This window comes from Vibrio gazogenes (assembly GCF_002196515.1).
GTDB classification, from domain to species: Bacteria; Pseudomonadota; Gammaproteobacteria; order Enterobacterales; family Vibrionaceae; genus Vibrio; species Vibrio gazogenes_A.
This window is the reverse complement of record NZ_CP018835.1, coordinates 2,421,132-2,478,802: the sequence shown is the minus strand read 5'-3', so window position 1 is coordinate 2,478,802 and position 57,671 is coordinate 2,421,132. Positions and strand designations below refer to the sequence as shown.

The 57,671-nt window shown below is 45.6% G+C and carries 49 protein-coding genes, 5 tRNA genes, 4 rRNA genes and 1 other RNA gene (2 of these 59 cut by a window edge); 20 read left to right on the top strand and 39 right to left on the bottom strand.

Annotated features, from left to right (window positions below; genetic code table 11):
• The 10 genes from pdxJ to rpoE all read right to left on the bottom strand — a co-directional run.
• Positions 1-533: the 5' portion of a pyridoxine 5'-phosphate synthase gene (pdxJ, locus tag BSQ33_RS11310; protein WP_021020518.1), read on the bottom strand. The gene continues 199 nt to the left of window position 1, outside the view; 533 of the gene's 732 nt are visible here — the first part of the coding sequence; the start codon lies at positions 531-533; the stop codon falls past the left edge of the window.
• Positions 530-1,261 carry a DNA repair protein RecO gene (gene recO / locus BSQ33_RS11305; protein ID WP_027694219.1) on the bottom strand — a complete coding sequence of 244 codons (732 nt, stop codon included), beginning with the start codon at positions 1,259-1,261 and terminating at the stop codon, positions 530-532. Before recO ends, pdxJ begins: the two co-directional genes overlap by 4 nt.
• A gap of 90 nt (positions 1,262-1,351) precedes the next feature.
• Positions 1,352-2,317, bottom strand: coding sequence for a GTPase Era (gene era, locus BSQ33_RS11300; RefSeq protein WP_021020516.1), 966 nt, complete (start codon positions 2,315-2,317; stop codon positions 1,352-1,354).
• Positions 2,310-2,987 carry a ribonuclease III gene (gene rnc, locus BSQ33_RS11295; RefSeq protein ID WP_021020515.1) on the bottom strand — a complete coding sequence of 226 codons (678 nt, stop codon included), beginning with the start codon at positions 2,985-2,987 and terminating at the stop codon, positions 2,310-2,312. Before rnc ends, era begins: the two co-directional genes overlap by 8 nt.
• An 82-nt stretch (positions 2,988-3,069) precedes the next feature.
• Entirely contained in the window at positions 3,070-3,966 is an 897-nt protein-coding gene (gene lepB / locus BSQ33_RS11290; RefSeq protein WP_021020514.1) for a signal peptidase I, read from the bottom strand.
• 139 nt (positions 3,967-4,105) lie between these two features.
• Positions 4,106-5,899, bottom strand: a complete 1,794-nt coding sequence (gene lepA, locus BSQ33_RS11285) for a translation elongation factor 4 (RefSeq protein WP_021020513.1) — start codon at positions 5,897-5,899, stop codon at positions 4,106-4,108.
• 125 nt (positions 5,900-6,024) lie between these two features.
• A complete protein-coding gene (locus BSQ33_RS11280) occupies positions 6,025-6,513 on the bottom strand; it encodes a SoxR reducing system RseC family protein (RefSeq protein ID WP_021020512.1) in 489 nt (162 codons plus the stop codon).
• On the bottom strand, positions 6,510-7,493 hold the full coding sequence (rseB, locus tag BSQ33_RS11275) for a sigma-E factor regulatory protein RseB (RefSeq protein ID WP_021020511.1): 984 nt from the start codon (positions 7,491-7,493) through the stop codon (positions 6,510-6,512). Before rseB ends, BSQ33_RS11280 begins: the two co-directional genes overlap by 4 nt.
• Positions 7,490-8,164 (bottom strand): RseA family anti-sigma factor, encoded by a 675-nt coding sequence (locus tag BSQ33_RS11270; RefSeq protein WP_021020510.1) that lies wholly within the window; start codon positions 8,162-8,164, stop codon positions 7,490-7,492. Before BSQ33_RS11270 ends, rseB begins: the two co-directional genes overlap by 4 nt.
• A 20-nt stretch (positions 8,165-8,184) precedes the next feature.
• Positions 8,185-8,757, bottom strand: a complete 573-nt coding sequence (gene rpoE / locus BSQ33_RS11265; protein WP_021020509.1) for an RNA polymerase sigma factor RpoE — start codon at positions 8,755-8,757, stop codon at positions 8,185-8,187.
• Positions 8,758-9,191: 434 nt separating this feature from the next.
• On the opposite strand from rpoE, the gene nadB reads away from it, so the two are divergent.
• Positions 9,192-10,805, top strand: a complete 1,614-nt coding sequence (nadB, locus tag BSQ33_RS11260; protein WP_021020508.1) for an L-aspartate oxidase — start codon at positions 9,192-9,194, stop codon at positions 10,803-10,805.
• Between the two features lie 41 nt (positions 10,806-10,846).
• On the opposite strand, the gene BSQ33_RS21820 is transcribed toward nadB, so the two are convergent.
• Both BSQ33_RS21820 and BSQ33_RS11250 read right to left on the bottom strand, forming a co-directional pair.
• A complete protein-coding gene (locus BSQ33_RS21820; RefSeq protein ID WP_021020507.1) occupies positions 10,847-11,194 on the bottom strand; it encodes a hypothetical protein in 348 nt (115 codons plus the stop codon).
• Between the two features lie 31 nt (positions 11,195-11,225).
• Positions 11,226-11,486, bottom strand: coding sequence for a succinate dehydrogenase assembly factor 2 (locus tag BSQ33_RS11250; RefSeq protein ID WP_021020506.1), 261 nt, complete (start codon positions 11,484-11,486; stop codon positions 11,226-11,228).
• Between the two features lie 311 nt (positions 11,487-11,797).
• Here BSQ33_RS11250 and ygfZ point away from each other — a divergent pair, with 311 nt between their 5' ends.
• The 3 genes from ygfZ to BSQ33_RS11235 all read left to right on the top strand — a co-directional run bounded on the left by ygfZ (position 11,798) and on the right by BSQ33_RS11235 (position 14,137).
• Positions 11,798-12,772 (top strand): tRNA-modifying protein YgfZ, encoded by a 975-nt coding sequence (ygfZ, locus tag BSQ33_RS11245; protein ID WP_088134113.1) that lies wholly within the window; start codon positions 11,798-11,800, stop codon positions 12,770-12,772.
• Positions 12,762-13,250, top strand: coding sequence for an aminoacyl-tRNA deacylase (locus BSQ33_RS11240; protein WP_088134112.1), 489 nt, complete (start codon positions 12,762-12,764; stop codon positions 13,248-13,250). Before ygfZ ends, BSQ33_RS11240 begins: the two co-directional genes overlap by 11 nt.
• A gap of 680 nt (positions 13,251-13,930) precedes the next feature.
• Positions 13,931-14,137, top strand: coding sequence for a DUF1107 domain-containing protein (locus BSQ33_RS11235; protein WP_021020503.1), 207 nt, complete (start codon positions 13,931-13,933; stop codon positions 14,135-14,137).
• 44 nt (positions 14,138-14,181) lie between these two features.
• Here the strand turns inward: BSQ33_RS11235 and BSQ33_RS11230 are convergent, their stop codons facing one another.
• The 3 genes from BSQ33_RS11230 to BSQ33_RS11220 form a co-directional block, all read right to left on the bottom strand.
• Positions 14,182-15,402: an FAD-dependent 2-octaprenylphenol hydroxylase gene (locus tag BSQ33_RS11230; protein WP_088134111.1), complete on the bottom strand. Its 1,221-nt coding sequence runs from the start codon at positions 15,400-15,402 to the stop codon at positions 14,182-14,184.
• A gap of 11 nt (positions 15,403-15,413) precedes the next feature.
• Complete coding sequence (gene ubiH / locus BSQ33_RS11225) at positions 15,414-16,592, bottom strand: 2-octaprenyl-6-methoxyphenyl hydroxylase (RefSeq protein ID WP_021020501.1); 1,179 nt, start codon at positions 16,590-16,592, stop codon at positions 15,414-15,416.
• Positions 16,593-16,766: 174 nt separating this feature from the next.
• A complete protein-coding gene (locus BSQ33_RS11220; protein ID WP_021020500.1) occupies positions 16,767-17,345 on the bottom strand; it encodes a YecA family protein in 579 nt (192 codons plus the stop codon).
• 259 nt (positions 17,346-17,604) lie between these two features.
• On the opposite strand from BSQ33_RS11220, the gene zapA reads away from it, so the two are divergent.
• From zapA to serA, 5 genes are all read left to right on the top strand, one after another.
• The gene (gene zapA / locus BSQ33_RS11215; protein ID WP_021020499.1) at positions 17,605-17,913 is read left to right on the top strand and encodes a cell division protein ZapA; all 309 of its coding nucleotides are present in this window, start codon (positions 17,605-17,607) and stop codon (positions 17,911-17,913) included.
• A gap of 15 nt (positions 17,914-17,928) precedes the next feature.
• Positions 17,929-18,112: non-coding RNA, 6S RNA (gene ssrS, locus BSQ33_RS11210), on the top strand.
• A 1-nt stretch (position 18,113) separates the two neighbouring features.
• Positions 18,114-18,710, top strand: coding sequence for a 5-formyltetrahydrofolate cyclo-ligase (locus tag BSQ33_RS11205; RefSeq protein WP_021020498.1), 597 nt, complete (start codon positions 18,114-18,116; stop codon positions 18,708-18,710).
• Positions 18,711-18,864: 154 nt separating this feature from the next.
• On the top strand, positions 18,865-19,521 hold the full coding sequence (rpiA, locus tag BSQ33_RS11200; RefSeq protein WP_088134110.1) for a ribose-5-phosphate isomerase RpiA: 657 nt from the start codon (positions 18,865-18,867) through the stop codon (positions 19,519-19,521).
• Positions 19,522-19,770: 249 nt separating this feature from the next.
• A complete protein-coding gene (serA, locus tag BSQ33_RS11195; RefSeq protein WP_021020496.1) occupies positions 19,771-21,000 on the top strand; it encodes a phosphoglycerate dehydrogenase in 1,230 nt (409 codons plus the stop codon).
• A gap of 165 nt (positions 21,001-21,165) precedes the next feature.
• On the opposite strand, the gene BSQ33_RS11190 is transcribed toward serA, so the two are convergent.
• From BSQ33_RS11190 to BSQ33_RS11180, 3 genes are read right to left on the bottom strand one after another with little or no spacing between them, the layout of a single operon-like run.
• Complete coding sequence (locus BSQ33_RS11190; protein WP_021020495.1) at positions 21,166-22,485, bottom strand: TRAP transporter large permease; 1,320 nt, start codon at positions 22,483-22,485, stop codon at positions 21,166-21,168.
• Positions 22,475-23,122, bottom strand: a complete 648-nt coding sequence (locus BSQ33_RS11185; protein ID WP_021020494.1) for a TRAP transporter small permease subunit — start codon at positions 23,120-23,122, stop codon at positions 22,475-22,477. Before BSQ33_RS11185 ends, BSQ33_RS11190 begins: the two co-directional genes overlap by 11 nt.
• A 55-nt stretch (positions 23,123-23,177) precedes the next feature.
• The gene (locus tag BSQ33_RS11180; protein ID WP_088134109.1) at positions 23,178-24,197 is read right to left on the bottom strand and encodes a TRAP transporter substrate-binding protein; all 1,020 of its coding nucleotides are present in this window, start codon (positions 24,195-24,197) and stop codon (positions 23,178-23,180) included.
• Positions 24,198-24,416: 219 nt separating this feature from the next.
• On the opposite strand from BSQ33_RS11180, the gene BSQ33_RS11175 reads away from it, so the two are divergent.
• The 3 genes from BSQ33_RS11175 to BSQ33_RS11165 all read left to right on the top strand — a co-directional run bounded on the left by BSQ33_RS11175 (position 24,417) and on the right by BSQ33_RS11165 (position 29,083).
• Complete coding sequence (locus BSQ33_RS11175; RefSeq protein WP_088134579.1) at positions 24,417-25,844, top strand: NAD-dependent succinate-semialdehyde dehydrogenase; 1,428 nt, start codon at positions 24,417-24,419, stop codon at positions 25,842-25,844.
• Between the two features lie 44 nt (positions 25,845-25,888).
• Positions 25,889-27,166 (top strand): 4-aminobutyrate--2-oxoglutarate transaminase, encoded by a 1,278-nt coding sequence (gene gabT, locus BSQ33_RS11170; protein WP_088134108.1) that lies wholly within the window; start codon positions 25,889-25,891, stop codon positions 27,164-27,166.
• Between the two features lie 123 nt (positions 27,167-27,289).
• A complete protein-coding gene (locus BSQ33_RS11165; protein ID WP_088134107.1) occupies positions 27,290-29,083 on the top strand; it encodes a PLP-dependent aminotransferase family protein in 1,794 nt (597 codons plus the stop codon).
• 63 nt (positions 29,084-29,146) lie between these two features.
• Here the strand turns inward: BSQ33_RS11165 and ilvN are convergent, their stop codons facing one another.
• The 5 genes from ilvN to BSQ33_RS11140 all read right to left on the bottom strand — a co-directional run bounded on the left by ilvN (position 29,147) and on the right by BSQ33_RS11140 (position 34,792).
• Positions 29,147-29,641, bottom strand: a complete 495-nt coding sequence (gene ilvN / locus BSQ33_RS11160; RefSeq protein WP_021020489.1) for an acetolactate synthase small subunit — start codon at positions 29,639-29,641, stop codon at positions 29,147-29,149.
• Positions 29,641-31,362, bottom strand: coding sequence for an acetolactate synthase 3 large subunit (locus tag BSQ33_RS11155; RefSeq protein WP_021020488.1), 1,722 nt, complete (start codon positions 31,360-31,362; stop codon positions 29,641-29,643). Before BSQ33_RS11155 ends, ilvN begins: the two co-directional genes overlap by 1 nt.
• 484 nt (positions 31,363-31,846) lie before the next feature.
• Positions 31,847-32,815, bottom strand: a complete 969-nt coding sequence (gene leuO, locus BSQ33_RS11150; RefSeq protein WP_021020487.1) for a transcriptional regulator LeuO — start codon at positions 32,813-32,815, stop codon at positions 31,847-31,849.
• Between the two features lie 403 nt (positions 32,816-33,218).
• Complete coding sequence (locus tag BSQ33_RS11145) at positions 33,219-34,262, bottom strand: MJ1255/VC2487 family glycosyltransferase (protein WP_021020486.1); 1,044 nt, start codon at positions 34,260-34,262, stop codon at positions 33,219-33,221.
• A complete protein-coding gene (locus BSQ33_RS11140) occupies positions 34,259-34,792 on the bottom strand; it encodes a phosphatase PAP2 family protein (RefSeq protein ID WP_021020485.1) in 534 nt (177 codons plus the stop codon). Before BSQ33_RS11140 ends, BSQ33_RS11145 begins: the two co-directional genes overlap by 4 nt.
• Positions 34,793-35,516: 724 nt before the next feature.
• Here BSQ33_RS11140 and leuA point away from each other — a divergent pair.
• The 4 genes from leuA to leuD all read left to right on the top strand — a co-directional run bounded on the left by leuA (position 35,517) and on the right by leuD (position 40,340).
• Complete coding sequence (leuA, locus tag BSQ33_RS11135) at positions 35,517-37,064, top strand: 2-isopropylmalate synthase (RefSeq protein ID WP_021020484.1); 1,548 nt, start codon at positions 35,517-35,519, stop codon at positions 37,062-37,064.
• A gap of 98 nt (positions 37,065-37,162) precedes the next feature.
• Positions 37,163-38,260 (top strand): 3-isopropylmalate dehydrogenase, encoded by a 1,098-nt coding sequence (gene leuB, locus BSQ33_RS11130; RefSeq protein WP_088134106.1) that lies wholly within the window; start codon positions 37,163-37,165, stop codon positions 38,258-38,260.
• Between the two features lie 59 nt (positions 38,261-38,319).
• Positions 38,320-39,735, top strand: coding sequence for a 3-isopropylmalate dehydratase large subunit (gene leuC, locus BSQ33_RS11125; protein WP_088134105.1), 1,416 nt, complete (start codon positions 38,320-38,322; stop codon positions 39,733-39,735).
• A 2-nt stretch (positions 39,736-39,737) separates the two neighbouring features.
• Positions 39,738-40,340 (top strand): 3-isopropylmalate dehydratase small subunit, encoded by a 603-nt coding sequence (gene leuD, locus BSQ33_RS11120; protein WP_027694213.1) that lies wholly within the window; start codon positions 39,738-39,740, stop codon positions 40,338-40,340.
• 172 nt (positions 40,341-40,512) lie between these two features.
• Here leuD and rrf (BSQ33_RS11115) read toward each other — a convergent pair.
• The 14 genes from rrf (BSQ33_RS11115) to BSQ33_RS11050 form a co-directional block, all read right to left on the bottom strand.
• Positions 40,513-40,628, bottom strand: a 5S ribosomal RNA gene (gene rrf / locus BSQ33_RS11115).
• 22 nt (positions 40,629-40,650) lie between these two features.
• Positions 40,651-40,726 (bottom strand) — tRNA-Thr (locus BSQ33_RS11110).
• A gap of 184 nt (positions 40,727-40,910) precedes the next feature.
• Positions 40,911-41,026 (bottom strand): 5S ribosomal RNA (rrf, locus tag BSQ33_RS11105).
• Positions 41,027-41,105: 79 nt separating this feature from the next.
• Positions 41,106-43,995 (bottom strand): 23S ribosomal RNA (locus BSQ33_RS11100).
• 358 nt (positions 43,996-44,353) lie between these two features.
• Positions 44,354-44,429: transfer RNA gene (locus BSQ33_RS11095), tRNA-Val, on the bottom strand.
• A gap of 32 nt (positions 44,430-44,461) precedes the next feature.
• A tRNA-Lys gene (locus BSQ33_RS11090) sits at positions 44,462-44,537 on the bottom strand.
• A 17-nt stretch (positions 44,538-44,554) separates the two neighbouring features.
• Positions 44,555-44,630, bottom strand: a tRNA-Glu gene (locus BSQ33_RS11085).
• A gap of 182 nt (positions 44,631-44,812) precedes the next feature.
• Positions 44,813-46,354: ribosomal RNA gene (locus BSQ33_RS11080) — 16S ribosomal RNA — on the bottom strand.
• The 16S, 23S and 5S rRNA genes sit together here with 4 tRNA genes alongside, the layout of an rRNA operon.
• A 357-nt stretch (positions 46,355-46,711) precedes the next feature.
• A complete protein-coding gene (locus BSQ33_RS11075) occupies positions 46,712-47,986 on the bottom strand; it encodes an HD-GYP domain-containing protein (RefSeq protein WP_039837390.1) in 1,275 nt (424 codons plus the stop codon).
• Positions 47,987-48,370: 384 nt separating this feature from the next.
• Entirely contained in the window at positions 48,371-48,709 is a 339-nt protein-coding gene (locus tag BSQ33_RS11070) for an Arm DNA-binding domain-containing protein (RefSeq protein WP_232471919.1), read from the bottom strand.
• Between the two features lie 69 nt (positions 48,710-48,778).
• Positions 48,779-48,955, bottom strand: coding sequence for a DUF3606 domain-containing protein (locus BSQ33_RS11065; protein ID WP_014204399.1), 177 nt, complete (start codon positions 48,953-48,955; stop codon positions 48,779-48,781).
• A gap of 14 nt (positions 48,956-48,969) precedes the next feature.
• Positions 48,970-49,194, bottom strand: coding sequence for a DUF2188 domain-containing protein (locus BSQ33_RS11060; protein ID WP_039549956.1), 225 nt, complete (start codon positions 49,192-49,194; stop codon positions 48,970-48,972).
• 101 nt (positions 49,195-49,295) lie between these two features.
• Positions 49,296-50,225 carry a DUF2971 domain-containing protein gene (locus BSQ33_RS11055; protein WP_088134104.1) on the bottom strand — a complete coding sequence of 310 codons (930 nt, stop codon included), beginning with the start codon at positions 50,223-50,225 and terminating at the stop codon, positions 49,296-49,298.
• Positions 50,226-50,743: 518 nt separating this feature from the next.
• Positions 50,744-50,828, bottom strand: a tRNA-Leu gene (locus BSQ33_RS11050).
• 200 nt (positions 50,829-51,028) lie between these two features.
• Between BSQ33_RS11050 and BSQ33_RS11045 the strand changes: the two genes are divergently transcribed.
• Complete coding sequence (locus BSQ33_RS11045) at positions 51,029-51,508, top strand: RDD family protein (protein WP_021020246.1); 480 nt, start codon at positions 51,029-51,031, stop codon at positions 51,506-51,508.
• A gap of 25 nt (positions 51,509-51,533) precedes the next feature.
• Here BSQ33_RS11045 and lptG read toward each other — a convergent pair whose 3' ends face one another.
• Complete coding sequence (gene lptG / locus BSQ33_RS11040; RefSeq protein WP_021020245.1) at positions 51,534-52,607, bottom strand: LPS export ABC transporter permease LptG; 1,074 nt, start codon at positions 52,605-52,607, stop codon at positions 51,534-51,536.
• Positions 52,600-53,709, bottom strand: coding sequence for an LPS export ABC transporter permease LptF (gene lptF / locus BSQ33_RS11035; protein WP_021020244.1), 1,110 nt, complete (start codon positions 53,707-53,709; stop codon positions 52,600-52,602). The genes lptG and lptF overlap by 8 nt, the downstream gene beginning before the upstream one ends.
• A gap of 190 nt (positions 53,710-53,899) precedes the next feature.
• On the opposite strand from lptF, the gene pepA reads away from it, so the two are divergent.
• The 3 genes from pepA to BSQ33_RS11020 form a co-directional block, all read left to right on the top strand.
• The gene (pepA, locus tag BSQ33_RS11030) at positions 53,900-55,411 is read left to right on the top strand and encodes a leucyl aminopeptidase (protein WP_021020243.1); all 1,512 of its coding nucleotides are present in this window, start codon (positions 53,900-53,902) and stop codon (positions 55,409-55,411) included.
• Between the two features lie 69 nt (positions 55,412-55,480).
• On the top strand, positions 55,481-55,930 hold the full coding sequence (locus tag BSQ33_RS11025) for a DNA polymerase III subunit chi (RefSeq protein ID WP_027694178.1): 450 nt from the start codon (positions 55,481-55,483) through the stop codon (positions 55,928-55,930).
• A 94-nt stretch (positions 55,931-56,024) separates the two neighbouring features.
• Positions 56,025-57,671 carry the 5' portion of a valine--tRNA ligase gene (locus BSQ33_RS11020; RefSeq protein WP_088134103.1) on the top strand. It continues 1,215 nt past the right edge of the window, so 1,647 of the gene's 2,862 nt are visible here — the first part of the coding sequence; the start codon lies at positions 56,025-56,027; its stop codon lies beyond the right edge, outside the window.

Here is a 57,671-nt window from a genome sequence, read left to right as displayed (position 1 = left end):
GCTGCGGATATTTTCTTCAACTCATCTTGCTGAGCCGCGCTAGTTTCAGCGTCCGCATAATGCCCCGTATGTAGTTCAACGTAAGGCGCACCACATGCCTTGGCCGCATCAATCTGTTCTTTATCAGCATCGATGAAAAGCGACACTTTGATACCGACTTCTGTTAACTTGTGAGTGGCAGCTTTAACTTTCTCAAGTTGCCCTAACACATCCAGACCACCTTCAGTGGTTAATTCTTCCCGCTTCTCAGGAACGAGGCAAACATAATCCGGGCGAACCTCTAGCGCGATAGCCACCATTTCATCTGTGACGGCCATTTCTAAATTCATCCGAGTTTGTAGCGTTTCTCTTAAAATTTTGACATCACGGTCAAGAATATGGCGACGATCTTCTCTCAAATGAATCGTGATCCCATCGGCACCAGCACGTTCAGCAACCTCAGCTGCATGAACCGGATCTGGGTATTTAGTCCCACGTGCATTCCGTAATGTTGCAATATGATCGATATTAACGCCTAAAAGAATTGCGCTCATGTTCCTTTACTCCGTGCTCTCGAAATACCAATTTGAGAAATGAACAGTTCGCGGCTTTTGAGTGGTTTTGCCCCCAGATAAGGTTTGAGTGCTATCCGAGTAAACCGTTTGGCCGCCTGTAACTGTGCTTGTGTCGTGAAGCGTCGTTCACTAATTGCTATCAACTCTTCTCCCACAAAGGTCAGATTATCTTTGCGAACGGAAGCTATAAATCCTTTTTGTTCCCGATATCGATAAGTCATCGTCGGAACAACCGGCTCTCCGCTGCCGGCACAATGCAAAAAATCGACGCCATAGCCCAAACAAGCCAGCAGCGAGAGTTCAAAACGCCGCAGCGCCGGCTCTGGGTTCGATGACTGTGCCAGTTCGGTCAATACTTGCAGATAATCATAAAAAAGCCCCGGTAAGGGAACTTCTGAAGGGATGAGTCGTGCCAGTAATTCATTGACATATAACGCTGAATATAAATGAATGCCTGTCAAAGGTAAACCCAGACTGATCGGCTCGGCCTGACGTAATGTGCGCATCGTCCCCTTCCCCGACCATTTCAGAAGCAATGGCACAAAAGGTTGTAACACGCCTTTTAGCGGAGAGCGAATGCGTCGCGCACCTTTAGACAGTAAGGTCATTCGCCCGAATTCTTCAGTAAAGACATCGATAATCAGGCTACTTTCACTATATGAGCGTCGATGTAAAACAAAACAACGCTGAAGTTGGTTTTCTGACATCATTCCTATCTCTCTGAGGGGGTCACTTCAGGGGCTGTAGAACTTATCACCAGTGACACTCGAGCCCCGCGACAAGAGAAAGTTATCTCACTATAGATCGTCAATATATCCCAGACTTCTCAGTGCTCTTTCATCATCAGCCCAACCGGATTTCACTTTAACCCAAGTTTCCAGATAGACTTTACGACCAAATAACGCTTCCATATCAAGACGGGCTTCGCGACCTATCGTTTTAATTTTTTCGCCCCCTTTACCAATGATCATTTTCTTCTGACCAATCCGCTCAACCAGAATCAAGCCATTGATATGAAAACCATCAGTTTCAGGGTTGTAATCAAACCGTTCAATATCAACCGTCACCGAATAAGGAAGCTCCTCTCCGGTAAAACGCATGATTTTTTCCCGGAGGATCTCTGATGCCATAAAGCGTTGTGAACGGTCAGTCACATATTCACTCGGGAAATGGTGAACCGCTTTAGGAAGATGGTCACGAACATGCTGACGAATCGCATCAATGTTTTTACCGTGTTTTGCAGAAATGGGAATCACATCAACAAAATCCATCTTGGTAGACAGTTCGTACATGTGTAACATCACTTCATTACGGTCTTTGACGTTATCAACTTTATTGACACAAAGAATGACCGGGAAACCTGCTTTATGCAGCTTGGTAAACACCATTTCATCATCTTTGGTCCAGTGTGTCCCTTCGACCAGAAAAAGAACCAAATTTACATCACTGAGTGAGCTGCTTGCCGCACGGTTCATGAGACGGTTAATCGCTCGTTTTTCTTCAATATGTAATCCCGGGGTATCGACATAGATGGCCTGATAATCCCCGTCCGTATCGACCCCCATAATTCGATGACGTGTCGTCTGCGGCTTACGCGATGTTATCGAAATTTTCTGTCCCAGTAGCTGGTTCAGCAAGGTGGATTTACCAACATTGGGCCGTCCGACAATCGCCACAAAACCGCAATGTTGGTTCTCTGGTTTACTCTCTTCCTGACTTTCTGATGCGAAGAAAGCATCAATATCAAATTCTTTATCAGCCATTATTCAATTGCTCTAGTGCTAGCTCTGCAGCCGCTTGTTCTGCCTTGCGGCGGCTGGTGCCTTTTCCGATAACAGGCATTCCAATACCCGCGACTTCACATGACACAGTAAACTCTTGGTTGTGTGCCTCACCTTTAATCTTAGTCACTGTATAAACAGGAAGCGGTTTTCTTCTGCCTTGCAGATACTCTTGCAGCCGAGTTTTGGGATCTTTTTGCGACACCCCAGGCTGAATCGCGTCTAAACGCGTCTGATACCAGTCTAAAATGATCCGCCGGATCGACTCGATATCACTATCTAAATAAATGGCACCAATAATCGCTTCAACAGCATCGGCAAGAATTGAATCGCGGCGGAAACCACCACTTTTTAATTCTCCTGGACCTAATTTTAAGTAATCTCCCAGCTCAAACTCCCGAGCCAGCTCAGCCAGAGTGTTCCCCCGGACAAGCGTTGCACGCATCCGGCTCATATCACCTTCGTTACTCTTCGGAAAACGGTGATAAAGCTCATCTGCGATGACAAAACTTAAAATTGAATCGCCCAGAAATTCAAGACGCTCATTATGATGACCATTCGCACTCCGGTGTGTCAGTGCAAGTTCCAGTACCGCGCCATCACTGAACTGATACCCTATTTTTTTCTCAAGTTGATATGTTGGAGAATTCATGATTTCTCAATATTGAAAGGCTGATCTATTGACCAGCCTGGTTAAATAAATGCCCCTGATAATCGTAATTATCCGGTAAATATTAATGAATTTGACCAATCCGATTCAAGCGAACACCGGTCGGAATCCATGATGGTAACACGCTATCAGGCGAGCGGTTAAACTCAAAACTAATCCATATCGCAACAGCCTTACCAACCAGATTCGCTTCAGGAACGAATCCCCAGTAACGGCTATCGGCACTGTTATCCCGATTGTCACCCATCATAAAATAGTGCCCTTCAGGAACAACCCATTCATTCACCCCCGGACGAGGTTTATAATTCATCGGATTATCCATCCGCCATGGATTAATCAGAATATGGTGCTTCACCTGACCCAATTGCTCATCGAGTTGCTCCATCGGTGCAACATTCGATTTCAAATTACTACGAACACGGTTCGACTGTTGCACAATCTTACATTCGTTTGTGCCTTTCGGCTGAATACAAATACGCTTATCTGAACTGTAGCGGACAATATCCCCCGGTAATCCGACAACACGTTTAATATAATCGATACTCGGATTCGGTGGATAACGGAACACGGCTATATCACCACGCTTTGGTTTACCGACAGACAAAAACTGTGTATGTGTCACCGGATCTTTCAAGCCATAGGCAAATTTCTCAACCAGTATAAAATCACCAATCAGCAATGTCGGTTTCATCGACCCTGATGGGATCTGAAACGGTTCAAAAATAAATGACCGAACTATCAGAACCAATGCAATGACAGGAAAAATAGAAACACTATTTTCCACCCACCATGGCTGAGGTAAAACTTGACGCTGTAGGGATGGATCGAGCTCTTGGGTCTGAGCGATAATTTCATCGAGCTTTTGCTGGCGTTTTTTCGCCCAGACAAACTTTTCAAGCGCCCAGATAATCCCTGTCACAAGCGTCACAATGACTAGTATGAGTGAAAATGTATTCGCCATGAACTTCCCTTTGTTAAAAATACGAAAGTGAAAGAACCGAGACCCTTTCACTTGAGCTGTGTATATCCAAGTCACTCAACATGCTGAAACGACATCTTGAGCTCATGGGGATATCTCTATGTAACAGACCGAAGGTCAATTAATCTTTGCCAACATGGAGAATGGCTAAGAACGCTTCTTGAGGTAACTCGACATTACCAATCTGTTTCATCCGTTTTTTACCTTCTTTCTGCTTCTTCAACAGTTTTTTCTTCCGGCTAACGTCACCACCGTAACATTTTGCCAGCACGTTTTTGCGTAATTGTTTCACTGTTGAACGAGCAATAATGTGGTTACCGATTGCAGCCTGAATCGCAATATCAAACATCTGCCGAGGAATGAATTCCTTCATTTTTTCAACCAGCTGACGTCCGCGTGTCTGGGCCTGAGCTTTGTGGGTAATAATTGCCAGAGCATCCACCTTCTCACTGTTGAGCAATACATCAACGCGCACCATATCTGATGTCTCAAAACGTTGGAAAGCATAATCCAGAGAAGCATAACCGCGAGAGGTTGATTTTAAACGGTCAAAAAAGTCCAGAACAACTTCAGCCATCGGAATATCGTAAGTCAAAGCAACCTGATTACCGTGGTAGACCATGTCAACCTGTACACCCCGTTTTTCGACGCAGAGTGTAATGACGTTCCCCAGATAGTCTGAAGGCACAAGAATATTACAACGACTGATCGGCTCACGAATTTCATGGATATCGTTTACCGCTGGCAATTTAGCCGGACTATCGATATGAATCACTTCACCATCGGTTTGCTCGACCTGATATACAACCGTTGGTGCGGTTGTAATCAAATCAAGGTCATATTCCCGTTCTAAACGCTCTTGGATAATCTCCATGTGCAGCATGCCAAGGAAACCGCAACGGAAGCCAAAACCAAGTGCTGCCGATGTCTCCGGCTCATAAAATAATGACGCATCGTTGAGACTGAGTTTTCCTAGTGCATCGCGGAAGTTTTCATACTCATCCGACGAAACCGGAAATAATCCGGCATAAACCTGCGGTTTGACTTTTTTAAATCCAGGGAGTGGCTTCTCACTCCCATATTTTGCATGTGTTAATGTATCCCCGACTGGTGCACCGAGAATATCTTTGATACCACAGACAACCCAGCCCACTTCGCCAGTGCCTAACTTCTCAGTATCCACCTGTTTCGGTGTAAAGATCCCGATGCGATCAACGCCCCAAGTTTGTCCGGTACTCATGACTTTGATCTTATCGTTCTTTTTCAGGATCCCATTTTTAATCCGTACCAGAGACACGACACCTAAATAATTGTCAAACCAAGAATCGATAATCAAGGCCTGCAAAGGGGCATCAACATCCCCTTCCGGTGGTGGTATATCTGAAACAATACGTTCCAGAACATCATCAACACCAATACCGGTCTTTGCAGAACAACGTACAGCATCAATCGCATCAATGCCGACAATGTCCTCGATTTCTTCAGCAACCCGTTCCGGTTCTGCCGCGGGCAAGTCGATCTTGTTCAGGACAGGAACCACTTCCAAATCCATTTCAATCGCGGTATAGCAGTTAGCGAGCGTTTGCGCTTCAACACCTTGTCCGGCATCAACAACCAACAGAGCCCCTTCACACGAAGCGAGAGAACGAGATACCTCATAAGAGAAGTCAACGTGTCCGGGAGTATCGATAAAGTTGAGCTGGTATGTTTCTCCATCCTTTGCGAGGTAGTCCAGAGTCACACTCTGAGCTTTAATGGTAATACCACGTTCACGCTCAAGATCCATTGAATCTAGAACCTGTTCTGCCATTTCACGGTTAGTTAAGCCGCCACACACCTGAATCAGGCGATCGGAAAGCGTGGATTTACCGTGGTCGATATGGGCGATAATCGAAAAGTTACGAATGTGCTTCATAGGTTTGGGATGATTAAACTCTTTTAATATTTAGAAGAAAAAGAACAAACCGTCTCAAAGATACAGGTTCTATTCCATTTAAGTTGGCAGATTCTACCCAATTTGAAAGGGATTCGCATCATAAATCACATTGAGACATCACGACTGACAATTGTCTCTCCTAAAACCCGGAGCAAAACAACTTCTTCCAGTGATAGCTTTTCCATTCGACGGGCTAGGATTTTGGCAATCCAGACACCACCAGCGGTGAATAAGATAGTACAGGCAATGACCCACGGCTCCCCGCCACCAAGTAGTGGCGCAAGCCAAAGCTGCCCGATTCCACCGCCTAAAATCATCATCAACAAAGGAAAAAGATAAACAATAGCTGCAGACTGCAATAGACTTTTTTCAGGAAATCCGATTTCCACAACCTGACCGGCTTTGACTTGCTGGGACGTATGCAACTGCCAAGTCAGCACTTTCTTACCGATAGCTTTAGAAACCATTCCTGTGCCACAACTGGAAGATGACGCACAGTGACTACAACTGGTCTGCTGCTGACAACTCAGTTCAACCTGATAATCTCCAGCGTTTTCATGCACTCGAGCAACTGTTGCCAAAGCCGTCATCATGGTTGGCTTGCCTCTGACGAGGTTTTCGAGCGCGGTTTAAACGTCACGGATTGCGCAATTCGTTGTGCAGTAGACGGTGGGATATCACCAATCACTGAGATTTCAGTTTTTCCTTTCACGACAGTTTGCAATGTCCGGCGACCTTGACGGATCAACTGGTTTTTCAATGAAAGATTGTCACGATCAGCAACATAAACCGAGAAACTAAACAGACCATCGGTATAGATTTGGCTTTCGACTAAACGATCCGTGATTGCCATCCGGTAACGGTTCAACTCTTTAGAAGAGAATCCATTCGGAACCCAACCGACATTCCAAAATGACTTCTTCACAGGATTTTCAGGCAATGAAAGCACATGTGGCAATTGCGCTTTATTTAAGCTCAGCATGAGCTCAGCTAATTTATTACTCAGGGAATAAGAAATGGTTCGATACTGCTCCAAGACTTCACCGTCCCGATCAACCAGATCTGCGCGGAGTGGCAGATGACTTCGCTCATCAATCCACAGAACATAGGAATAACGCAGCCCGTCTTTCGGAACCACGCGAAGAACCTGACACGCTGCACCGGCTTCTCGACCACGGCCGATTTTCACAAAATCATAATAATGACTCAGTTGATTCATATCGCCATGGAGTAGCGGAATGACCGGAGCTACCATCTTGTTGGATTCGATGGTAAACGGCTCAACTCCCGGCTCGATATAGCTCACTTCGTCACCACGACGGATAACCTCTCGAACAGGCCCGCTCAGATAGACCAAATGCGCCAAAGAATAACCATCTTCGACCGCATGCCGATATAACAATGGCTCAATTCCGTTCTTCTTAATCAGAATATAGGAAAGCTCATAATTTAATTTTTGGCTGGCGCGGCTCATCTGATGCAACAAAGCCTCTGCAGAGGGTTCATCTGCAAAGGCTAGTGACACATTCAGACTGAACAGCGCAGTTACAACACTGACCAGAAATTTTTTCATTCAACAACTAACTCTTGGTTTTCACCTGAACGCGCAGATGATTCCCGTTTTTGTTCGCTATAAAGTTTTAACTGTAGCTCATAATCTTGCAACATTGCATTGACGCGGCGACGTTGTTCCTGAGCACTGTTTTCTGTCGAATGTCTCATCATCGAATCACGCGTCAGACTTACAGGCTCAGCAGTTCCCGCCAGAGGAACCGTTTGTAATACCGGAAGCTGTCCATTGTCAGCAACGCCCTCTCCGTCAACGCCATCACCCGTCTGATATTGTTGTACACCAACAATAGCGACCAAGGAAACACAGGCAGCAACAGCAACCTGACCCAATTGACCTAACCATGCTGGTAACTGTCTTCTGGACTGTTTTGGCGATGGCTGAGATTCCAAAGGTGTAATCGTCAAAGTGTCCGGATTCTCAGTATTACGTTGTTCATATGCCAAATCTTTACGATGGATTGGCTCATCTTCCAGCGCTAACGCAACCCGAGAGGCAATATCCCATTCCCCCTGAGGTGTATCACCACGCATCACATCACCAATCATGTGATAGTTGCGCCATGTTTCTAAACCTTCATGATCTTTTGATAGATCGCTAATTAACGATTTATCGATCAACTCGCCATCCATAAGCGCCGAAAGTTTCTCTTTATCAGCCATTTTATTCACCATTATCTAGACAACTCCAGACATTACAAAAGCGAACCAATTCGCTTTTCTACCGCTTCTCGTGCTCGAAATATTCGTGATCTTACCGTTCCGACAGGGCAATTCATCACCACCGCAATTTCTTCATAGCTTAATCCTTCCAACTCTCTCAGAGTCATTGCGGTCTTCAAATCTTCAGGCAACGCATCAATTGCCGCAAATACAGCATGTTTCAATTCTTTCGACAGCGTAATATTCTCTGGGTTCGAAATTTCTTTTAAAACATTGCCACTTTCGTAATATTCAGCCTCTTCGGCATCCACATCATTTGCGGGAGGGCGTCTACTTTGTGCAACTATATGGTTCTTTGCTGTATTCACGGCAATTCTGTAGAGCCACGTATAAAATGCACTTTCTCCTCGAAATGAAGGAATAGCCCGGTAGGCTTTAATAAAAGTATCCTGAGCGACATCAGCGACATCACCGCTGTTGTTTACATATCTGGCGATGAGGTTGCAAACTTTATTCTGGTACTTCACGACCAAAAGATTAAAGGCTTGCTTATCTCCACTCTGAACGCGCTCAATCAATACTTGATCAGTCAACTGCTCGTGCATTCGAGCGTATACTCCTATCGTTCATCCCTTACCTTCTCAGATATGGGTATTCATACTTCAAAATGTAGTATTGACACCACCGCTTACATGAGCAGTATAGTGAGACTCATGTACAGGAAAATAGTTCCCCAACTGCGGTGAAATTTTTATTCATATTAATAGTGAATCTGTCGCTGCACAAATCAGCGCTTCGTCACTTTCCTTAAATGAGGTAAAATTTCATCGATGTCAACCGTGTTTATTAAAGCATTGCATGTAGTGAAAGAGAAAAACAAGCGAAATCGGGAATTCATCCATTTTTATCAGACTGATCCACTATATCGTCACGACGTTTCAATACTTAAGGTCCAATTGTCGCTTCAGGGAGCTTGTTCATAACAGAAAAAATATGAACGGAAGAAAAATAGATTAGGAATTATTGGGAAAATCAAACTATGCGTGTAAATCAAGAACATCAGTGTGATGTACTCGTTATCGGAAGCGGTGCAGCTGGGCTTTCACTCGCACTACGGGTTGCAAAAAAGGGTCAGGTCATTGTTCTGAGCAAAGGGGCCTGGAGTGAAGGTGCGACCTATTATGCACAAGGTGGTATTGCAGCAGTATTCGATGAATCCGACAGTATCGAATCACATGTTCAGGATACATTGATTGCCGGTGGTGGCATCTGTGAAGAAGAAACCGTTCGCTTTATTGCTGAGAATGCTAAAAAGTGCGTTCAATGGCTGATTGATGGCGGTGTACCATTTGATCTGGACGAAGGCAGTCATCAGGATCATCCTAAGTACCATTTGACCCGAGAAGGCGGACATAGCCATCGTAGGATTCTCCATGCAGCAGACGCAACAGGCATGGCGATGCAGACATCTTTACAAGATAACGTCCTCAATCATCCCAATATTAAAGTACTGGAACGCCACAACGCACTTGATCTAATCACTGAAGACAAGATAGGCGGCGACCCGAAGAAAGTGATCGGCGCCTATGTCTGGAACCGTAACGATGAGCATGTCGAAACCATTAAAGCGAAATTTATCATTCTGGCAACCGGCGGCGCATCCAAAGTCTATCAATATACATCCAATCCTGATGTTTCATCAGGTGACGGGATTGCCATGGCTTGGCGCGCCGGCTGTCGAGTCGCCAACCTAGAATTCAACCAGTTCCATCCCACCTGTCTGTATCACCCGGATTCACGTAACTTTTTGCTGACAGAAGCCCTTAGAGGTGAAGGTGCTTTCTTACGCCGTCCCGATGGCTCTCGATTCATGCCGGATTTTGACGAGCGAGCGGAGTTGGCACCGAGGGATGTGGTCGCCAGAGCAATCGACTATGAAATGAAACGTATTGGTGCGGATTGTATGTATCTGGACATCAGCCATAAACCTGCGGACTTCATCGAAAAACATTTCCCGACCATTTACACCCGCCTCCAGAGTCTGGGAATAGACATGACCAAAGAGCCGATTCCGATTGTTCCCGCTGCACACTATACCTGTGGTGGAGTGATGGTGAACCGCCAAGGGGAAACCGATCTCAAGCAACTTTATGCCATTGGTGAAGTCAGTTATACCGGCTTACATGGTGCGAACAGAATGGCATCCAACTCATTATTGGAGTGTGTGGTCTATGCCCGGTCTGCGGCACAAGATATTCTCGAAAAGCTCGAAAACGCCCAGCTTGCCCAGTCACTTCCGCCTTGGGATGAGAGCCAAGTTACCTGCTCCGATGAAGAGGTTGTCATTCAACATAACTGGCATGAGCTGCGACTCTTTATGTGGGATTATATGGGCATCGTTCGCACAGATAAACGTTTAGAACGAGCTTTGAGAAGGATTCACCTGCTTCAACAGGAAACACATGAATATTATAGTAATTTTCGAGTTTCCAATAATCTCATCGAACTCAGAAACTTACTTCAGGTTGCCGAACTGATGATCTGTTGTGCAATGCAGCGCAAGGAAAGCCGCGGATTGCATTACACCCTAGATTATCCAGAGCCATTAGAGAATAGCGGCCCGACCGTCCTTGATCCTAAAGATTTTTCCTAAGTCTGGATAATACTGAAAGCTTTGCAGCACACGATGACTTGTCAACGGAGGTGATAACGCCTCCGTTTTTCCATCACTAAAAGCTGCCGATATGTATGCTCTCGGCAGCTATCACGCCACAGAATCTGCCGCTTGCCGTGTTCTCCGACAAAAATCACGAACCAGATTGCAAATGAGAGTTTAACTTGCTCAATCCTCTGTTGGTGAGTGCCAGCGATCAGTATGCCCGTATCTGTATATCGGCATGGTTCAGCAATCATAGGCAATAAGAGTCTTTGCTCATACCAGATATTCAATAACCAGCAAATACAAATCATCGAGGGAATCAGGGGGAAATCGATAGAAATTAATGCCCAGATGGAAAGTTGAACAATCAACCATTGAACCATATAGGCATTCAAAGAGACTGAGGCGTAAAGATTAACGGACTTTACCAAGGTTATAAGCAACTATCTTATCAACCATCGAAGCATGACTGAGATTTTCACTCCGTTTATGCCCCATCAGCCAAGAAAATAGATCCGGATCATCACATTCCAGTAAAGAGACAAAATCCTGCTGCTCGGATTCATTCAATTGATCAAAACATTCTTCAAAGAATGACATAATCACCACATCTAGTTCCAACATACCACGTCGGCATGCCCATTTAATACGGGCTTTTTCTTCGTCGGTATACATTCTAAAACCTCATTGATTTAATTTTTATTAGTGTATCAAGGGAGCATTCAACCCGCTACTAAGTGGGTCACAGTCCAATCTAATCGACAAAACTTATCCGATTTAACATACCTTTCTGACGATTAGCAAAAGATTTATCTGAAAACGATAGTATGATTTGAACTTGCCCGTATTTGCCGGTAAATGTCTACCATGAAATCGTACTGCGTGTCATCCTTGCAACACAAGAAAGTACGTCTCAACAGTGATTTGGGAATCAAAAGATTTACGTATAGAATGTCTCCATTCAATCGGCACAAGGTGATACAGATATGACACAGCAAAACGACTTTCACCCTTTCGAACATACGCCAGAAACCCCATTACCAAATTTACTGCTCACTCAACTTTCGTCATGGGGATATATTGCCACCACTGGCGCAGATCAAAAATCTTATCTACAGGGGCAGATAACCTGTGACATCGTTTCACTCGAGAAAGATCAGTCAACATTCGGTGCGCATTGCGATCCAAAAGGAAAAGTCTGGTCGGTATTTCGGATTTTCCGACACAACGATGGCTACGCCATGTTCCAACCGACCAGTGCCATTGATGCTGAACTCAAGGCTCTCAAAAAGTATGCAGTCTTTTCCAAGATCGAGCTTACGCAAGGCGATGACATGCTCCTCGGAGTGATGGGAAAAGATGCTGAGAATTACATCAATACCCTCAGTGATACTCGTGGCGATGTCCGGGAGATCGAAGGCGGCACGGCTGTAAAAATTTCTGCGCAACGCTGGTTATTAATCACAAACCAACCGGCAGCCCAGTCATTGATAGCTGCCTTTCGGGGTGAAAAAGTCACCGAAAGCTTATGGACTCGTTTTGACATTGAAGAAGCGCTACCGATTGTAACGGCAGATGAACAGGAACAACACATTCCTCAAGCGCTGAATCTTCAGGCGCTCGGTGGCATTAGCTTTAGTAAAGGCTGTTATACAGGACAGGAAATCGTGGCACGAGCAAAATATCGTGGCACCAACAAACGTGCCATGTACATCCTTAAAGGAAACATCGACGCAACACTCAACAACGACCAACCACTGGCGTTGGAACGTTCCGTCGGCGAAAACTGGCGCGGTGTCGGTCGTTTTCTTGCGGTTTATCCATTCAGTGATCATACCGCAATCGGTCTCATCATCCTGCCAAACAACCTAGAAGCAGATACCCGCTTCAGAATCGTAGGCGCGCCACAAACCGAGTGGACGATACAACCACTCCCCTATGGTTTGGATGATGAATCCTAATCTGGATACCCAAGTCCTTGAATTTCTCAGGCAGCAGCAGGTGCCACACCGCCTGCTGTTGCAACAAGAAGCAACCATCACGATCGAAGCAACTGCGATTTTACGTGGCGTTCGCCCAGCTCAAATGGTCAAGTGTGTTCTACTGAGAGATATGAGTGAACGTTATGCATTAGCTTGTGTACCGGGCCACCTATCCGTCGATCCCAAAAAAGTCAGGTCCTACCTTGGGTGGAGAAGAATGACATGTGCAACCAGCGATCAGGTTTTACAAGTCACAGGCTATCCTGTTGGTGCGGTCACGCCATTACTGCTTAAGACCAATATGCCGATCCTGTTTGATCCTAGCATTTCCCAAGAATCAGAGATTACTATCAGTAGCGGTGATCGGCATGCAGGCATCGCAATGCAAGCGAACGACTTACTTCACCTTATTCAGCCCACAATCCTCTCCATTCATCGCGAGCCTTCTGGTTGTTAATGTAATCCATTGCAAAAATATGTGATCATATTCAAATATAAATAAATCAATAAGTGAATTATTAATCAATAATAAAACATAAATAGTCATTTATCATTTTTTCACGTAGTCTGTTGATGTTAGTTCAGCCACGCTTTTCAACCAAATCGCGACTGAATTGACTGAAAAGTGAAACTGATTCAAGTCAGTACATCCACTTTTTGTGTAATGCATCTGTGACTATTTAGCCCGTATCCAAACAGATGCGGGCTTTTTTTCATCAAAGCTAGGGATTTTTTTTGACAGCCATCGGTCAAAAACTATATTCATGGATAAACATCATGAAATTTAACAATGGTTCAGCAATTTTGTTATAAAAGTGTCACAATGTTCGGGCTTAATAGTCCACCGAGAACGGAGGATTGCACATCGTCGCATAAGATGTGTATAAGCTGTCTCAAAGTTAACAGAACTGATACAAACCTTTCGTTTCATTCTTGTTAAATATGTAGATGACAGCACAAAAATTCAATGAACTTATCATGCCATGATTATTTCACTACAAATGTCACAGCATGAAGAACGAAATAAAATAAAATCGTGAGAGTGAATTGAGTTTTCACCAAGGTGATGTTGAAGTTTGCTGGCTGTGAAGTCACCAAGTTAGCAATCACCTCAGATATTCAGGAAAGGACGATAATATGAGACTGTTTAAGCGCTATACACCGAGTATGATTGCTAAACATATTAGTCGGCTATTTAAAGGTAGAATCTACATTGACGGCATTGGCAAATTTGAGTTCGATCAGGGAAAACTGATACTTCCCGAACAAGCAGAACAACGTCACTATCGAACGGTCAAAGAAATTAATCAGGAAATTATGCGGCTAAAATACGTATGCGCATAACCAGAATAATAGGGCAACGCAATTCGTTGCCCTTCGAGATGGTATCACTCAATAATCGCTGTTTTCGCAAGATCCGGTAAGTGTCCCCGAATCCCCAACGCCCGCAGCATCATGTCATTTTTGACATTTGGTACTTGATTTAATACCGACATGCCCATCCCCCGCACTAATTTCTTCACTGGAAAATCTCCGGAAAATAATGTCTTAAATCCCTGCATTGCCGCAATCATCTTGGCAGCTTCAGCTTTTCTCCAGCGTTCATATTGGCGTAGGTTCCGTTGGTATCCAATGTCTTTGCCTTGCTGCCATAACGTCTTAATTTCCTGTGCTAACGATGCCGCATCAAGCAGCCCAAGATTAACCCCCTGCCCAGCCAATGGATGAATGGTATGGGCTGCATCCCCGGCGAGTGCGATTCGCTCACAGACAAAGTTTCGGGCATAGCGCATTTTCAAAGGAAAGACCGCTCGTTCGCTAACCAGCTCACATAAGCCAAGATGCCGATCAAATTCAGTACAGAGTGAACGGTTGAATTGCTCTGCTGTCATGTTTAGCAATGCTTCTGCTCGCTCGGGATCTGTGGACCAAACAATAGAACACATATGCGGATCAGTCAGAGGCAAAAATGCCAATGGCCCCTGTGGTGTGAAGATCTGCCGTGCAATATACTGGTGCGGCTCTTCCGTCATCACATTCGCGACCAAAGCAGTATGACCATAATCCCAATGCGTTAATGGAATATCCTGCTGCTGACGAACCCAAGAATTTGCACCGTCCGTTCCCACAACCAGCTTTGCGGTCAAAGCACGACCATTATCCAGAGTCAACCAAGCTTCACTTTCCCCCACAACCAAACTCTGACAACGCGTCGGCATAAAAAAGGTGACATTTTGCTGAGATTGCACGACATCCAAAGCCGCCAGTTGAATCACTCTGTTCTCAACGATATGGCCGAGATCGGGCTGAGCAAGCTGTTGACTGTCAAACTCAATCCGGGCAAAGCTGTCTTTTTCCCAAACATGCATTTCACCATAAGGCGCAGCTCGACGTTGAGCAATGCCTTCCCAGATCCCAACATTCTTTAAAATGTGTTCACTGGCTCGGCTCAAGGCTGAAACGCGGATATCCGGCACTTCACCTAATGTTGCATCCGGTATATGACCTTCAATCACTGCAATTCTCAAATCTGTATTTTTCAGTGCCGCGGCCAATGTCAACCCAACCATACCACCACCGATAATGGCAATATCAAAACTTTGCATCATATAAAAACCTTCTAACGAGATACGTATCCCAGTGTCCGAGTCAACAAAGGTTGTTTGAGCACAGGGAGGTTATCAATGGCCATCAACCCTAAATTTCTTCCCACAACCGTCGGAAACCACGTATTAGAGAAAGTGTGGACCAGCGTGGAAGTCATTATCATCGTCTTTTGTCGATCGGGGGTACGACGTTGTTGGAATGCAGACAGCGCGGCATAACATCCGACATCATTCGGATAGCGTCGCACTTCTTCAACCAATGTCGCAATATCCCGAATGCCCAAATTAAACCCCTGACCAGCAATCGGGTGGAGCGTTTGAGCAGCATTACCAATAATGGCAAACCGGTGAGAAACCGCCCGAGAGCGATAAGTCAGCTTGAGCGGATAAGCCGCCCGTGTTCCGACACGGTTCATTTTTCCCAATCGCCAGCCAAATGTCTGCTGAAGCTTAGCTAAGAATGTGTCATCGTCTTGAGCAAGCATTTCAGCCAAAGCATCAGGCCTGATACACCACGCCATTGCCATTCGTTGATGCGACATAGGCAGCAGGGCCAATGGTCCGGAAGTCGTGAAACGTTCAAAAGCCTGCCCCTGATGAGGCTGACTCAATTCAACATTAGCAATCACCGCAACCTGTTCAAAGTCACGGACTTCAGACGTGATTCCGAGCTGATGGCAACAGGTCGATGTATTGCCATCTGCGGCAATCAATAATTTACCACGGAGCGTTGATTGGTCAGCGAGCTGCACTTGTACTTCGTCAGTGGTTCGCTCAACACTTTGGATCGTTGCCGGACAAAACAGGGAAATCGCAGCACGTTCCTGCAACAAGCGATGATAAATCTGCCCGACATCCGCCAATTCAACCACATAACCCAGTGCAGACATCCCAAGGCGATTCGCTTCAAGATCCGTCATTCCGGCATGTCCCCGATCAGAGATATGAATCCGAGAAATCGGTGTCGCATAAGGTTGAATTGCACTCCAGAGCTGATATGCCTGAAGTATTTGAACGGTTCCGTCAGAAAGTGCAATTGATCGTGCATCAAATCCGGGATGCGTCTGCGTCGAAAAATCACATGACTCAACCACCGCGATCCGAAGTTTTCCACCAAAACTGGCATCTAATGCCAGTGCCAGTGTCGCTCCAGCCATTGCACCACCAGAGATAATGACATCAAACATTTTCATTCAACTGCTTTCCGTTTGTATAGGTTCACGTATGACTCAGCCATGACACCTTCAGCAATCAAGCATGCCTCAGCAAAACCGTAGCAGAGTGAGACATTCACATGTAATAACGATGGACTGAATCCCTGATATATAACCGTCGGTATCAGCCCAGCGTCCGTCAATCAAACCGATTTAGTGGATTGTGGGACGCTTGTTTTCAGTTTTGATCCGAATGCCATATTCAGCATGGATCGCCAAGACACAAGCTTTCACATGTTCAATGACCTGCTCAAGTATTATCGCCTGTTCCTCAAGATCATCATCTTCATCAATCCCCAGCCGAGCCATCTCTTCCAAATCAGTCAAAGCTTCTTTGGCGTCATTCGATAACTTATTGATATTCGGATGAGCCAATCCCAGACCGGAGATAAAGTGATTAATCCATTCGGAAACGCCATCGGCTAATTCAAACAGCCCATGCTCTCCATCGCCTGTCGGTAAAAACAACCACAACTGGAAATGATTCTGGGTGATCTCTTCCGCTGTATAGGCCATCAGCTCACCGGCTAAACCCAATGCTGCCATCGGCCAGCCCATGCCATCGTTGGTATAATCAAATAAGAGCGGCTGCCAACGCCCATCTTCCGGACTCAGACCACCAGATAACATACCGGTTAACAGTCCATGTAGTTCTGCTGGGGTTACAGAGAGGGAAACCGACTTTAGCGTCTCAGCGAAAGACTCATATTTAGGAAACTTATTGTCACTCATAGGGCTGCCTAAAGAAAAATAAAACTAATCCTACCACCTCAGTCTCATTGCTGAAATGTTCAAAACATCAAATCTGTTAAACTATCCGGAACAATAGCCTAGGTTTTGTCCGAATTGTCTAAGATCTGTGTTTTTAACCAATCATTGACCTTGATATCAAGGGAAAGACTTGAATCTTATCGACGCTTTTCCTATAGTTTCCGTCTTGATGATACCGTCAACGTATCATCCACAGTGGCATGTTGCGAGTTCATAAGTCATGAGTAATCAAGCGGTTGATGTTGAGATTTTAGGAAAAATAACACGAGTGAATTGTCCCCCGGGCCAAGAAGACTCTCTGATTCAGGCGGCTAAAGAGCTTGATAATCGTTTGAAAGAAATGGCAGAAAGAACTAAGGTGACAAATGAAGTGAAGTTACTCACGATTGCTGCTTTAAATATTTGTTATGAGTTACAAAGCCAGATAAAAGAGAATCAACAGACGACGGCGAATCTGGCAACACGAATGGAGTTGCTCTCCACATCGCTGGATCAGGTGATTCATCAAGTCGAGCAAGAAAAATTGTAACTCAGCGCCACAAAATTTACCCTGAAGTGTTCGTCAGCGGATTACGTCCCTGAGCCGATAAGCAATACATAAGGGTTGGTACTTGCTGGCTATTGAGCAAGCTCGGCACGCACCGAGAAGCCTACGGTCAACATTACTGATCCGCCTTGAACCAGCTGGTTCAAGGGTCAAACATCTGCAACGGCACTTTGGGGTTCCCTATGCACCAGAACGACATGACGCGCGCTGCTTTCAGAAAGCAGATCCGCGACAGAAGGAAACAGCTCTCTGACGCGTTTCAGCAAACAGCCAGTGAGCAGATAATTCGTCAACTCTCCCACCTACCCGAGCTGAATACCAGCCAACATATCGCTGTTTATTTATCCACTGATGGTGAACTCTCCACCCACGCTTTGATCGAATGGCTCTGGCAACAAGACAAATCCGTTTATCTCCCCGTGATTCATCCTTTTTCAACCGGTCAGCTGCTTTTCTTACGTTATACACCAGAGACTGACATGGTTCAGAACCGTTACGGTATTGCTGAACCACGGCTGAATCAGCAATTGATTCTTCCGACACGCCAGCTTGATCTGATTTTTACCCCACTGGTTGGCTTCGATGCATCAGGACACCGTCTCGGTATGGGAGGCGGTTATTATGACCGAACCTTAGAACCTTGGTTTAAAAGCCGAAGCGGTGCCAAACCAATCGGGCTCGCCCACGCGTGTCAGTTTGTCGAACAACTGCCGATTGAATCTTGGGATGTGCCACTGCCAAAGATCGTTACACCCGACAAAATATGGTCATGGGAATAAACGGATATATGGTAGTACAACATGATGTGATACAAGACAGCGGAAAAGAAGGATTCACGCTGCAACTCCTGTGAAGATGAGTATATAATCCTCCGCGGAAATATCGATTACATATTCAGATAGCATTTACGCGCAATCAGCAGGAGATCAATACATGACCCAGGACGAAATGAAAAAAGAGGCGGGATGGGCTGCACTCAAATATGTCGTCAAAGGTGGCATTATCGGAGTAGGCACCGGCTCGACCGTCAATCACTTTATCGACGCTTTAGGGTCAGTCAAAGATGAGATTAAAGGTGCTGTCTCCAGCTCAAAAGCATCGACAGAGAAACTTGAAGCATTAGGGATTCAGGTATACGACTGTAATGATGTTGAAAAACTGGATGTCTATATTGATGGTGCCGATGAAATCAATCCAATGCGGGATATGATCAAAGGCGGCGGCGCAGCCCTCACACGGGAAAAAATTGTTGCTGCAATCTCTGATACATTTGTGTGTATTGTTGATGGCACCAAGACGGTTGATGTACTGGGTCAGTTTCCGCTGCCTATCGAGGTCATTCCAATGGCCCGCGAGCAAGTTTCCCGAGCGCTGAAAAAACTTGGGGGCGACCCGGTTTATCGTGATGGCGTACTGACAGATAATGGCAACATCATCCTCGATGTACACAATATGCAAATTACTGATCCCAAAGCCTTGGAATCAACCCTCAATAATATTCCCGGTGTTGTAACTAATGGTCTGTTTGCACATCGCGGGGCAGATATCGTGATTATCGGTACGCCCGACGGCACCCAATTTATTGAGTAAATCATTAGAATTCTTTGCACCAATATGAATAGATCATGGAAAACGGTACGTTGCGTGCCGTTTTTTTATTGGCTATAGAAAAATTATTCCTTATGACGGAAATTTCTTACCAATTAGGGATTTTTTTTGTTACTTTATGGTGAGAAGATGCGCGAGGCAAACGTTTGCTTGTTAATAAAATGCTAAATTCTCCGTTTTGGCCACCGTGCACCCCATTTCTTCATCTTTCCATCGTTAAGGACAAAAATAATGGCCAAGGTTTCATTGGAAAAAAACAAAATTAAAATTTTACTTCTTGAAGGTGTTCATAGCTCTGCAGTCGCGGTGCTTCAGGAAGCTGGCTATACCAATATCGAATATCACAAAGGTTCATTATCCGAAGCCGAACTATTAGAAGCCATTCAGGATGCACATTTTGTCGGTATTCGTTCCCGTACCAACCTGACGGAGAATGTTATCAACGCAGCGAAGAAACTGGTTGGTATCGGTTGTTTTTGTATCGGGACTAATCAAGTTGATTTAAGTGCGGCGGCAAAACGCGGGATTCCTGTTTTCAATGCCCCCTTCTCCAATACCCGCAGTGTTGCCGAACTGGTTATGGGTGAGATTTTGCTACTGCTACGGGGCGTGCCGGAAAAAAATGCGCTCGCACACCGCGGTATCTGGAAAAAAAGTGCTGACCAGAGTTTTGAAGCTCGCGGGAAAAATCTCGGGATCATCGGCTATGGTCATATCGGTACGCAACTGGGAATTATTGCTGAAAACTTAGGAATGCGGGTTTACTACTACGATATTGAGAACAAACTATCTCTGGGCAATGCCATCCAAGTTGCCTCTCTGGCAGAACTGCTCGGTAAATGTGATGTCATCTCTCTGCATGTACCTGAAACACCCGACACTAAAAATATGATTTCCAGTAAAGAATTCTCTCAAATGAGACCGAATTCAATCTTCATCAATGCGGCACGGGGAACTGTCGTCGATATTGATGCCCTATGTGGTGCATTGGAATCAAAACAAGTGACAGGGGCGGCAATCGACGTATTCCCGGTTGAGCCAAAAACGAATGCAGACCCGTTCGAATCACCACTGCTTCAGTTTGACAACGTCATCCTGACTCCACATGTCGGTGGGTCAACGCAAGAAGCGCAAGAAAATATCGGGATTGAAGTGGCAGGCAAGATTGTCAAATACTCTGATAATGGCTCGACCGTATCCAGTGTTAACCTGCCAGAAGTATCGCTGCCAGAACTCAGAGAATGTTCTCGTCTGCTGCATATTCACCAAAACCGTCCGGGCATTCTCAATCAGATCAACACGATTTTCGCAGAGGATAGTATCAACATCGCCGCGCAGTATCTGCAAACTTCTGCTGATGTCGGTTATGTGGTCATTGATGTTGAAACAGCCCGCTCAGAAGAAGCATTGCGTAAGCTGAAGAAAATCGAAGGGACAATCCGCGCGCGGATTCTGCATTAATCCCTGCTTGATATCTCAAGTTCAAAGCCCTTTCTCTATGGAAAGGGCTTTTTCTTTTGTCATCCTTGTTCAATCGAGACATACAGTAAAAAACCTGCCGTCGGGCAGGTTTTTATCAAACGGTTAATACTTTTATACGGATAAAAGCGTCTGTGGCACAAGCCATTAGTGAATGACCAGATTCGGTAACCAAGTCACCAGATCCGGGAAAATCATACAAATGACCAACACAATAAACTGTACGGTAATAAACGGTAATACCGATTTATACAGATCCATCATGGTCACTCCTTTCGGAGCAATCCCTTTCAGGTAGAACAACGCAAAACCGTAAGGCGGTGTCTGAACAGCAATCACAATATTCAGAATCATCAACACACCGAACCAGATCGGATCGTAGCCAAGTGATACCGCAACCGGCGTAAATATTGGGGCACACATCAGCACAATGATAAATTCATCGATGATGAATCCCAATAACAGCATGATCAGTTGGAACATAATAATGATCATGATCGGTGGTAAATCCAACCCTTGGGTAAAGCCAGACACCATCCCTTGGATTCCCATCAGTAAATGGAAATTACTGAAAACCGATGCACCGAGAATAATCCACATAGCCACGCTCACCAGCAGCGCGGTTTGCATTCCCGAACGTCTGAGCATCTCCGGTTTAAAGCGCTTAAACAGGATCGATAACAGAATCGCGCCCATCACACCCAGAGCCCCGGATTCCGTCGGTGTTGCTATCCCAGCGATAATACTGCCAAGAACCACCACGATCAGAGCAAGTGATGACGCACCGTCACGAATAGTCTTAAACCGCTCATACCCTTTCGGCACCTGAATATCGTTGTCAGAATCGAGCGGAGCCCGCTCCGGATTCAATTTACAAGAGATCACCACGTAAGTGATCAACAGAACAATCGTAATCAATGCAGGGATCATGGCTCCCAAGAACATTTTGCCAACTGAGTTTTGTGTCGCAGAAGCAAACATGATCATTGGAATACTCGGTGGAATAAGAATCCCCAAAGAGCCACCAGCCATAATCACCCCAAGCGCTAGCTTCTTGTCATAGCCACGCTCAAGCATCGGTTTGAGAGCAATACTGCTGGAAGTCATGATACCGGCACCAATGATGCCAACCATGGCTCCAATCATGGAGCAAACCCCAATGACACTAATTGCCAAAGAACCGCGCACTCGACCGATAAGCAGTTGACTGGCATTAAACATCGCATCCCCAATTCCGGATCGAGTGAGGATCTGTCCCATATAGATATAAAGTGGAATCGCGAGCAGAATAAAATTAAAAAATGTGCTTTCAACGGTGGTCGGCACAATATTAAACAACGCCTCTCCCCAAACCAGATAACCGACGCCCATGGCAATGCCACCCAATGCCAGTCCCACTTGTGCACCTAACACAAAAGCGGTCAGAATACATGCCAGCAAAACAAGGGTTAACATCTCAATTCCCATTTGAATTCTCCTTGTCACAAACGGACTTCTCTACCGGATGCTCCTCTGCATGAAACGGCTCATCATCTAAACTGACATGGAAAGGCTGATCATCAAGGCTGATATGTGGATGCACAGTGCCGCTCAGTTCACGTCCTGTGATGAGGAAAAATAGATTACTGATCAATTCAGTTGAATATTGGGCAACAAAAATGCTCGCAGAAACAGTGATCATCAGCCAGAAGTGATGCATCGGCGGAGCCCATTCACTCTTGGTTCTGTAATGGAATTGAAGGCTTTCCAAAAACATGCCATAGCAAGTTTTGATCATGACCACTAAAAATCCTATCGCCAGAACCGCAGTGATCAGGTCAAAAATCCGGCGAGTCTTTTCCGAGACTTTACCGTGTACGATGTCCACGTTAATGTGTGCTTCACGTTGCTGCGCATATGCACCGCCTAAAGCGGCAATATATCCAAACAGAAAAAGTGAAGTGTCATACCCCCAAATAGTTGGTTTATCAATCACATAACGAGCAAAAACTTCGTAGGCAACAATCGTGGCTAATACAGGAAGCAGATAGGATACCGAACGCCCGATTAGGCCGACTACATACCTGACTAACTGGCAATATCCTCTTAAAATTGATTCAACCATATAAACTCCCAAACCAATCAAGGTGAACCATCAGATTCACCTTGATTATTCCTTGTTACTGCTTCTTATTGAGGATCTCAACAAGCTGTTTTGAATAAGGGTCGGCACTGGCATATTCCTGCGCAAGTGATACCCCTGCTGCTTTCCAAGCTTTTTTGTCGGCTTCAGATGGCGCAGGACTCCATTTCAATCCTTTGGCTTCCATCTCCGCCACAGCCTGAGATTCCCACAGTTTGGACTTCGTCAACTGCTCAATCGCATGTTCGGCCGTCGCACCTTTCACAATGGCTTGCAGATCTTTCGGCAATTTATTCCAGGCTTTTTGGTTGACAATAATCGGTAGCACCTGAGCACCGGCAATGGGTAGCGGATACATGTATTTTGCAACTTCCACATGGTTACCATCGCGGTGATCAATCATATTTGAACCGATAGAGCCATCGATAACGCCGGTTGCCAGTGACGTATAGATTTCACTCCAAGACAGAGAAACGGGTGCCGCACCGAGATTACGCAAGAACTTACCATAAGCTCCCGGCGCACGAATTTTCATGCCTTTAAAATCAGCAATCGAGTTGATTGGTTTTTTGGTAATGATATAAACAGGGGGTTGAATATAAGGTTCCAGCCAAACGATCCCCTGAGAGGCATAGGCTTTTTTCAACACATCGCCCCAGCCCCGCTCATGAAATAATGTCATGAGTTCACTGGCATCCGATGTTCCACCAGGCAAACCAACTTCCACAACCCCAGCCGGAAACTCACCCGCGTGCATAGGTTGGAAAGGTGCGCCCATTGTAATCAGACCGGAACGTACAGCACCTAAGATACCACTGGTACCCACGCCTTCTCCAGAGTACAGAACTTGCACAGCAATGCGACCATTGGACATGGTTTCAATATTTTTCGCCAAGTCTTCATAAACGGCACCAAATGCAGTACCGCGGCCATATAGATTTGCAAAGCGCCAATTATATTCAGCGGCAAAACTAACCGTAGAACTCGCAAGTGCGCTGACACCCAGCGTGACTGCCAGTAATGTCTTCGCAAGCTTCTTTCCCTTTAACCCAAACATAGAAATTCCTCTTCCTGTGTCGTTACTTGTTTGTTACTGATTTGTTTCACAGGTTAATATGAAGAAAGCAAAACCAAAGCAATAGAACCAGAAAGACAATTTGTATGGTACCAGCCAGAAACTTATCGCTGGTACCACATAATTGATCTAACTGGTACTTCGGGTGGTGTCATTTTTAGATCTACCATTCTCCTTACAGCTAACAAAAGAGACACAATGATGGACCAAATTGTTAACAAAAACTTACTCAAAGCAACGTGTCCTTTCAGTGAAGATGCGATTGCAGTCCTCAATCCGGCAACCGATGAAACGCTGACTTACATTCCTTCGGTTCAAACAACGGATATCCTTACTTTGATTGAGCAATCAAAGCAGGCTCAACAAGCTTGGCAACAGCGTTCAGCCGCAGAACGATCAGCCATTTTAAAGCGCTGGTATGACCTCGTAGTTGAAAACAGTGATGATCTCGCCAGAATTATGACCCTCGAACAAGGGAAACCCCTGGCGGAAGCCAAAGGCGAAGTCATGTACGGTGCCTCTTTCATTCAGTGGTTTGCCGAAGAGGGAAAACGCACCTACGGTGATACAATTCCGGCACCAGCGTCGAACAAACGTTTAATGACTATTAAACAGCCGGTTGGGGTCGCTGCGGCGATCACCCCTTGGAATTTCCCCATCGCAATGATCACCCGTAAAGCAGCGCCCGCGCTGGCGGCTGGGTGTAGTTTTATCGTCAAACCCGCCAATCAAACTCCGCTGTCCGCCTATGCTATTGCAGAACTAGCGTACGCAGCAGGATTGCCAAAAGAGCTTTTAATTGTGGTGAACAACCACTCTTCAGTGGCCGTTGGTGATATTTTCTGTAGTCATGATGATATTAAGAAGTTGTCTTTCACCGGGTCGACTCAAGTGGGTAGTCACCTGATCAAACAGTGTGCAGAAACCATCAAGCGGACCTCAATGGAATTAGGCGGCAACGCACCATTTATCGTCTTTGATGATGCAGATATCGATGAAGCGGTCAAAGGTGCCATCGCCTCAAAATTCCGTAATGCCGGACAGACCTGTGTGTGTGCAAACCGCTTCTATGTTCAGGACAGCGTTTATGAGCAATTCGTTGAAAAGTTTGCCAAAGCCGTGGCAGATCTGAAAGTCGGTAATGGCGTCGAACCGGGTGTCGTTATCGGTCCGCTGATCGATATGAAAGCGAAAAACAGCGTCTTGGGCTATATCAATACAGCCGTCGAACAAGGCGCGAAAATCGCATTTGGCGGCCGCTCTTTGGACGGTCTTTTCGTTGAACCGACCATTTTGACTGAAGTTACTCAAGATATGGAGATTGTCCATACCGAATTATTCGGTCCGGTCGCTCCGATTGTTCGCTTTACCAATGATGATGAGCTGGTCGAAAAAGCCAACGATACGATTTACGGATTAGCCAGCTACTTCTACACCAGCACACTGAATCGTGCATTTCGTATTGCCGAGCAGCTTGAATACGGCATGGTTGGGATTAATGAAGGCATTATCTCCAATGAAGTCGCCCCATTCGGTGGTGTAAAACAATCCGGCTTTGGCCGGGAAGGTGCCAAACAAGGGATTGATGAATATCTCAATGTTAAATATCTCTGCTTTGGTGGCTTCTGACATCTCGCAATAACTACTGTTTGAATGTGAAGGAATAAAAACTCATGACGAATATGGAATGGCAAGCCCGTAAGGAAAAAGTCGTCGCAAAAGGGATGGCTAATCTGGCACCGGTTTATGCGGCGAGTGCTAAAAATGCGCTCATCACGGATATTGAAGGTAAAACGTATATCGATTTTGCCGCCGGGATTGCCGTGAATAATACCGGTCACTCTCATCCGCAGATTATTGAAGCCGTGAAAAAGCAGTTAGACAACTTCAGTCATACCTGTTCAATGGTCACGCCTTATGCGAGCTTTGTTGAACTGGCTGAAAAAATCGTGGCGAAAACACCGGGAAATTTTGAGAAAAAAGCGGCATTCGTGACCACGGGAGCAGAAGCGGTAGAAAATGCGGTGAAAATTGCGCGGGCACATACCGGCCGTTCAGGCATCATCGCCTTTAAAGGCGGCTTCCATGGCCGGACAAACATGTGTATGGGACTTACCGGAAAAGTCGCGCCCTACAAAACTGGTTTTGGGCCATTTCCAAACGAAATCTATCACCTGCCATTCCCGAATGACTATCATGGCGTCACTGAAGCGCAAAGCCTGAGTGCTTTGGACGATTTATTCACTTGTGATATCGAGCCGAGCCGTATCGCGGCCATCATTTTTGAGCCGATTCAGGGAGAAGGCGGGTTCTATCAGGCACCTGCATCTTGGGCACAAAAAATCCGCGAAATATGTGATAAACACGGTATTGTTTTAATCTGTGACGAAATTCAGACCGGATTTGCCCGAACTGGTAAAATGTTTGCCACAGAATACCTCGGCATTGAAGCGGATCTGTTCACGATGGCTAAAGGTATTGCCGGGGGATTCCCCCTGTCCGGAGTTGTCGGTAAGGCAGAAATTATGGATGCTGCCAATCCCGGAGGCGTCGGTGGGACTTATGCAGGCTCTCCGCTCGCTTGTGTTGCTGCGTTAGAAGTGCTCGATATCATCGAAAAAGAGAATCTCTGTGAAAGGGCGCAACATATTGGCTTGCAATTTAAGGAACAATTGACCGAATTGCAAAAAGAGATTCCCCAAATTGGTGACATTCGTCAAGTCGGCGCCATGATTGCCATCGAATTCAATGATCCTGACAATGGTGCACCTCTTGCTGATTTAACCAAACAGCTTGTGGTAAAAAGTAACCATGCCGGTGTGATTTTGTTATCTTGTGGGGTAAAAGGAAATGTGATTCGCTTCCTACCACCATTGACGATTGAGCCGGAACTGATCGTCAAAGGTATTGACATCATCAAAGCAGAATTACAAGCGTTGCTCGCTCACTAATTATATTCAGAGAAGTACATTCAGATAAAAGTACATCCAGCGTAGATACGGTCACTTTCATGGTCGTATCTTCGTTGCCTCACTCGGATTAGTCAGCGGCACAAAAACAGTTGTAGGAGCCGTATGCTAAGCCAGTATATCCACCTTGATCCGCACGATTCAAAAACGCTGCAAGATCAAATCAAAAGCAGTCTTGCCAAAGCAATCTTCGATGGCTTCATTCCTAAGCAATCTCCCCTTGCCTCTTCACGTAAGTTAGCAAAAGATCTTCATGTTTCCAGAAACACGATTTTGCGCGTATACGAGCAATTGACCGAAGAAGGGATCCTCGTTTCCATTGAACGCAAAGGCTATTTTGTCAATCCCACGCTGGACATTTCCGTCACCCCGCTCGCTTCAGCAACATCACAAGAGCAATCAACTCAACTCGACTGGAGTCGCTATCTGAACGCTGAAAACAGTGTCTCGGAACGAGAAGCCAAAGATCTCAAAAATTATCCCTATCTCTTTGTCAGTGGCGTGGTTGATGAAGACTTATTTCCGGTATCTGAATGGCGCAAATGCAGCATTCAGTCGCTCAATCGCATCAATCATCGCACTTGGACATCAAATGACTCAGATTATGATGATCTGATTGAACAGATCCGCACCCGCGTATTGACCAAGCGTGGCATATTTGTCAATCGAGACAATATCGCCATTACTCTCGGATGTCAGAACAGCCTTTATTATCTGTCAAAACTACTCCTCTCGGCTGATTCCTCAATTGCAGTTGAAAATCCCGGTTATCCCGAGGCATTGCATCAGTTTCAGGCCAGACGTGCGGAGATCGTGCCGATCAATGTGGATCAAGAAGGTATGGTCATTGATGAATGGCTTACCGGCTGCCAACTGGTTTATACCACCCCAAGCAATCAATTCCCGACGACAGTACGCCTGTCTGCCAGCCGACGCCGGAAACTCCTTACGTTGGCTGAAGAGCATGATTTCTTGATCATTGAAGATGACTTTGAACATGACATTAATTTTATTGAAGACACCTGTCCGCCACTGAAAAGTGAATCAGCCAGTGAGCGTATTATCTATATCTCCAGTTTCTCTTCGACAATAGCTCCGGGATTGCGACTCGGATATATCGTGGCCCCTGCCCCCTTGATTTCACAGATCAAAGCCCTTCAGTTCAGAACACATAGCTTACCGCCGAAGAACAACTGTCAAACCCTTGCTTTGTTTCTCAGCCTTGGATATTACGATGCTCTGGCTCAAAAAATGCTTAAACGTTATCGGCAAAAATGGCTGACGATGGAAAAAGCGCTGAATTACTATTTCCCGCAATCAGGTGTGACACCGTCGTTGGCTGGGACGGCTTTCTGGATCGACTATAAACAGGGATTCGATGCCCAGCGGTTTGAACAACTGGCTGAACAGCATGGTATTTTGATCAACAATGGTGCCAAATACTATTACTGCGATGAACGGACCAATAGTTTCCGGCTGTGCTTCCAATCCATCAGAACGGAACAGATCCGGGAAGGGATTGCGCTTCTTTCCCAAATCGCCAAACAAGTTATGCCGATCGAAACCCTTGAGGAATGTCAGCAACCGCCACTCCGTAGCAAAGCGATTCGCCATCTGCTGAAAAAGCAAACGCTCTTAACTAAAGACTGTTTTAATATTCCTTACCGAATCACCTTTCAGGCTGACGGCAAAATGACCGGGATCTCTGACCGTCCCAATGACATGGATGAAGGCTATTGGTGGGTTGAACACGATCAGTTTGTTTACCAATGGCGTAACTGGCAGTTTTCAGATATCCGAAAAATCACCATCGTTGTCGAGAACGGGGAAGTGAAACGATTTGATGAAGACGGCTACTTTATTGGTGAAGCGCAGCTCATATCCAGTCAGGTGGGATAACAGTAAAAAACCGGCATCAGCCGGTTTTTTTATTGCGTTTTGCCATGACAGACGATGATGATATTACGCACGTAGAGCGCGTTCACGGCGGGCGATACCCACAATCCCACTACGAGCAACCTCTAGCACCTCTGTCACTTCTGAGATAGCCTCAATAAACGCATCTAGTTTATCGGTTGTCCCGGCCATCTGAACTGTATACTGACTGCTGGTAACATCGACAATTTGGCCTCTGAAAATATCCGCCGTCCGTTGCACCTCAGCCCGGGCTGCGCCACTGGCTCTCACTTTCACCAGCATCAATTCCCGTTCTATATGTTCAAACTCCGACACTTCCTGAACTTTCAATACATCAATCAACTTATGCAGTTGCTTCTGAATCTGTTCCAGCTCCATCGCATTGGTTTTAGTCGTGATGTTAAGACGAGATAACGTCTCATCGTCAGTCGGGGATACATTCAACGTTTCAATATTGAAACCACGCTGGGAGAACAATCCGACCACACGAGACAAAGCACCGGGTTGGTTCTCCATTAATACTGAAATAATGTGTCTCATCAGGTTCTCTCCGTTTTGCTCAACCACATTTTGTCCATCCCTTCGCCTTTAATCTGCATCGGATAAACGTGCTCTGTTTCATCGACATTGATATCCACAAACACCAGACGATCTTTCAGATCCAGTGCCTTTTTCAATCCGGCTTCTAATTCATCCGGTGTTGAGATGCGGATACCGACATGCCCATAAGCTTCTGCGATTGCAGCAAAGTCCGGCACAGAACTCATATATGAATTCGAGTGACGTCCCTGATAAATAATATCTTGCCACTGTTTAACCATTCCCAAGAAGCGGTTGTTCAAGTTAATGATCTTGACCGGAATATCATATTGCAGCGCGGTTGACAGCTCTTGAATATTCATCTGAATACTGCCGTCTCCGGTCACCACAACGACTTCCTCTTCGGGATGAGAGAATTTAACGCCCATCCCGGCAGGTAAACCAAATCCCATCGTGCCAAGACCACCAGAATTGATCCAGCGCCGTGGCTTGTTAAACGGGTAATAAAGAGCCGCGAACATTTGATGTTGCCCGACATCAGAAGCAACATAGGCATTCCCTTCGGTTAACCGATGGAGCGTTTCAATCACTTGTTGCGGTTTGATCCGCTCACTGGATTTCTCATAAGCAAGACACTGACGCTCCCGCCAAACCTGAATCTCTTTCCACCATTGTTCCAACGCGTTGGCATCATTCGAGCCCCCTTGCTCAACCAGCAACTTCAGCATCATTTCCAACACTTTCTCTGCTGAACCGACGATAGGTAAATCCGCCGGCACATTCTTTGAGATTGAAGATGGATCAATATCAATGTGCATGATCTTGGCATGAGGACAGTATTTTTCCAGATTATTCGTAGTTCGGTCATCAAACCGGACACCGATACCGAAAATCAAATCAGCATGATGCATCGCCATATTGGCTTCATAAACCCCATGCATTCCCAACATTCCCAGCGCATTTGCGTGGGTGCCGGGGAAAGCGCCCAATCCCATCAGGGTACTGACCACAGGCAAATTCAAGGTTTCCGCTAATTGAAGAATCTGCTTATCCGCCTCAGAAATAACCGCACCACCACCAACATATAAAACTGGTTTTTTCGCATCTAACAGCGCTTTAAGTGCTTTCTTGATCTGCCCTTTATGTCCGCTGGTTGTCGGATTATAAGAGCGCATCTTGATGGTTTTCGGATATTGATAAGGCAATTTAACCTGAGGATTCATCACATCCTTCGGCAAATCAATGACCACAGGGCCAGGACGACCAGTCGAAGCAATATAGAATGCTTTTTTAATTGTTTCGGGAATATCTTCAGCTTTTTTGACCAAAAAGCTATGTTTCACAATTGGCCGGGAAACCCCAACGATGTCACATTCCTGAAATGCATCATTACCAATCAGACTGTTGGGAACATTGCCTGATATGACAATCATTGGAATAGAATCCATATAAGCTGTCGCAATACCGGTTACGGTATTGGTTGCACCAGGCCCGGAGCAAACCAGCACGACACCCGGTTTACCGGTCGAGCGTGCGTAGCCGTCAGCCATATGTGTGGCCGCTTGTTCATGACGAACAAGTACATGTTTGATTTGGTCGGTTTTTTCATGAAGGGCATCATAGATATCAAGCACGGATCCACCGGGGTAACCAAAAATTTGCTCGACACCTTCTTCGATCAGAGACTGAACAACCATCTCTGCACCGGATAGCATTACCATATTATTCTCCTTACCAGTCACTGTATCCCGAGGTCAGTTCAACAGTCTGGTTGGTTACATAGTCTAGGGCTTATTCGTAGCCTAATCGCAATCGATTCGCTAATGGCTATGTCCTTGCAGAGTCATAACACTGCAAGGGATAAAGCAACTTTACTCGCTTCAGAAAGATTGGTCTATTCAGTTTCTGACCGTAATTTACTGAATATGTTGTACATGAGTGTTTATTCAGAATTATCTACGGTAAAAGAATTTAAAGTCAGATAACCACATCAAACCTGAGAACAAAAAAGATATAAAATATTTATTTTATGTAACAAAAGTCATCGGAATGCTAAAGAAGAAACAAATCTGTTGATATAAAGTAAGCGAACCAATCGGAAAGAATTCGAAGAAGAAAAAAGAAGCGTAAAGAGAAAGGCAGAAACAAACAGACGTTGCCTTCCCGAGTTTTCATCGGGTCGGCAACATCAGGATGACACACAGATTAATGTGTCACAGGAGCACTGACAATTTCACCACAAATCATCATGAGCTGTTCTCTCAGCCAACCGTGTCCTTTATCTTTTTCATTCGATTCATGCCAGCTCAGGTAACCACTGATCTGTTTGCGTTCAAATGGTGAAGCAATGGTTTGAAGTTGCTCTCTGTTCGGTGATGCTTCCACCAACCAGCGTGGTGCGATGGTAATCAGTTCTGACTGACTGACAACATAAAGCACATTACTTAAACTTGTCCCTTCATAGTGGGAATGGCAATCGATATCTCGGTAAGCCTGTTCACTGAAACTCCGGATACCATGCGCCTGAGAGAGCTTCGCGTGTTGCTCTTCTATGACCTGTGCTGGGGTAATCGAACCTTGAATACGAGGGTGTTGCTTAGAAGCAACAATCACCAGCTCATCTTGGAAAATTTCGGTACTACAGAAACCGGATTCTTCAAAACGTGCATAGTCAATCACAAAATCGACTTCCTGATAACGTAACCGCTCAGCAAGTTGTTGATTCGAATCCGCTTCTAAATGCAGTTGCACTTGAGGCGCCTGATCGTGAATTGACGAGAAAATCTTCGGTGCGAAGCGCAAATCATTCGGACTGCAAATCGCTAAGTTGAACTGTCTGGTTGAAGATTCAGGTGTAAAAACAGAATTCGGTAGTTCATTACGAATTAACTGTAATGCTTGGCGAATCGGGCCAAAAAGCTGTCGGGCGCGCTGAGTCGGCTGAATGCCTCTTCCTTGTCGCATGAATAGTTCATCATTAAACATCACTTTCAGGCGTGCCACAGCGTTACTTACTGCTGGCTGAGACATCCCTAAATTATGAGCTGCTCGAGTAATATTTTGTTCTTGCATCACGGCATCAAACACAGTGAGCAGGTTCAAATCAACGCCTCGTAGCGTACTTTCCATCCGATAGCTGGCGACTGGTTGGATAACTTCTTTTTTTTCTAACATTAGAATGCCTCTTATTTTGCTTCAGTCATCACTTTCGTTACCCCTCTCGGGATAGCGCTCTTGTCAGGCGAAGTGACATACATCAGATAAAGTGACTCAACGTGATTCTATTTTAACCAACCTATTGATAGTTCGTATGAGTAGGCTGTGTAATTCACTATCTTTTAATTGATGTACAAAAGGCAACTGGATTGATAAAAAGTCAGTTTATTTTACCTCATTTTGAAAAAATACCATAAAAATCATATCGTTAAAAAAACATCAAAAAAGATAAAATCGCTGATTTTATAGTATTCACAAAATTAATTGACGTGAGTTATAGGTTTGCGACAGAAAACCGATAATTATTCATCTCATAGATGACAAGTAGAATAGATTAATTCTGATCAATGATTTATACGAATTACACCATGACATAGTCAGGAAAATCGACCTGTTTCCAGAGTGAATGGCACAGTTGCTGATGACAATCCCAACGCCCCTGAACTACCCATTCAGCAATGGCTTGAGCAACATCAGGATAAACGACTCGCTCTGCGTTGGGTTCATCGAGCCACTGCCGAATGACGGCAACATCAAGGGATTCCATCGCAGAAGCGAGCCCTAGTATTTCAAGGGTCGCCACATTGCTCTGCTGCTCAAATTGGCCCATCAATGGTTTGAGGAGTAATTTTTTGCCATACGACATGGCTTCAGAAGGGAGTTCAAATCCACCATTGGCAATCACGCCGGCACAGCAACGTAAATGCGCCTGGAAACCCTCATGGCATAATGGATGAAATGTCATGTTCTCTGTCTGTTTCATTTCATCAACCATGGGGTGATAACAGACAAACTGATAGTGACCGAAACGAAAGAACAGATCCATGATGGATTCCAGTGATTCGAATGGAAGATAGATTAAAATGAAAGGCTGGTTTTCTGCTGCCGACCCGCTGGTATGGATAATTGGCGGTAAAATAGGATGCTCGAAGTGATACCAGTGCAACCCGAGATAATGATCGGCAGGTGCGAAATTGGTAATAATCTTCTTATCAAGCCAGTTGGCACCCTTTAACGGTACCGGATAACGAAAAGCATTCTGATGACTAAGACTGATACAGGGTTTGTGCTGTAATTTTGCCGCCCACGACGTAATCGGTTCAAAATCACTGATCACTAAATCATAAGCACTGAGATCAAGCTGGCGGATATCGGAAATCAATTGACCAAACCGATTCTCTCTGGCGGTTTTTAAATAATTGACCCGCCCCTTTTCAGTTACAAACGTTAACCCGCGGCGAGTTTGATAACTGCCAAAGCAGTCCATTGAAAAATATTTATCTTGCTCTCTGCCACTGAAAATAAAATCGACATCGACATGATATTGCCGGAGTGCATGACTCATCGCTCTGGCTCGTGCTGTATGGCCGTTCCCGGTTCCCTGAACACCGTAGAGAATCTTCAAATTATCCACTCCATGACCAGTTGACCAGCTTGCGCACAACTCATCCCGAGTAAAGCACCAATCAGTACATCCGTGAAAAAATGAACCCCTAGCAAAATACGAGCAGCACCAATACACCCAGCCCAGATGAACACCATCACGGACAATGATGGATAAAAAGAAGCAATGAGTGTCGCCATCAGAAAAGCAGCACTTGTATGCCCAGAAGGCAAGCTGAACCGATCAGAAGGCGTAATATAAGCAATGACTCTTGAGGAGAACTCTTGAGGACGACGCCGTTGAAAAAGGTTTTTAAATAACCAGTAAAGCGGCAACTCAATCAGAAATGAAATCAATCCAGTGACGAGTAATGCTTGACCGACAATCTCATCAACCAAAAAAGCAGCACCACCAATAACAACATATAAATGACCGTCTCCGGTATGGGATACCGCTCGGCTGATACGAGCTAATGGATAACTGAATCTGTGTTGCAGACAGAACAGTGACAAGGCCAGATCAAATTTCACAATCGGTTCAATAACTCTCATGACTGCATTCCTGTAGTTCAACCCCTTTATATCCAAGACACTAATCAGCCCAGATGACAACGGTGTGACTATTTGTTGTCGAAAGTATGAACATTGTTGTTGTCGAGAATACGCATGTTGTTGAATCAATAAATGCAGTCTGTCAGCGAACCGATGTGCATCATGGGTAGAGCCCCTCAGCGGTCAGGTAGACATTTGTATCAGCACAAATTTTGCTTCGGTAAAAACAGTGCATGGTATGAATTGAAAACGATAAGACAGTAAGATGGATACTCAATAAAAGGTGGGCAGTCTCAGGGGGATATTCTGTCTCTCAGGCCCCCATATTATTGTATAGAGAATAATCGCCCCGTTACGATTTCAGTCTCATTTAATCTCAGACTAAAATCACATCTGACCATCGAAATACACAGAGTACGACCCACCAATGAAACAGGTACTACCAATAAATATACAATTTTGGGTTGACGTAATGTATCAGGTGCGGTACTAATTTGTTATTGAATTTTGTGGAAAGTAAATGAATATGACATTGAAAACTTCTCTCCTACTAGGCCTCCTCCTTATCGTGTATCAATCGCGCGGGTAGCCAGTGGACAGAAAACACCACAAAGAATCACAAAAACCCGCATCGAAATGCGGGTTTTTTTATAGCTGAAAGTACTTAACAAAAAAATATCAAGTGAGCAAACACAACCACTTACCGGTCTAGGAGCCAGCCAATATGAACGATCAGGTCATTATCTTCGATACAACCTTACGGGACGGAGAACAAGCATTATCTGCCAGTTTAACGGTGAGAGAAAAATTACAAATTGCCTACGCTCTGGAACGACTGGGAGTGGATGTGATTGAAGCCGGCTTTCCAGTCTCTTCTCCGGGCGACTTTGAATCGGTACAAACCATCGCTAAAAACATCAAAAACAGCCGAGTCTGTGCACTTGCCCGCGCTGTAGAAAAAGATATTGATGCCGCAGGCGAAGCCTTAAAAGTTGCTGAAGCATTCCGAATTCACACGTTCATTTCAACCTCAACGGTTCATGTTCAGGACAAGCTTCGTCGTAGCTATGATCAAGTGGTAGAGATGGGGGTCAAAGCGATCAAACATGCTCGTCGTTATACGGATGATGTTGAATTCTCTTGTGAGGACGCAGGGCGAACCCCTATCGATAACTTATGCCGTATGGTTGAAGCCGCAATAGAAGCTGGTGCCAGAACAATTAATATCCCTGACACAGTTGGTTATACAGTTCCGGGGGAATTTGGTGGTATCATTCAGACATTATTCAATCGTGTCCCCAACATTGATAAAGCGATAATTTCTGTCCACTGCCACGATGATTTGGGAATGTCCGTTGCCAACTCGATCTCTGCTGTTCAGGCCGGCGCCCGTCAAGTTGAAGGAACAATCAACGGTATCGGTGAACGTGCCGGAAACTGTGCGCTGGAAGAGATCGCGATGATCATCAAGACTCGCCAAGAGTTTTTAGGTGTTCATACTGGTATTAGGCACGAGGAAATTCACCGGACAAGTAAAATGGTCAGCCAGATCTGTAATATGCCGATCCAAAGCAATAAAGCAATCGTGGGCGCCAATGCATTCAGCCATTCTTCCGGCATCCACCAGGATGGGATGCTGAAAAATAAGAATACCTATGAAATTATGACTCCAGAGTCAATTGGCCTGAAAAATCAGGCATTAAATCTGACAAGTCGTAGTGGCAGGGCTGCGGTGAAAAGTCATATGGATGCAATGGGCTATCAGGAAGATGAATATAGCTTGGATGCACTTTATGAAGATTTCCTAAAACTTGCTGACCGTAAAGGTCAGGTGTTCGATTATGACTTAGAATCCTTGATGTTCTTCTCCAATTTGCGTGAAGAAGACGACTTCTACAAACTAAACTATCTGAGCGTTCAATCAGGCAGCGTGATGGCAACCACCACGATAAAACTGCAATGTGGCGATGAAGAAAAATGCGAAGCCGCTGTCGGTAACGGTCCGGTAGACGCATTGTATCAATGCATTTATCGTGTTACTGGTTACGATATCGTCCTCGATAAATTCGATCTGACCGCGAAAGGAGAAGGTGAAGACGGTTTAGGACAAGCAGATATTATCGCCAACTATAAAGGCCGAAAATACCACGGAACGGGAATATCCACCGATATTGTTGAAGCATCAGGAGAAGCATTATTACATGTGATCAACAGTATTCACCGAGCCGATCAGATCGAAGTCATTAAAAAGAAAAAAATAGCCACAGTATAAGCAACAATAAATATAAGGCCCTAGGCGTCGGTCTCATTGTGTCACACAGACCGACGTAGGTAACAAATCAATAAATACAAGAGTGAACAAGGACTCACATGACAGACAAGACTTATAAAATTGCAGTACTACCCGGTGACGGCATCGGCCCGGAAGTCATGCAACAGGCTCATAAAGTACTTGATGCAATTCAGACAAAACACAACATCGCTTTTGACCGGACTGAATACGACGTGGGTGGAATTGCCATCGATAATCACGGCAGCCCACTGCCAGAACAGACGCTGAAGGGATGTGAACAGGCACAAGCAGTTTTGTTTGGTTCAGTCGGAGGACCAAAATGGGAACATCTACCACCAAATGAACAGCCTGAACGCGGTGCTTTATTACCATTACGTAAGCATTTCCAACTGTTCTGCAACTTACGCCCGGCACAAATTCATCCGGGACTTGAAGCATTTTCACCATTACGCGCCGATATCTCGGCCAATGGATTTAACATCGTGGTTGTGCGCGAGCTCACTGGGGGGATCTATTTTGGTCAACCTAAGGGACGCGAAGGCGAAGGTGCCAATGAAAAAGCATTTGATACGGAAGTCTATCACCGCTATGAGATTGAACGTATTGCTAAAATTGCTTTTGAATCAGCCCGTTTACGTCGTAAGAAAGTATGCTCGATTGATAAAGCAAACGTCCTGCAAAGCTCGATCTTATGGCGAGAAGTCGTGAGCGAAATTGGCAAAGATTATCCGGATGTCGAGTTGTCCCATATGTATATCGACAATGCGACGATGCAGCTGATTAAAGATCCGGCTCAGTTCGATGTCATGCTATGTTCAAATATCTTTGGTGATATTCTCTCTGATGAGTGCGCGATGATCACTGGTTCAATGGGAATGCTTCCTTCAGCCAGTCTGAACGAAAGCAATTTCGGACTGTATGAACCCGCAGGCGGCAGTGCACCAGATATCGCAGGGAAAAACATTGCCAATCCGGTTGCTCAGATCTTATCGGCAGCATTAATGCTCCGTTACAGTCTGGGTGAAGAAGCAGCAGCTCAAGATATAGAGGCTGCCGTCAGCAAGGCACTATCTGCCGGAGAGCTGACTGCGGATCTGGCAACGGATAAACCTGCACTGACAACCTCGGAAATGGGCGACAAAATCGCAGCCTATATATTAAGTGAAAAAGCTTAAGTGCATAAGCATGTGACCGAGAGGATTCTCGGTCCACGAACAAGCTCAAGGTAGAAGCAATGTCAAAAGCAAAAACATTATACGAAAAAATCTACGATGCACATGTCGTGGTCGCCGCTGAAGGTGAGAACCCGATTTTGTATATCGATCGTCATTTAGTTCATGAAGTCACGTCACCACAAGCTTTCGACGGACTCCGGGAAAAAGGTCGTTCAGTCCGTCAGGTCAACAAAACCTTTGCCACCATGGACCATAACGTCTCTACAACCACGAAAGATATCAGAGCTTCCGGTGAGATGGCTCAAATCCAGATGGAAACGCTCTCAAAAAACTGCGAAGAGTTCGGTGTCACACTCTACGATATCAATCACAAATATCAGGGTATCGTGCACGTTATGGGGCCAGAGTTGGGGATTACCCTACCGGGAATGACCATTGTTTGTGGTGATTCTCATACGGCAACACACGGAGCATTCGGCTCACTGGCTTTCGGGATCGGGACGTCTGAAGTTGAACACGTCCTTGCCACACAAACCCTCAAGCAAGCACGTGCCAAAACAATGAAAATTGAAGTCAAAGGCAAGGTTGCCAAGGGAATTACTGCAAAAGATATCGTGCTGGCGATCATCGGTAAAACCACAGCAGCAGGCGGGACCGGATATGTCGTTGAATTCTGTGGTCAGGCGATTCGAGATCTGTCAATGGAAGGTCGAATGACCGTTTGTAACATGGCGATAGAACTGGGTGCCAAAGCAGGCCTGGTCGCACCGGATCAAACGACATATGACTATATTAAAGGTCGTAAGTTTGCACCGACAGGTGAAAACTGGGACAGTGCAGTCGAATACTGGCAAACGTTGCAGTCTGACGATGGTGCCGAATACGATGCCGTGGTGACATTAGATGCAGCAGACATTAAACCTCAAGTAACATGGGGTACCAACCCGGGACAAGTCATTTCGATTGATGCCCCTATTCCGGCTCCGGAAAATTTTACTGATTTAATCGAGCAATCATCTGCGACCAAAGCACTGAACTATATGGGGCTTGAAGGCGGCAAACTGCTATCCGACTATAATGTCGATAAAGTTTTCATCGGTTCTTGTACCAATTCCCGGATTGAAGACATGCGTGCAGCGGCACACATTGCCCAAGGTAAAAAAGTCGCATCGCACGTTCAGGCAATCGTTGTACCAGGTTCAGAGCAGGTCAAAGCCCAAGCTGAATCAGAAGGTTTAGATAAAATCTTTACCGATGCCGGGTTTGAATGGCGTTTACCGGGATGCTCAATGTGTCTGGCGATGAATAATGATCGCCTAGGACCAGGAGAACGCTGTGCATCAACATCCAATCGAAACTTTGAAGGACGTCAGGGCCGAGCGGGTCGCACGCACCTTGTCAGTCCAGCCATGGCAGCAGCAGCAGCAATCGCTGGACACTTTGTTGATATTCGTACACTTGAGCAAGGGGAATAATGATGTCAGGATTTAAAAAACATACAGGTTTAGTCGTTCCGCTGGATGCAGCGAACGTCGATACTGATGCGATTATCCCGAAGCAGTTTTTACAAAAAGTAAACCGTATCGGTTTTGGTAAACATCTATTCCATGACTGGCGCTTCCTAGATGATGCCGGTCAACAACCCAACCCTGAGTTTGTGATGAATGCCCCCCGTTATCAGGGAGCAAGTATTCTGCTAGCTCGTGAGAACTTTGGTTGTGGTTCATCCCGTGAACATGCACCATGGGCTTTGGCTGATTACGGGATTCAGGTGATGATAGCACCAAGCTTTGCTGATATTTTTTACGGCAACTCAATCAACAACCAAATGGTGCCGGTTCGCCTGAAAGAAAGTGAAGTCGATGCGCTTTTCCAGTATGTTGAAGCCAATGAAGGCGCTGAGATTACCGTTGATCTGGAAGCGATGAAAGTGTCGGCAAATGGTAAAGAGTACAGTTTTGAAATCGATGAATTCCGTCGCCATTGTCTTCTAAACGGATTGGATAATATCGGCCTGACACTTCAGCATGAAGATAAAATTGCCGAATATGAATCAAAAATCCCAAGCTTCTTAAACTAAAAAGTACCGACTGGTAATAGCTAGACGCATACAAAGCCATTTTATAGAAGTGATTGAAAGCTGATGTCATACATCAGCTTTTTCTTTATTTGCAGATAAATCATCGAGAAAATAAACGAATGAATAAAACCATACGAAAAAAGCCCTGACATCGTCAGGGCTTTCAATTGGTGTTTAGCAGTGACCTACTCTCACATGGGGAGACCCCACACTACCATCGGCGCAGTTTCGTTTCACTTCTGAGTTCGGCATGGAATCAGGTGGGTCCAAAACGCTATGGCCGCTAAACAAAATTTAATATTCTGTATAATGGTGCTGATACCCAGACTCGAACTGGGGACCTCATCCTTACCAAGGATGCGCTCTACCACCTGAGCTATATCAGCAAATTGGGTAATAGCTTGTCTCTACAGACATTTACTCAATAAAGTCTTACAATCTCATTGCTTCATTGAGACGTTTGTCGCTGTGCGCTGAGGATTTTGAAGTGAGACGCGCAGTGTGCAAGTGCACATGAGCATCGCAGCTATCAAAAGCATCAAGCTTCAGTTAGACAAACAATAAATTAAAGCCTGGCGATGTCCTACTCTCACATGGGGAGACCCCACACTACCATCGGCGCTGTTTCGTTTCACGTCTGAGTTCGGCATGGAGTCAGGTGGGTCCAAAACGCTATCGTCGCCAAGCAAATTCTTTCAATTCGAAAAGCTGATTCTCTCTACACAATCAAGTCTCTTATGAGCCCTAAAACCCCTTCGGTGTTGTATGGTTAAGTCTCACGGGCAATTAGTACAGGTTAGCTCAACGCCTCACAGCGCTTACACACCCTGCCTATCAACGTTCTAGTCTCGAACAACCCTTCAGGACGCTTTAAGCGCCAGGGAGAACTCATCTCAAGGCTCGCTTCCCGCTTAGATGCTTTCAGCGGTTATCGATTCCGAACTTAGCTACCGGGCAATGCGATTGGCATCACAACCCGAACACCAGAGGTTCGTCCACTCCGGTCCTCTCGTACTAGGAGCAGCCCCTTTCAATTCTCCAACGCCCACGGCAGATAGGGACCGAACTGTCTCACGACGTTCTAAACCCAGCTCGCGTACCACTTTAAATGGCGAACAGCCATACCCTTGGGACCGACTTCAGCCCCAGGATGTGATGAGCCGACATCGAGGTGCCAAACACCGCCGTCGATATGAACTCTTGGGCGGTATCAGCCTGTTATCCCCGGAGTACCTTTTATCCGTTGAGCGATGGCCCTTCCATTCAGAACCACCGGATCACTATGACCTGCTTTCGCACCTGCTCGAGCCGTCACTCTCGCAGTTAAGCGGGCTTATGCCATTGCACTAACCTCACGATGTCCAACCGTGATTAGCCCACCTTCGTGCTCCTCCGTTACTCTTTGGGAGGAGACCGCCCCAGTCAAACTACCCACCAGGCACTGTCCTCACCCCGGATAACGGGGCCAAGTTAGAACATCAAACATACAAGGGTGGTATTTCAAGGTCGGCTCCACAATCACTAGCGTGACTGCTTCAAAGCCTCCCACCTATCCTACACATGTAGGCTCAATGTTCAGTGCCAAGCTGTAGTAAAGGTTCACGGGGTCTTTCCGTCTAGCCGCGGGTACACTGCATCTTCACAGCGATTTCAATTTCACTGAGTCTCGGGTGGAGACAGCGTGGCCATCATTACGCCATTCGTGCAGGTCGGAACTTACCCGACAAGGAATTTCGCTACCTTAGGACCGTTATAGTTACGGCCGCCGTTTACCGGGGCTTCGATCAAGAGCTTCGACCTAAGTCTAACCCCATCAATTAACCTTCCGGCACCGGGCAGGCGTCACACCGTATACGTCATCTTACGATTTTGCACAGTGCTGTGTTTTTAATAAACAGTTGCAGCCACCTGGTATCTGCGACTCTCAATAGCTCCATCCGCGAGGGACTTCACCGTCAAGAGCGTACCTTCTCCCGAAGTTACGGTACCATTTTGCCTAGTTCCTTCACCCGAGTTCTCTCAAGCGCCTTGGTATTCTCTACCCGACCACCTGTGTCGGTTTGGGGTACGATTTCTTGTGAACTGAAGCTTAGAGGCTTTTCCCGGAAGCATGGCATCAATGACTTCACATCCGTAGATGCTCGACATCGTGTCTCAGCCTATTGTGGGACCGGATTTGCCTAATCCCACAGCCTACGCACTTGAACCTGGACGACCGTCGCCAGGCCCACCTAGCCTTCTCCGTCCCCCCATCGCATTCACAACAAGTACGGGAATATTAACCCGTTTCCCATCGACTACGCTTTTCAGCCTCGCCTTAGGGGTCGACTTACCCTGCCCCGATTAACGTTGGACAGGAACCCTTGGTCTTCCGGCGGGGAGGTTTTTCACCCCCCTTGTCGTTACTCATGTCAGCATTCGCACTTCTGATACCTCCAGCATGCTTTACAACACACCTTCAACGGCTTACAGAACGCTCCCCTACCCAATGCGATAAATCGCATTGCCGCAGCTTCGGTTTACAGCTTAGCCCCGTTACATCTTCCGCGCAGGCCGACTCGACTAGTGAGCTATTACGCTTTCTTTAAATGATGGCTGCTTCTAAGCCAACATCCTAGCTGTCTGAGCCTTCCCACATCGTTTCCCACTTAGCTGTAATTTGGGACCTTAGCTGGCGGTCTGGGTTGTTTCCCTCTCCACGACGGACGTTAGCACCCGCCGTGTGTCTCCCGGATAGTACTTACTGGTATTCGGAGTTTGCAAAGGGTTGGTAAGTCGGGATGACCCCCTAGCCTTAACAGTGCTCTACCCCCAGTAGTATTCGTCCGAGGCGCTACCTAAATAGCTTTCGGGGAGAACCAGCTATCTCCGAGTTTGATTGGCCTTTCACCCCTAGCCACAAGTCATCCGCTAATTTTTCAACATTAGTCGGTTCGGTCCTCCAGTTGATGTTACTCAACCTTCAACCTGCCCATGGCTAGATCACTCGGTTTCGGGTCTATATCCAGAGACTAAACGCGCAGTTAACACTCGCTTTCGCTACGGCTCCCCTAATCGGTTAACCTTGCCACTGAATATAAGTCGCTGACCCATTATACAAAAGGTACGCAGTCACACCACGAAGGTGCTCCTACTGCTTGTACGTACACGGTTTCAGGTTCTATTTCACTCCCCTCACAGGGGTTCTTTTCGCCTTTCCCTCACGGTACTGGTTCACTATCGGTCAGTCAGGAGTATTTAGCCTTGGAGGATGGTCCCCCCATCTTCAGACAGGATATCACGTGTCCCGCCTTACTCGTTTTCACTTAAACAACGCCTTCGGTTACGGGGCTATCACCCTCTATCGCGTGCCTTTCCAGACACTTCACCTAACGCTGTAAAAGCTTAAGGGCTACTCCGATTTCGCTCGCCGCTACTTTCGGAATCTCGGTTGATTTCTTTTCCTCGGGGTACTTAGATGTTTCAGTTCTCCCGGTTCGCCTCATCAGGCTATGTATTCACCTGATGATACATGCTGCTGCATGTGGGTTTCCCCATTCGGAAATCGTAGACTCAAGTGGCTCTTACTGCCTCATCTACGCTTATCGCAAGTTAGTACGTCCTTCATCGCCTCTGACTGCCAAGGCATCCACCGTGTACGCTTAGTCACTTAACCATACAACCCGAAGAAGTTTCGAGCTGCATTATCAGTAACCTAGGTGTCTCTCATTATTTTACATGAGTGAGAGACTGGTTTTGCCGGACTCAATTGAATAGACACTAAATCGTGTCATTCCAAGAACACTTGATTGTGTTGGTCTTTCTCTTTCGAGAAAGGATTGAGAACTTTTACAAATAATCGTCTGTTTCCAAAGAAACACACATTATTTTGTCAGCTTTCCAAATTGTTAAAGAGCAAAGTGCAATACTTGTTACTTCAAGCAACACTTTCTAATGACTTTCAGCGCCACAAAATCGAACCACATCGGTTAAAACCGCTGGTTTGAGTTGTCGAGCCAAAAATAGTTAGAAAGTGGTGGGCGATACCGGGTTCGAACCAGTGACCCCCTGCTTGTAAGGCAGGTGCTCTCCCAACTGAGCTAATCGCCCACTTTCAGGCGTTTCCTCAAACAGGAGGAAAATGGTGGGTCGTACAGGATTCGAACCTGTGACCAATTGGTTAAAAGCCAACTGCTCTACCAGCTGAGCTAACGACCCAGACTTCACTAGGGAAGTGGTATCCCGTAGGGGAGTCGAACCCCTGTTACCGCCGTGAAAGGGCGGTGTCCTAGGCCTCTAGACGAACGGGACAATTTCTTGCTTCATGCTTTCTCTTATTTCCGTGTCAGGCGGCTTATCCTCAGTCAGTTGTTTACAACAGTAAACGCCTTCCTTCGTCAATTGCCTTCCTCGAACTCAGAAAAATCATATTGCAATGCACTCTACATAAACCAAATCAATCTGTGTGGACACTCATCTCAAATATCTTTTCGTAAGGAGGTGATCCAGCGCCAGGTTCCCCTAGCGCTACCTTGTTACGACTTCACCCCAGTCATGAACCACAAAGTGGCAAGCGTCCTCCCGAAGGTTAAACTACCTGCTTCTTTTGCAGCCCACTCCCATGGTGTGACGGGCGGTGTGTACAAGGCCCGGGAACGTATTCACCGTGGCATTCTGATCCACGATTACTAGCGATTCCGACTTCATGGAGTCGAGTTGCAGACTCCAATCCGGACTACGACGTACTTTTTGGGATTCGCTCACTTTCGCAAGTTGGCAACCCTCTGTATACGCCATTGTAGCACGTGTGTAGCCCTACTCGTAAGGGCCATGATGACTTGACGTCGTCCCCACCTTCCTCCGGTTTATCACCGGCAGTCTCCCTGAAGTTCCCACCCGAAGTGCTGGCAATCAAGGATAAGGGTTGCGCTCGTTGCGGGACTTAACCCAACATTTCACAACACGAGCTGACGACAGCCATGCAGCACCTGTCTCAGAGCTCCCGAAGGCACACCAGAATCTCTTCCGGCTTCTCTGGATGTCAAGAGTAGGTAAGGTTCTTCGCGTTGCATCGAATTAAACCACATGCTCCACCGCTTGTGCGGGCCCCCGTCAATTCATTTGAGTTTTAATCTTGCGACCGTACTCCCCAGGCGGTCTACTTAACGCGTTAGCTCCGAAAGCCACGGCTCAAGGCCACAACCTCCAAGTAGACATCGTTTACGGCGTGGACTACCAGGGTATCTAATCCTGTTTGCTCCCCACGCTTTCGCATCTGAGTGTCAGTATCTGTCCAGGGGGCCGCCTTCGCCACCGGTATTCCTTCAGATCTCTACGCATTTCACCGCTACACCTGAAATTCTACCCCCCTCTACAGTACTCTAGCCTCCCAGTTTCAAATGCAACTCCGGGGTTAAGCCCCGGGCTTTCACATCTGACTTAAAAAACCACCTGCATGCGCTTTACGCCCAGTAATTCCGATTAACGCTCGCACCCTCCGTATTACCGCGGCTGCTGGCACGGAGTTAGCCGGTGCTTCTTCTGCAGCTAACGTCAAAATGTAACTCTATTAAAGCTACACCCTTCCTCACTGCTGAAAGTACTTTACAACCCGAAGGCCTTCTTCATACACGCGGCATGGCTGCATCAGGCTTGCGCCCATTGTGCAATATTCCCCACTGCTGCCTCCCGTAGGAGTCTGGACCGTGTCTCAGTTCCAGTGTGGCTGATCATCCTCTCAGACCAGCTAGAGATCGTCGCCTTGGTGAGCCCTTACCTCACCAACTAGCTAATCCCACCTGGGCATATCCCGACGCGAGAGGCCCGAAGGTCCCCCTCTTTGGTCCGTAGACGTTATGCGGTATTAGCCATCGTTTCCAATGGTTATCCCCCACATCAGGGCAATTTCCCAGGCTTTACTCACCCGTCCGCCGCTCGTCAGCAAAGAAGCAAGCTTCTTTCTGTTACCGCTCGACTTGCATGTGTTAGGCCTGCCGCCAGCGTTCAATCTGAGCCATGATCAAACTCTTCAATTAAAGTTTTTGTGACACCAAAGTGTCGGCTCAATGAATACTGCTTTTCGTCTCCGCTTTTAAAAAAGCAGAAGCAAAAAGTGACATTACATAAGTAATGTTGAATTGACTGTGCTCTTGTCAGATAACAGAAAACTGTTTTCCAACTTGATATTGGTCACTCGGTTCATTGATAAAATCTTATTGGATATTTATCGACGAGTGCCCACACAGATTGATTGGTCTATATTGTTAAAGAGCGATTCTTCAAAACGTTCTCCGTTCGAAGAGGCGGCCATTCTAACGAGATAAATCTTAGAGTCAAACACTTTTTATGGATGATTTGGATTTTTTTATGATTTGCTGTTTTTTCAAACACAATTACTGATCATCACTATCAAAAAAGTACGAAATCCGTGAACGAGGGTTCAAATATTCACGCACTTTATCCGGTAGTTTTGCTGGTAAAATGACATTGACAATCGTTAACTCTTTCTCTGCCAAATCCACAATTGGCGCTTCCGTCCTTGGCACTGATGGGTCATAAATCAGGACACTCGGATAAAGTAAATCATTTGAGTTAATCGAAATCACCAGACCAACCATGTCATTTGATAATTGCACAACCGTCCCCGGTGGATAAACGCCCATAAACTTCACTAAAATGCTTAAATTATCAAAATTGTATAAATTTCGGCAGTTTTTATATAAATGCGATAGTGCGGCATAAGGAATTTTCTGTTCACTGACTATATTGCAATGACACAGTGAATCAAAAGCGTTTGCTACAGCAATAATCTGCGCTAACTCATCGATATCATCACCTTTCAGCCCTTCAGGATAACCGGAACCATCCATCTGCTCATGATGCTGACTAATCACCCGTTTCGCGCTCTCTGGAAATCCTTCAATACCATTGGCAATGTCAATACCATAACGTGTATGTTGCTTCAGGTAGTTTTTTTCCGGTTCCGTAAGTGGTGTCTGTTTCCTGACAATGGCAGCTGGCACTTTAATTTTACCGATATCATGGAACAACGCAGCAAAAGCTAACTCTCTGATCTTCTCTGCATCAAACCCTTTAACCCGGCCAATCATCATTGCAATCACAGACACATTCAGCGAATGAAAATAGATATCTTCAAACTCACTTTTACTGTTCATCAGATGGAGAGTCACACTATCTTCAGACAACAACTCATCAACAACATCCGCCACCAATTGGGAGGCTTCCTCCACTGCATCCTGAGGACGGTTGCGAATCTTATTCATCACACTTCGAATCCGGGCCAGAGAGCGTTCGAATTCTTTTTCACAACGAACAACACGACGACGGTAGGCTTTCAGTTTATCAATCCGGCTTTCTTTCTCTTGCCAGAGTTTTTTAGCCTCATCATCAATGGCTGATTCATCCTCTGACGGCGTTGGGTCATCATTACCTTCACTTTTCAATGTTTGCAGAGGCAATGGTTGGGTATCACTTTGAGCGGGATTCAAATAAACATGCTGAATACCAAGATGCTTAATAATATTAATCTGATCTTGGTTTTTGATTTTAAAACTATTCAACAAAAAGGGGTGATCATTCCACTTCACGGGCAAGCGGATGTGTAATCCCGGCTGTAATCTGTCTACTGTTATTTTTATATTTGCCACAATCGAATTAACACTCTTATCTATAAGAACTATCCATGACTTTCACATTGTAGATGTATGCAACAGCATCTGCCCACAAGTCAGGTCATTCGTTCATCAACCAGAACACTACGGCTCAATAATGCAGAGCATTACTGTATGATAAAAAACTCAAAATGTTAAAGGAATTAAGATCACAAAATTGATGTAATTTAAGGAAAACAATCAAGTAAAAAATACAGAACCATTTTTTGGTGGGTAAAAACTGATTTGAACAATTGAAGTGGCGTCAGGCGCAACATATGCATCGGTAGGAAAAAGGGAAGCCGAGGCTTCCCTCGATACCCAAATGATCTCAAGATGCAGTTTCAGGTTACTTGGGTATATATTTATAGGAGATTGAGTTTACCCCTCAACATTCAACACTTTTTGTGTACAAATATGGGTAGAACCCCCTTCAATAATTTGCTGGCGATACTCTTTGGCTGTTTTGCGCAATGTGGATAGGTCGGTTTCAGGGTGTTTACCAAGACCAATAGATGCCTTCTTGCCTGTTACCGGACTGGTATAACGCAGCAGGAAGCGTTTACCACCGGATTTACCCACTAAGCAGCGAACGCCAGTAGGTAATCCTGAGTCTTTCATCGAGGATAAATTAACTTCGTAATCGGTGGATTTGGCGTTAGCCGGATTGGGTTTAAGGTTGTTGAGGAAGGATACCGTCAGACGGGTTTCACTATTCATAATCAGTACCTTACATAATTATTAAGCTAGTAAATAATATATGTAAGATACTGGTTTTATTTCAGTTTATTACAATCCAAGGTAAATTTTCACATCAGAAACCATCACACCTACAGCTTTCACCGCTTGGCGTAATCTAGCTTCTGACACACCTAAAGCTTTGGTCCAATAATCAACTTCCCAAGCTTGTGCCAAATTAATTTTCTTCGGATCTTCTGGTTGTGTTCGCTTTAAATTGTCAGGCATTGCATTACCTCCTTTTACCCTTTACTAGACCTAGGATCATCTTTTCGCTGGTAAGTCCTCTCTTCCTGAAACTTACCATCTTCTTTGTGAATTTTTACAGAAGCAGTTTTATCTTCCATAAACTCACGAGTCTGCTTAATGATTTCTTCTTTAGTATCAGCGACTTTAGATGCCCTATCTGCACCTTCCTTTTTAAGCTTCCACTGCTCACCATCTTTGGTTATGTGATAATTATCCATACATACCTCATATGCTTAAAATTGAATAAAAACTTAAACATATAAGGAAAACACCAACTGTGAAAAAGGTCAAAAAACAATCAATCGAAGTTCACCAGGAACTATTTCTTTCCTATTGAGTTAAAACGCTCAATATATTGGTCAAGACGCCCAATCTCATGCATCATCCTGAGGGGATTTCTAGCCATAGCATCTTTTATATGGATATCGTCGATAGCACACCAAGCACACAAATCATTTATAGAATCTTCGACAGGCTCTTTACAATGTCCGCAATACGATTCAGTACTGACAATACAATTCTCACGGAAAACGTAACTCGCACCAGATAAATCTTTCAAGAAAGGCTGTTTATAGCTTTTCCCGATAAATAGACCGTAATGTTTACATCTAATACTATCTGCTATTCCAACGCTCCTTTGAAAATTATCCTCACTAACTCGAGCGCCAGCAATAACAGCAGTTACACACTCTGAGGGCACACGTAAGAGCATATTTAGATCCAGCTTATCCAAGTCTGCACTATTGATCACTAACCGTCTTTCTTCCTCATAACTCCAGCATATATGTTTGCTAAAATAAGCTATATGACCAGCCGCCTGATTCAACCACATTGCATGCCTAGGCTTCCCTACATAGTAAGCTCTTTCAAGCTGCTCGCGAACCTCCGAAGATGTTTCATTGAGATACTTAACATCTGTTACGTACGAGCCATTTACAAAATTCATTAATAGTTCTTCATCAAATTCAAGAACAAATCCAGTTAAGTTAGAAGCATAATGCGCCCACATTGGGGTGACGATAGGAGACTTAGAAAAGCACGTAGTAGGGTGTTGCGGAATCTCTTGCACAATATCTCTGTAAAATGCTAGTAGTTCCGGTTTTGTTTGCGAAGGGTCAATTGACAGAAACAACTCAAACGGGTCATTGTAATCTTTTGGAAGAGAGAACTTTATGCTAACACTACCTTTCTCATTAAAAGCTAAAGGTAATATATCGGGTCCCAAGTATTTATATATTTTCCTTCCCATAAATAAGGTTAACCTCGGCTGCTAATAGACTTAATGCAAATTTAAGCATATAAAGTATTGTCAAACTGCGACAGTAACCAACATGGCTGAAATGTCTTATATTTCCCCAACGCCCTTCCAACACACACCGCAAAACCGCCTACCTCAAACTAACTTTTCGACTATCCATCAAAACGATCCGTTGTTCCATAAAACCCAAACCAAAACCGCATAGCACCGTAAAGTCACCATGGTCGTACCATGGTTCTTCTCGCTCGAAACCCTTGATAATACTGGCTTGTGAGATGACAGAAGTTTGCATTTGTTGGATTTACTGGGATTGCCTTGCGCACAGAATCGTCATGTGATGAACCATGAATGGACCATGGGAGAAATTTTAAGGCGGATAAAGAGAGTTCAATAGAGCGAGAAAAGCGTTGATAACAAGAAAGGGAAACTAAGATAAGCACCTGAAAAATCGAACATTTTCAAACACCTAAAACGACGAAAGGCCGCTATAAAAGCGACCTTTCTATGTATGGTACCGGTGGGCGGACTTGAACCGCCACGCCCGAAGGCAACGGATTTTGAATCCGTCGTGTATACCAATTTCACCACACCGGCATTAAGGGCTAACCCTTTAGTGAGGTGAATTATACGGAAGAAATGAATCAGCGCAATAATAAAAATCGAAAAAAAGCTAAAATTCAATTGATTGCTGATTATTTCACCACAAATAGCAATTTACTCGGTTTCCCCTCTTTTTTACCCTCGCAATAATGACTATCCTCTCGGGAATTATTTTACTGAGATATAGATAAACGATGTCACATCAACCTCATCTACAAACCGCTGGCTTTACCCGCCGCATTGGCGCACTTATTTACGATACTTGTCTGATTTTAGTCTTAGAAATTCTGGCAGCAGGAGTGATCGTTGCCATTCTTGAAGCGATGGTTGCCATTGGTCTAATCCATTATGGTGCCTACAAAGATGTCAGCAGCTTTTTAACACACCATCCATTCTGGAGTTCTATATTTACCGCTTATCTGGCAATTATCTGGATCGGTTTTTTTGTTTGGTTTTGGACTCAAAAAGGACAAACACTTGGAATGAAAGCGTGGCGTCTGGTTGTCAGCAATGAAGATGGGACGCCCATCACCATCACACAAGCACTAATTCGCTTATTTACTTCTGGATTTGGGCTATCGAACCTGACTGTCCCGCTCGATCCTCAGAAGCGGGGATTCCATGATATTTGGGCTAAAACCAACCTCTATGTCATCCCCAAGGATAAGTCATAAGGCGCGTTGACGCCACGAAGAGAGACTACAATTTCCGACGCAACAGCACTAATGCAACCGAGAGGAAAACGACACTGGGGGCTATCGCCCCGATTGCCGGATGGAAACCGTATACCAGACTCAGTGGCCCAAAAAACTCACTGGAAATATAAAAGGTAAAACCGGCGATCACACCTGACAAGATTCTTGCCCCCATCGTCACACTACGCAACGGGCCAAAGATGAACGAAAGCGCCATCAACATCATTACTGCAATCGAAATAGGCTGGGTGACTTTACGCCATAAGGCCAACTCATAACGGGACGTATCCTGTTCCGATATTTTCAGGTAATGCACGTAGTCATACAAACCACTGAGGGAGAGTTCTTCTGGTTTGACTGTCACAACCGCTAATTTATTGGGTTCAAGAGAAGTGTGCCACGGATAAGTGGAGAACTCCTGTTTCGAGATGACAACGTCATCACTCATATTGGTGATATGGACGTTCTTCATTTCCCACTGCTGGTTACTTGTTTCATAGTCTGCCTCGGTGGCAAAAATCACTTCACGCAGCTTCTTGTGCTCATCAAAACGCCAGATATTCAAACCGTATAGTTTGTCATCATTGACTTTGTTGATAAAAATAAAATCATTGGTATCTCTGGCCCAAACCCCCATCCGAACAGAAAGCAATTGACCACCAGACGTGGCAAATGCACGTAAATCACGTGCCATCTTCTGCGCTTGAGGGGCCCCCCACTGCCCTAATAAAGTAATCACAATCATCAATGGTACTGCTGTTTTCAGCACCGAGAGCCCGATATCGAGTTTAGAAAAACCGGAAGCCTGCATCACCACAAGTTCGGAACTGGCCGCCAGCATCCCAAGACCAATCAAAGCCCCCAGTAAAGCGGCCATCGGGAAAAACATTTCGATATCCCTAGGAATACTCAGCACCACAAAATACAACGCCTTAATCAGGTCATAACTCCCCTGACCGACTTTTCGCAGTTGTTCAACATACTTGATAATCCCGGATAAGCCGACAAAAGTAACCAGTACTAAACTGGTTGTCGCAATGATCGTTCGGCCTATGTATAAATCTAAAATCTTAAACACGACTTGCCACCTTTCTCTGTCTGTACCGATCTTTCAACCGGCGGACAAATACACTATCCAGGCTATTAATTAATATGGCGGTCGCCAGTAATGCAGCATTCAGCGGCCACATCCCGACACCAGAGGGAACCCCACCATCTTCAATGGCTGATTTCGTTGCGCTGATCGCTAAGAAATAAGTCAAATAGACTAAAATCGCAGGACCCATTTTGGCGAATCGCCCTTGCCGAGGATTCACAGCGGACAGCGGAACAACCAGCATGGTCAAAAGCGGGATACAAATGAACAGAGAAATTCGCCACTGTAATTCAGCTTGGGCATGTCTATCTGGGTTCCTCAACAGTTCCAGCGTTGGTATGGCTTCCCAGTCACGTCCCCGGTTTTCAACCTTGCGCTGACCAATCAAGCCTTCATATTCATCAAACTTGGTCACCATGTAACTGACCTGCGTCGGAATCCCTTCATAACGGGTACCGTGCTGTAAGCTGATGATCTGACGACCATCTTTAAGTTCTTTTACATTTCCCGAATCAGAAAAAATAACGCTGGGCAATATCGAGTCTTTCGGTGTCAACTGCGCCACAAATACATTGCGTAGTTTCCTGTCTTCGATATCATCGATGAACACCACGGAAGAACCATCCGGCGTGCGCTGAAAGTGCCCTTCCTGAAGTAAATCAACACTATTCTCCGCTGCGAGTTTATCCATCAACAGCGCTTCACGATCCTGACTCCACGGTGACAACCAGAGCGAATTAACGGCTGCTGCACTGGCGGTAATGATCGCCAGATATAATGCCGCGCGCACCAGAAATTTATTACCGATGCCAGTTGCGTTCATCACCGTAATCTCACTTTCCGCATACAGCCGACCAAAGGTAATCAAAATACCGATATATAAGCTTAATGGCAGCATCAATTGCCCCATCGCTGGCATATTTAATCCAACGATCGAAAAGATCAATCTGGCGGGGATCTCGCCATCGGATGCATCAGCCAGAACTCGGATAAATTTTTGGCTCAAAAATACTAAAAAGAGGATGAAAAAAATCGCCAATTGGCTTTTTAGTGTCTCTCGGATCAAATATCTAACGATAATCACACTGAAATTACCTATGAAAAACTTGTTTTTTTAATCGAATCACTATAATTTTTCGTTGAAACATGTATTTTTTAAAATCTTATGCCTCTCGGAAGCTGAGTAAAATGATTCGGATTTCGCTGTCGTTCAGCCAGTAAGAGTGCATTATCTACGATTTAGTTCTATTTGTCTTCACGATGTAGGAGTACGCATGGAGTTTAGTGTAAAAAGCGGCAGTCCGGAGAAGCAACGCAGCGCATGTATTGTTGTCGGAGTATTTGAACCACGCCGACTTTCTCCAGTTGCTGAACAGCTTGATAAAATCAGCGATGGCTATATCAGTTCGTTGCTACGACGCGGTGATCTGGAAGGAAAACCGGGACAGATGCTTCTGCTGCATCAAGTTCCGGGAGTGCTTTCCGAACGTGTATTGCTTGTTGGCTGTGGGAAAGAGAGAGAATTAGGAGAACGTCAGTACAAGGAAATTATCCAGAAGACGATTAGTACCCTAAATGAAACAGGCTCAATGGAAGCCGTATGTTTCTTAACCGAACTGCATGTCAAAAGTCGGGATACATACTGGAAGGTTCGTCAGGCGGTCGAGGCTACCAAAAATAATCTGTATACATTTGACCAGTTTAAAAGTATCAAACCTGAAACACGTCGCCCATTGCGCAAACTGGTATTCAATGTGCCGACCCGGCGGGAACTCAATCTCGGAGAGAAAGCGATCAATCATGGATTAGCGATATCTTCCGGAATACATGCCTGTAAAGATCTTGGCAACATGCCACCGAATATAGCCAATCCAGCTTATCTGGCTTCTCAGGCTCGTCGCCTCGCTGATGATTACACCAGTGTCACCACCAAAATCATCGGTGAAGAAGAGATGGAAAAGCTCGGCATGACATCCTACCTTGCTGTCGGGCGCGGTTCTAAAAATGAATCGATGATGTCGGTGATCGAATACAAGGGACATCCTGATCCAGAAAGCAAACCTGTCGTCCTGATTGGTAAAGGGCTGACTTTTGACTCTGGCGGCATTTCATTGAAGCCCGGTGAAGCCATGGATGAAATGAAATATGACATGTGTGGTGCAGCCTCAGTTTTCGGTACAATGAAAGCGATTGCCGCATTGAATCTGCCACTGAACGTGACCGGCATTCTCGCAGGTTGTGAGAACATGCCGGGTAGTAACGCATACCGCCCCGGAGATATTCTGACAACCATGTCCGGACAAACGGTTGAAGTATTGAATACGGATGCAGAAGGACGCTTGGTGCTCTGTGACGTTCTGACCTACGCGGAACGCTTTGAGCCCGATTGCGTAGTCGATGTTGCGACACTGACCGGCGCCTGTGTGATTGCCTTGGGTCACCATCTGAGTGGAGTGATGTCTAATCACAATCCGCTGGCACATGAGTTGATCAATGCATCAGAGCAGTCCAGTGACCGGGCATGGCGCTTACCGATTACCGATGAATATCAAGAGCAGTTAAAGAGTCCGTTTGCAGATATGGCAAATATTGGTGGCCGTCCGGGCGGTGCCATTACCGCTGGATGCTTCTTGTCTAAGTTTGCCAAAAAATATAACTGGGCCCATATTGATATTGCGGGTACAGCTTGGCGCAGCGGTGCACTGAAAGGTTCAACAGGACGCCCTGTCCCTCTGCTGGTTCAGTTCTTACTCAATCGTAGTGGACTGATCGAGAACGAAGAGTAACTTAATGGTTACTGAACAGAAGAGGGTCACACCGACCCTCTTTATTTTTGATGTTTGTCCGACATGCCAATGAAAACAGCCACATTTTATCTAGTCTCACCTGATAGCCGTCAGGCACAGCCTGAAGGGTTTCGGGAATATGTGCTCTTTCTCGCCCAATATTTTGCCAATCAAGGGGCAAAAATTTATCTGAACTGCCGTCACCGAGATGAAGCAGAATTGTTTGCCGAGCTTTTCTGGCAAGTTCCTGCTGAGACGTTTCTGGCCCATAATCTCGTCGGAGAAGGTCCGAGAAATGGCACGCCCGTTGAAATCGGTTATCCGCTGGTTTCTCCGTCCTGGAATCGGCAAATCGTCATAAATATGGCAGAAAATAACACAACCTTTGCGGATCGCTTTACAGAGGTGATAGACTTCGTTCCTTGCGAAAAAAATGCCAGACATCTGGCCAGAGAACGGTATAAAATCTACCGCCAAAACGGGTATAAGCTCCAAACAATTGAAATCGCTTACCCATGATGGCAAACATTATCGCTCAGGTTTTCTGCACACAGAGACCTTAGTCATAACGTTTAATCCCGATTAATTCAGACAGTATCCATCGAAGAGTACTATGGAAAAGACATATAACCCGACATCAATTGAACAAGCTCTCTATCAGACTTGGGAAAAGCAAGGCTATTTCAAGCCTAGCGGTGACACATCAAAAGCATCCTATAGCATTATGATTCCGCCGCCGAACGTCACAGGTAGCCTGCATATGGGTCATGCCTTCCAAGATACCATCATGGATACCCTGACCCGTTGCCAGCGTATGAAAGGGAACAATACACTCTGGCAAGTCGGCACCGACCATGCTGGGATTGCAACACAGATGGTTGTCGAGCGCAAAATCGCTGCAGAAGAAGGTAAAACCAAACACGATTACGGTCGGGATGCCTTTATTGACAAAATCTGGGAATGGAAAGGCGAATCTGGTGGAACCATTACACAACAGTTACGTCGCTTAGGTGCCTCTGTCGATTGGGATCGTGAACGTTTTACCATGGACAACGGCTTTTATGCTGCCGTTCAAGAAGTCTTTATCCGATTGTATGAAGAAGACTTAATCTATCGGGGTAAACGTCTGGTCAACTGGGATCCGAAACTGCATACGGCCATCTCTGATCTCGAAGTTGAAAACAAAGATAAAAAAGGCCATATGTGGCACTTCCGCTATCCATTAGCCGATGGCGCGAAAACAGCAGATGGTAAAGACTATATTGTCGTTGCAACAACACGCCCTGAAACCATGTTGGGCGATACAGGGGTTGCCGTCAACCCCGAAGATCCGCGTTATCAAGATCTGATTGGTAAGCATATCATGCTGCCGATCGTTAATCGTCGGATTCCGATTGTCGGTGATGAACATGCCGATATGGAAAAAGGAACGGGCTGTGTAAAAATCACCCCTGCCCATGACTTCAATGACTATGAAGTCGGCAAGCGTCACAACCTGCCGATGATCAACATTTTTACTTTCGATGCCAATATCCGTCAAGACGCTGAAGTCTTTACCAGCAAAGGAGAAGCCAGCGAAGATTATCCGTCTGAGTTGCCGGAAAAATATCAAGGCGTCGAGCGGTTTGCAGCCCGGAAACTCATCGTTGCTGAATTTGAATCACTCGGTTTGCTCGAAGCAATCAAAGATCATGACTTGACGATTCCGTATGGTGATCGCGGTGGTGTGGTGATTGAACCGATGCTGACCGATCAGTGGTATGTTCGTACAGCACCACTGGCTGGTGTCGCAACCAAAGCGGTTGAAGACGGTGAAATTCAGTTTGTCCCCAAACAGTATGAAAACATGTACTTCTCTTGGATGCGTGACATTCAAGACTGGTGTATTTCACGCCAGCTCTGGTGGGGCCACCGTATTCCGGCTTGGTATGACAATCAGGGCAATGTTTACGTTGGCCGTCATGAAGAAGAAGTGCGTCGTAAACATGATATTGCTGCGGACGTTGAACTCCATCAAGATGAAGACGTACTGGATACATGGTTCTCTTCTGCGCTGTGGACCTTCGGTACGCTAGGATGGCCGGAACAAACGCCTGAACTCAAAATGTATCACCCGACAGATGTACTGGTCACAGGCTTCGATATTATTTTCTTCTGGGTTGCCCGGATGATCATGATGACGATGCACTTCATTAAAGACGAAAACGGCAAACCACAAGTACCGTTTAAAACAGTCTATGTTACTGGACTGATTCGGGAT

What these genes read in the sequence shown, in the direction of transcription:
- pepA (WP_021020243.1), top strand. Translation starts at nt 53,900, where the DNA reads ATGGAGTTTAGTGTAAAAAGCGGCAGTCCGGAGAAGCAACGCAGCGCA.
- leuC (WP_088134105.1), top strand. Translation starts at nt 38,320, where the DNA reads ATGTCAAAAGCAAAAACATTATACGAAAAAATCTACGATGCACATGTC.
- BSQ33_RS11140 (WP_021020485.1), bottom strand. Translation starts at nt 34,792, where the DNA reads ATGAGAGTTATTGAACCGATTGTGAAATTTGATCTGGCCTTGTCACTG.
- gabT (WP_088134108.1), top strand. Translation starts at nt 25,889, where the DNA reads ATGACGAATATGGAATGGCAAGCCCGTAAGGAAAAAGTCGTCGCAAAA.
- recO (WP_027694219.1), bottom strand. Translation starts at nt 1,261, where the DNA reads ATGTCAGAAAACCAACTTCAGCGTTGTTTTGTTTTACATCGACGCTCA.
- BSQ33_RS11270 (WP_021020510.1), bottom strand. Translation starts at nt 8,164, where the DNA reads ATGGTGAATAAAATGGCTGATAAAGAGAAACTTTCGGCGCTTATGGAT.
- BSQ33_RS21820 (WP_021020507.1), bottom strand. Translation starts at nt 11,194, where the DNA reads ATGGTTCAATGGTTGATTGTTCAACTTTCCATCTGGGCATTAATTTCT.
- leuD (WP_027694213.1), top strand. Translation starts at nt 39,738, where the DNA reads ATGTCAGGATTTAAAAAACATACAGGTTTAGTCGTTCCGCTGGATGCA.
- leuA (WP_021020484.1), top strand. Translation starts at nt 35,517, where the DNA reads ATGAACGATCAGGTCATTATCTTCGATACAACCTTACGGGACGGAGAA.
- ygfZ (WP_088134113.1), top strand. Translation starts at nt 11,798, where the DNA reads ATGACACAGCAAAACGACTTTCACCCTTTCGAACATACGCCAGAAACC.
- BSQ33_RS11205 (WP_021020498.1), top strand. Translation starts at nt 18,114, where the DNA reads ATGCACCAGAACGACATGACGCGCGCTGCTTTCAGAAAGCAGATCCGC.
- BSQ33_RS11165 (WP_088134107.1), top strand. Translation starts at nt 27,290, where the DNA reads ATGCTAAGCCAGTATATCCACCTTGATCCGCACGATTCAAAAACGCTG.
- zapA (WP_021020499.1), top strand. Translation starts at nt 17,605, where the DNA reads ATGAGTAATCAAGCGGTTGATGTTGAGATTTTAGGAAAAATAACACGA.
- nadB (WP_021020508.1), top strand. Translation starts at nt 9,192, where the DNA reads ATGCGTGTAAATCAAGAACATCAGTGTGATGTACTCGTTATCGGAAGC.
- BSQ33_RS11045 (WP_021020246.1), top strand. Translation starts at nt 51,029, where the DNA reads ATGTCACATCAACCTCATCTACAAACCGCTGGCTTTACCCGCCGCATT.
- BSQ33_RS11190 (WP_021020495.1), bottom strand. Translation starts at nt 22,485, where the DNA reads ATGGGAATTGAGATGTTAACCCTTGTTTTGCTGGCATGTATTCTGACC.
- rnc (WP_021020515.1), bottom strand. Translation starts at nt 2,987, where the DNA reads ATGAATTCTCCAACATATCAACTTGAGAAAAAAATAGGGTATCAGTTC.
- BSQ33_RS11230 (WP_088134111.1), bottom strand. Translation starts at nt 15,402, where the DNA reads ATGATGCAAAGTTTTGATATTGCCATTATCGGTGGTGGTATGGTTGGG.
- leuB (WP_088134106.1), top strand. Translation starts at nt 37,163, where the DNA reads ATGACAGACAAGACTTATAAAATTGCAGTACTACCCGGTGACGGCATC.
- BSQ33_RS11185 (WP_021020494.1), bottom strand. Translation starts at nt 23,122, where the DNA reads ATGGTTGAATCAATTTTAAGAGGATATTGCCAGTTAGTCAGGTATGTA.
- BSQ33_RS11065 (WP_014204399.1), bottom strand. Translation starts at nt 48,955, where the DNA reads ATGCCTGACAATTTAAAGCGAACACAACCAGAAGATCCGAAGAAAATT.
- BSQ33_RS11280 (WP_021020512.1), bottom strand. Translation starts at nt 6,513, where the DNA reads ATGATGACGGCTTTGGCAACAGTTGCTCGAGTGCATGAAAACGCTGGA.
- BSQ33_RS11250 (WP_021020506.1), bottom strand. Translation starts at nt 11,486, where the DNA reads ATGTATACCGACGAAGAAAAAGCCCGTATTAAATGGGCATGCCGACGT.
- lepB (WP_021020514.1), bottom strand. Translation starts at nt 3,966, where the DNA reads ATGGCGAATACATTTTCACTCATACTAGTCATTGTGACGCTTGTGACA.
- serA (WP_021020496.1), top strand. Translation starts at nt 19,771, where the DNA reads ATGGCCAAGGTTTCATTGGAAAAAAACAAAATTAAAATTTTACTTCTT.
- rpiA (WP_088134110.1), top strand. Translation starts at nt 18,865, where the DNA reads ATGACCCAGGACGAAATGAAAAAAGAGGCGGGATGGGCTGCACTCAAA.
- lepA (WP_021020513.1), bottom strand. Translation starts at nt 5,899, where the DNA reads ATGAAGCACATTCGTAACTTTTCGATTATCGCCCATATCGACCACGGT.
- BSQ33_RS11220 (WP_021020500.1), bottom strand. Translation starts at nt 17,345, where the DNA reads ATGAGTGACAATAAGTTTCCTAAATATGAGTCTTTCGCTGAGACGCTA.
- BSQ33_RS11240 (WP_088134112.1), top strand. Translation starts at nt 12,762, where the DNA reads ATGAATCCTAATCTGGATACCCAAGTCCTTGAATTTCTCAGGCAGCAG.
- BSQ33_RS11175 (WP_088134579.1), top strand. Translation starts at nt 24,417, where the DNA reads ATGGACCAAATTGTTAACAAAAACTTACTCAAAGCAACGTGTCCTTTC.
- BSQ33_RS11180 (WP_088134109.1), bottom strand. Translation starts at nt 24,197, where the DNA reads ATGTTTGGGTTAAAGGGAAAGAAGCTTGCGAAGACATTACTGGCAGTC.
- BSQ33_RS11060 (WP_039549956.1), bottom strand. Translation starts at nt 49,194, where the DNA reads ATGGATAATTATCACATAACCAAAGATGGTGAGCAGTGGAAGCTTAAA.
- ubiH (WP_021020501.1), bottom strand. Translation starts at nt 16,592, where the DNA reads ATGAAAATGTTTGATGTCATTATCTCTGGTGGTGCAATGGCTGGAGCG.
- BSQ33_RS11235 (WP_021020503.1), top strand. Translation starts at nt 13,931, where the DNA reads ATGAGACTGTTTAAGCGCTATACACCGAGTATGATTGCTAAACATATT.
- BSQ33_RS11055 (WP_088134104.1), bottom strand. Translation starts at nt 50,225, where the DNA reads ATGGGAAGGAAAATATATAAATACTTGGGACCCGATATATTACCTTTA.
- era (WP_021020516.1), bottom strand. Translation starts at nt 2,317, where the DNA reads ATGGCTGATAAAGAATTTGATATTGATGCTTTCTTCGCATCAGAAAGT.
- BSQ33_RS11155 (WP_021020488.1), bottom strand. Translation starts at nt 31,362, where the DNA reads ATGGTAATGCTATCCGGTGCAGAGATGGTTGTTCAGTCTCTGATCGAA.
- rpoE (WP_021020509.1), bottom strand. Translation starts at nt 8,757, where the DNA reads ATGCACGAGCAGTTGACTGATCAAGTATTGATTGAGCGCGTTCAGAGT.
- ilvN (WP_021020489.1), bottom strand. Translation starts at nt 29,641, where the DNA reads ATGAGACACATTATTTCAGTATTAATGGAGAACCAACCCGGTGCTTTG.
- rseB (WP_021020511.1), bottom strand. Translation starts at nt 7,493, where the DNA reads ATGAAAAAATTTCTGGTCAGTGTTGTAACTGCGCTGTTCAGTCTGAAT.
- leuO (WP_021020487.1), bottom strand. Translation starts at nt 32,815, where the DNA reads ATGTTAGAAAAAAAAGAAGTTATCCAACCAGTCGCCAGCTATCGGATG.
- BSQ33_RS11070 (WP_232471919.1), bottom strand. Translation starts at nt 48,709, where the DNA reads ATGAATAGTGAAACCCGTCTGACGGTATCCTTCCTCAACAACCTTAAA.
- BSQ33_RS11025 (WP_027694178.1), top strand. Translation starts at nt 55,481, where the DNA reads ATGAAAACAGCCACATTTTATCTAGTCTCACCTGATAGCCGTCAGGCA.